57 protein-coding genes (1 of these 57 running past the window's edge) are annotated in these 56,531 nt (G+C 72.8%); 23 read left to right on the forward strand and 34 right to left on the reverse strand.

All coding sequences use genetic code 11. The annotated features are described in order from the left end of the window. Positions 1–24: 24 nt before the first annotated feature. The 4 genes from purB to IRY44_RS09875 all read right to left on the reverse strand — a co-directional run bounded on the left by purB (position 25) and on the right by IRY44_RS09875 (position 4,186). Positions 25–1,449 carry an adenylosuccinate lyase gene (gene purB / locus IRY44_RS09860; RefSeq protein ID WP_194800149.1) on the reverse strand — a complete coding sequence of 475 codons (1,425 nt, stop codon included), beginning with the start codon at positions 1,447–1,449 and terminating at the stop codon, positions 25–27. Positions 1,450–1,537: 88 nt separating this feature from the next. Further along, positions 1,538–2,287, reverse strand: coding sequence for a hypothetical protein (locus IRY44_RS09865; protein WP_194800150.1), 750 nt, complete (start codon positions 2,285–2,287; stop codon positions 1,538–1,540). Continuing rightward, a complete protein-coding gene (locus IRY44_RS09870; protein ID WP_194800151.1) occupies positions 2,284–2,799 on the reverse strand; it encodes a SigE family RNA polymerase sigma factor in 516 nt (171 codons plus the stop codon). Before IRY44_RS09870 ends, IRY44_RS09865 begins: the two co-directional genes overlap by 4 nt. A 94-nt stretch (positions 2,800–2,893) precedes the next feature. After that, positions 2,894–4,186 carry an acetyl-CoA C-acetyltransferase gene (locus tag IRY44_RS09875; RefSeq protein WP_069088131.1) on the reverse strand — a complete coding sequence of 431 codons (1,293 nt, stop codon included), beginning with the start codon at positions 4,184–4,186 and terminating at the stop codon, positions 2,894–2,896. Positions 4,187–4,241: 55 nt separating this feature from the next. Here IRY44_RS09875 and IRY44_RS09880 point away from each other — a divergent pair, with 55 nt between their 5' ends. The 7 genes from IRY44_RS09880 to IRY44_RS09910 all read left to right on the forward strand — a co-directional run bounded on the left by IRY44_RS09880 (position 4,242) and on the right by IRY44_RS09910 (position 11,307). Next, positions 4,242–5,600, forward strand: coding sequence for a 3-oxoacyl-ACP reductase (locus tag IRY44_RS09880; RefSeq protein WP_194800152.1), 1,359 nt, complete (start codon positions 4,242–4,244; stop codon positions 5,598–5,600). Positions 5,601–5,740: 140 nt separating this feature from the next. Then, on the forward strand, positions 5,741–6,658 hold the full coding sequence (locus tag IRY44_RS09885; protein WP_194800420.1) for a MaoC/PaaZ C-terminal domain-containing protein: 918 nt from the start codon (positions 5,741–5,743) through the stop codon (positions 6,656–6,658). Positions 6,659–6,736: 78 nt separating this feature from the next. Next, positions 6,737–7,495 (forward strand): NUDIX domain-containing protein, encoded by a 759-nt coding sequence (locus IRY44_RS09890; protein ID WP_194800153.1) that lies wholly within the window; start codon positions 6,737–6,739, stop codon positions 7,493–7,495. Then, the gene (locus IRY44_RS09895; protein WP_194800154.1) at positions 7,492–8,433 is read left to right on the forward strand and encodes a serine/threonine protein kinase; all 942 of its coding nucleotides are present in this window, start codon (positions 7,492–7,494) and stop codon (positions 8,431–8,433) included. Before IRY44_RS09890 ends, IRY44_RS09895 begins: the two co-directional genes overlap by 4 nt. Positions 8,434–8,443: 10 nt before the next feature. Beyond that, positions 8,444–9,403, forward strand: a complete 960-nt coding sequence (locus IRY44_RS09900) for a hypothetical protein (RefSeq protein ID WP_194800155.1) — start codon at positions 8,444–8,446, stop codon at positions 9,401–9,403. Then, entirely contained in the window at positions 9,400–10,659 is a 1,260-nt protein-coding gene (locus IRY44_RS09905) for an adenylosuccinate synthetase (protein WP_194800156.1), read from the forward strand. The genes IRY44_RS09900 and IRY44_RS09905 overlap by 4 nt, the downstream gene beginning before the upstream one ends. A 24-nt stretch (positions 10,660–10,683) precedes the next feature. Further along, positions 10,684–11,307 (forward strand): DedA family protein, encoded by a 624-nt coding sequence (locus IRY44_RS09910; RefSeq protein WP_194800157.1) that lies wholly within the window; start codon positions 10,684–10,686, stop codon positions 11,305–11,307. 45 nt (positions 11,308–11,352) lie between these two features. On the opposite strand, the gene IRY44_RS09915 is transcribed toward IRY44_RS09910, so the two are convergent. Then, positions 11,353–11,991: a TetR/AcrR family transcriptional regulator gene (locus tag IRY44_RS09915; protein ID WP_194800158.1), complete on the reverse strand. Its 639-nt coding sequence runs from the start codon at positions 11,989–11,991 to the stop codon at positions 11,353–11,355. Positions 11,992–12,069: 78 nt separating this feature from the next. On the opposite strand from IRY44_RS09915, the gene IRY44_RS09920 reads away from it, so the two are divergent. The 4 genes from IRY44_RS09920 (at position 12,070) to IRY44_RS09935 (ending at position 17,046) form a co-directional block, all read left to right on the forward strand. Then, complete coding sequence (locus IRY44_RS09920; protein ID WP_194800159.1) at positions 12,070–12,522, forward strand: SCP2 sterol-binding domain-containing protein; 453 nt, start codon at positions 12,070–12,072, stop codon at positions 12,520–12,522. 1 nt (position 12,523) lies between these two features. Continuing rightward, positions 12,524–13,738, forward strand: a complete 1,215-nt coding sequence (locus IRY44_RS09925) for an acyl-CoA dehydrogenase family protein (RefSeq protein ID WP_194800160.1) — start codon at positions 12,524–12,526, stop codon at positions 13,736–13,738. Between the two features lie 166 nt (positions 13,739–13,904). After that, positions 13,905–15,470, forward strand: coding sequence for an AMP-binding protein (locus IRY44_RS09930; protein WP_194800161.1), 1,566 nt, complete (start codon positions 13,905–13,907; stop codon positions 15,468–15,470). Positions 15,471–15,546: 76 nt separating this feature from the next. Next, positions 15,547–17,046 (forward strand): N,N-dimethylformamidase beta subunit family domain-containing protein, encoded by a 1,500-nt coding sequence (locus IRY44_RS09935; RefSeq protein ID WP_194800162.1) that lies wholly within the window; start codon positions 15,547–15,549, stop codon positions 17,044–17,046. Here IRY44_RS09935 and purD read toward each other — a convergent pair. From purD to IRY44_RS09950, 3 genes are all read right to left on the reverse strand, one after another. Further along, positions 17,030–18,277, reverse strand: coding sequence for a phosphoribosylamine--glycine ligase (gene purD / locus IRY44_RS09940; protein WP_194800163.1), 1,248 nt, complete (start codon positions 18,275–18,277; stop codon positions 17,030–17,032). The genes IRY44_RS09935 and purD overlap by 17 nt on opposite strands. Positions 18,278–18,367: 90 nt before the next feature. Then, positions 18,368–19,297: a type IV toxin-antitoxin system AbiEi family antitoxin domain-containing protein gene (locus IRY44_RS09945; protein WP_194800164.1), complete on the reverse strand. Its 930-nt coding sequence runs from the start codon at positions 19,295–19,297 to the stop codon at positions 18,368–18,370. 222 nt (positions 19,298–19,519) lie between these two features. Then, a complete protein-coding gene (locus tag IRY44_RS09950) occupies positions 19,520–20,809 on the reverse strand; it encodes an adenylosuccinate synthase (protein ID WP_120572356.1) in 1,290 nt (429 codons plus the stop codon). A 121-nt stretch (positions 20,810–20,930) separates the two neighbouring features. On the opposite strand from IRY44_RS09950, the gene IRY44_RS09955 reads away from it, so the two are divergent. Both IRY44_RS09955 and IRY44_RS09960 read left to right on the forward strand, forming a co-directional pair. Continuing rightward, positions 20,931–21,929 (forward strand): diacylglycerol kinase family protein, encoded by a 999-nt coding sequence (locus tag IRY44_RS09955; RefSeq protein ID WP_194800165.1) that lies wholly within the window; start codon positions 20,931–20,933, stop codon positions 21,927–21,929. A 74-nt stretch (positions 21,930–22,003) separates the two neighbouring features. After that, positions 22,004–23,851, forward strand: coding sequence for a chromosome partitioning protein (locus IRY44_RS09960; protein ID WP_194800166.1), 1,848 nt, complete (start codon positions 22,004–22,006; stop codon positions 23,849–23,851). 48 nt (positions 23,852–23,899) lie between these two features. Here IRY44_RS09960 and IRY44_RS09965 read toward each other — a convergent pair whose 3' ends face one another. Continuing rightward, the gene (locus IRY44_RS09965) at positions 23,900–24,328 is read right to left on the reverse strand and encodes a DUF3151 domain-containing protein (RefSeq protein WP_194800167.1); all 429 of its coding nucleotides are present in this window, start codon (positions 24,326–24,328) and stop codon (positions 23,900–23,902) included. Positions 24,329–24,590: 262 nt separating this feature from the next. Here IRY44_RS09965 and IRY44_RS09970 point away from each other — a divergent pair, with 262 nt between their 5' ends. Further along, a complete protein-coding gene (locus tag IRY44_RS09970) occupies positions 24,591–25,805 on the forward strand; it encodes an LOG family protein (RefSeq protein ID WP_194800168.1) in 1,215 nt (404 codons plus the stop codon). A 55-nt stretch (positions 25,806–25,860) separates the two neighbouring features. Here IRY44_RS09970 and fbaA read toward each other — a convergent pair whose 3' ends face one another. Together fbaA and IRY44_RS09980 are read right to left on the reverse strand one after the other, a co-directional pair. Further along, positions 25,861–26,883, reverse strand: coding sequence for a class II fructose-bisphosphate aldolase (gene fbaA / locus IRY44_RS09975; RefSeq protein WP_194800169.1), 1,023 nt, complete (start codon positions 26,881–26,883; stop codon positions 25,861–25,863). A gap of 163 nt (positions 26,884–27,046) precedes the next feature. Further along, positions 27,047–27,430 carry a phage holin family protein gene (locus IRY44_RS09980; protein WP_135242722.1) on the reverse strand — a complete coding sequence of 128 codons (384 nt, stop codon included), beginning with the start codon at positions 27,428–27,430 and terminating at the stop codon, positions 27,047–27,049. A gap of 138 nt (positions 27,431–27,568) precedes the next feature. On the opposite strand from IRY44_RS09980, the gene IRY44_RS09985 reads away from it, so the two are divergent. Then, positions 27,569–27,778 carry a hypothetical protein gene (locus IRY44_RS09985; protein WP_120572362.1) on the forward strand — a complete coding sequence of 70 codons (210 nt, stop codon included), beginning with the start codon at positions 27,569–27,571 and terminating at the stop codon, positions 27,776–27,778. 12 nt (positions 27,779–27,790) lie between these two features. On the opposite strand, the gene IRY44_RS09990 is transcribed toward IRY44_RS09985, so the two are convergent. Together IRY44_RS09990 and IRY44_RS09995 are read right to left on the reverse strand one after the other, a co-directional pair. Continuing rightward, positions 27,791–28,843 carry an LCP family protein gene (locus tag IRY44_RS09990; RefSeq protein ID WP_194800170.1) on the reverse strand — a complete coding sequence of 351 codons (1,053 nt, stop codon included), beginning with the start codon at positions 28,841–28,843 and terminating at the stop codon, positions 27,791–27,793. After that, a complete protein-coding gene (locus tag IRY44_RS09995) occupies positions 28,843–29,325 on the reverse strand; it encodes a SigE family RNA polymerase sigma factor (RefSeq protein WP_194800171.1) in 483 nt (160 codons plus the stop codon). The genes IRY44_RS09990 and IRY44_RS09995 overlap by 1 nt, the downstream gene beginning before the upstream one ends. Positions 29,326–29,491: 166 nt before the next feature. Here IRY44_RS09995 and IRY44_RS10000 point away from each other — a divergent pair, with 166 nt between their 5' ends. From IRY44_RS10000 to IRY44_RS10015, 4 genes are all read left to right on the forward strand, one after another. Continuing rightward, positions 29,492–31,057 carry an LPXTG cell wall anchor domain-containing protein gene (locus IRY44_RS10000; protein ID WP_194800172.1) on the forward strand — a complete coding sequence of 522 codons (1,566 nt, stop codon included), beginning with the start codon at positions 29,492–29,494 and terminating at the stop codon, positions 31,055–31,057. Positions 31,058–31,270: 213 nt separating this feature from the next. After that, entirely contained in the window at positions 31,271–32,800 is a 1,530-nt protein-coding gene (locus IRY44_RS10005) for a 3' terminal RNA ribose 2'-O-methyltransferase Hen1 (RefSeq protein WP_194800173.1), read from the forward strand. After that, positions 32,797–35,313 (forward strand): polynucleotide kinase-phosphatase, encoded by a 2,517-nt coding sequence (locus tag IRY44_RS10010; protein WP_194800174.1) that lies wholly within the window; start codon positions 32,797–32,799, stop codon positions 35,311–35,313. The genes IRY44_RS10005 and IRY44_RS10010 overlap by 4 nt, the downstream gene beginning before the upstream one ends. Before the next feature lie 23 nt (positions 35,314–35,336). Then, on the forward strand, positions 35,337–36,182 hold the full coding sequence (locus IRY44_RS10015) for a DedA family protein (RefSeq protein WP_194800175.1): 846 nt from the start codon (positions 35,337–35,339) through the stop codon (positions 36,180–36,182). 172 nt (positions 36,183–36,354) lie between these two features. On the opposite strand, the gene IRY44_RS10020 is transcribed toward IRY44_RS10015, so the two are convergent. From IRY44_RS10020 to IRY44_RS10100, 17 genes are all read right to left on the reverse strand, one after another. Continuing rightward, positions 36,355–36,732 (reverse strand): helix-turn-helix transcriptional regulator, encoded by a 378-nt coding sequence (locus tag IRY44_RS10020; protein WP_007454255.1) that lies wholly within the window; start codon positions 36,730–36,732, stop codon positions 36,355–36,357. A gap of 57 nt (positions 36,733–36,789) precedes the next feature. Next, positions 36,790–37,329 (reverse strand): orotate phosphoribosyltransferase, encoded by a 540-nt coding sequence (pyrE, locus tag IRY44_RS10025; protein ID WP_091413808.1) that lies wholly within the window; start codon positions 37,327–37,329, stop codon positions 36,790–36,792. A gap of 153 nt (positions 37,330–37,482) precedes the next feature. After that, positions 37,483–38,292, reverse strand: a complete 810-nt coding sequence (locus IRY44_RS10030) for an SDR family oxidoreductase (protein ID WP_194800176.1) — start codon at positions 38,290–38,292, stop codon at positions 37,483–37,485. Next, positions 38,289–39,071, reverse strand: a complete 783-nt coding sequence (locus IRY44_RS10035; protein WP_194800177.1) for a hypothetical protein — start codon at positions 39,069–39,071, stop codon at positions 38,289–38,291. The genes IRY44_RS10030 and IRY44_RS10035 overlap by 4 nt, the downstream gene beginning before the upstream one ends. 72 nt (positions 39,072–39,143) lie before the next feature. Further along, complete coding sequence (locus IRY44_RS10040) at positions 39,144–39,920, reverse strand: hypothetical protein (protein ID WP_194800178.1); 777 nt, start codon at positions 39,918–39,920, stop codon at positions 39,144–39,146. A gap of 67 nt (positions 39,921–39,987) precedes the next feature. Continuing rightward, entirely contained in the window at positions 39,988–40,986 is a 999-nt protein-coding gene (locus IRY44_RS10045; protein WP_194800421.1) for a hypothetical protein, read from the reverse strand. A gap of 67 nt (positions 40,987–41,053) precedes the next feature. Next, positions 41,054–42,622, reverse strand: coding sequence for a polyamine aminopropyltransferase (locus IRY44_RS10050; RefSeq protein ID WP_194800179.1), 1,569 nt, complete (start codon positions 42,620–42,622; stop codon positions 41,054–41,056). After that, on the reverse strand, positions 42,619–43,392 hold the full coding sequence (locus IRY44_RS10055; RefSeq protein WP_194800180.1) for a hypothetical protein: 774 nt from the start codon (positions 43,390–43,392) through the stop codon (positions 42,619–42,621). Before IRY44_RS10055 ends, IRY44_RS10050 begins: the two co-directional genes overlap by 4 nt. Next, positions 43,392–43,814 carry a DUF350 domain-containing protein gene (locus IRY44_RS10060; protein WP_030269725.1) on the reverse strand — a complete coding sequence of 141 codons (423 nt, stop codon included), beginning with the start codon at positions 43,812–43,814 and terminating at the stop codon, positions 43,392–43,394. The genes IRY44_RS10055 and IRY44_RS10060 overlap by 1 nt, the downstream gene beginning before the upstream one ends. A 31-nt stretch (positions 43,815–43,845) precedes the next feature. Further along, the gene (locus tag IRY44_RS10065; RefSeq protein WP_194800181.1) at positions 43,846–44,271 is read right to left on the reverse strand and encodes a DUF4247 domain-containing protein; all 426 of its coding nucleotides are present in this window, start codon (positions 44,269–44,271) and stop codon (positions 43,846–43,848) included. Beyond that, complete coding sequence (locus IRY44_RS10070) at positions 44,268–44,762, reverse strand: DUF2617 family protein (protein WP_194800182.1); 495 nt, start codon at positions 44,760–44,762, stop codon at positions 44,268–44,270. Before IRY44_RS10070 ends, IRY44_RS10065 begins: the two co-directional genes overlap by 4 nt. A gap of 1 nt (position 44,763) precedes the next feature. Further along, entirely contained in the window at positions 44,764–45,402 is a 639-nt protein-coding gene (locus IRY44_RS10075; RefSeq protein ID WP_194800183.1) for a DUF4178 domain-containing protein, read from the reverse strand. 81 nt (positions 45,403–45,483) lie between these two features. Beyond that, positions 45,484–45,861: a hypothetical protein gene (locus IRY44_RS10080; protein WP_194800184.1), complete on the reverse strand. Its 378-nt coding sequence runs from the start codon at positions 45,859–45,861 to the stop codon at positions 45,484–45,486. Positions 45,862–45,959: 98 nt separating this feature from the next. After that, entirely contained in the window at positions 45,960–47,171 is a 1,212-nt protein-coding gene (locus IRY44_RS10085) for an MFS transporter (protein ID WP_194800185.1), read from the reverse strand. Positions 47,172–47,440: 269 nt separating this feature from the next. After that, positions 47,441–50,032, reverse strand: a complete 2,592-nt coding sequence (gene clpB, locus IRY44_RS10090) for an ATP-dependent chaperone ClpB (protein WP_194800186.1) — start codon at positions 50,030–50,032, stop codon at positions 47,441–47,443. A 159-nt stretch (positions 50,033–50,191) separates the two neighbouring features. Next, positions 50,192–50,446 carry a hypothetical protein gene (locus tag IRY44_RS10095; protein ID WP_120572377.1) on the reverse strand — a complete coding sequence of 85 codons (255 nt, stop codon included), beginning with the start codon at positions 50,444–50,446 and terminating at the stop codon, positions 50,192–50,194. Then, on the reverse strand, positions 50,443–50,760 hold the full coding sequence (locus IRY44_RS10100) for a DivIVA domain-containing protein (protein WP_194800187.1): 318 nt from the start codon (positions 50,758–50,760) through the stop codon (positions 50,443–50,445). The genes IRY44_RS10095 and IRY44_RS10100 overlap by 4 nt, the downstream gene beginning before the upstream one ends. A gap of 253 nt (positions 50,761–51,013) precedes the next feature. Between IRY44_RS10100 and IRY44_RS10105 the strand changes: the two genes are divergently transcribed. The 4 genes from IRY44_RS10105 (at position 51,014) to IRY44_RS10120 (ending at position 53,628) form a co-directional block, all read left to right on the forward strand. Next, positions 51,014–51,244, forward strand: coding sequence for a winged helix-turn-helix domain-containing protein (locus tag IRY44_RS10105; RefSeq protein WP_120572379.1), 231 nt, complete (start codon positions 51,014–51,016; stop codon positions 51,242–51,244). Positions 51,245–51,312: 68 nt separating this feature from the next. Beyond that, a complete protein-coding gene (locus IRY44_RS10110) occupies positions 51,313–51,813 on the forward strand; it encodes a cation:proton antiporter regulatory subunit (protein WP_047892103.1) in 501 nt (166 codons plus the stop codon). 5 nt (positions 51,814–51,818) lie between these two features. Next, positions 51,819–53,036 carry a cation:proton antiporter gene (locus IRY44_RS10115; protein ID WP_194800188.1) on the forward strand — a complete coding sequence of 406 codons (1,218 nt, stop codon included), beginning with the start codon at positions 51,819–51,821 and terminating at the stop codon, positions 53,034–53,036. Positions 53,037–53,199: 163 nt separating this feature from the next. Beyond that, positions 53,200–53,628 carry a hypothetical protein gene (locus IRY44_RS10120; protein ID WP_135242700.1) on the forward strand — a complete coding sequence of 143 codons (429 nt, stop codon included), beginning with the start codon at positions 53,200–53,202 and terminating at the stop codon, positions 53,626–53,628. A gap of 173 nt (positions 53,629–53,801) precedes the next feature. On the opposite strand, the gene IRY44_RS10125 is transcribed toward IRY44_RS10120, so the two are convergent. From IRY44_RS10125 to grpE, 4 genes are all read right to left on the reverse strand, one after another. Continuing rightward, positions 53,802–54,008 carry a hypothetical protein gene (locus IRY44_RS10125; protein ID WP_013283368.1) on the reverse strand — a complete coding sequence of 69 codons (207 nt, stop codon included), beginning with the start codon at positions 54,006–54,008 and terminating at the stop codon, positions 53,802–53,804. Positions 54,009–54,184: 176 nt separating this feature from the next. Then, positions 54,185–54,625 carry a heat shock protein transcriptional repressor HspR gene (locus IRY44_RS10130; RefSeq protein ID WP_120572381.1) on the reverse strand — a complete coding sequence of 147 codons (441 nt, stop codon included), beginning with the start codon at positions 54,623–54,625 and terminating at the stop codon, positions 54,185–54,187. A gap of 24 nt (positions 54,626–54,649) precedes the next feature. Next, the gene (gene dnaJ, locus IRY44_RS10135; protein ID WP_194800189.1) at positions 54,650–55,825 is read right to left on the reverse strand and encodes a molecular chaperone DnaJ; all 1,176 of its coding nucleotides are present in this window, start codon (positions 55,823–55,825) and stop codon (positions 54,650–54,652) included. Positions 55,826–55,904: 79 nt separating this feature from the next. Then, positions 55,905–56,531, reverse strand: partial view of a nucleotide exchange factor GrpE gene (gene grpE / locus IRY44_RS10140; RefSeq protein ID WP_194800190.1) — the 3' portion only. The gene runs 111 nt beyond the window's last position; 627 of the gene's 738 nt are visible here — the last part of the coding sequence; its start codon lies off the right edge, out of view — the gene reads right to left on this strand; its stop codon occupies positions 55,905–55,907.

Consider the following 56,531-nt stretch of genomic DNA (forward strand, 5'->3'; position numbering starts at 1 on the left):
GACCGGAAGAACCGGAAGAAGAGGTCAGAGGATGGGGGGCGGGGAGTAGGTGGCGGCCTCGGGGTGGGATTCGACGATCTTGGTGATTCTTGCGGTCACCCGAGTGACCTGGTCGGTGGCGGCGCCTACGAAGGCGTTGCGGTCGGCCACCAGGGTGTCGATCTCGGCCCGGGTGAGGCCCAGCCGGCCGTCTGCGGCGAGGCGGTCGAACAGGTCGTTCTCGGCCGCGCCCTTCTCCCGCATCGCCAGCGCCACGGCGACCGCGTGCTCCTTGATCACCTCGTGCGCGACCTCCCGGCCGACACCCCGGCGTACGGCGGCCACGAGGATCTTCGTGGTGGCGAGGAACGGCAGGAAACGCTCCAGCTCCCGGTTGATCACCGCCGGGTACGGGCCGAACTCGTCCAGCACGGTGAGGAACGTCTGGAACAGCCCGTCGGCGGCGAAGAAGGCGTCGGGCAGCGCGACCCGGCGCACCACCGAGCAGGAGACGTCACCCTCGTTCCACTGGTCGCCGGCCAGCTCACCGACCATCGACAGGTAACCCCGGATGATCACCGCGAAGCCGTTCACCCGCTCCGACGAGCGCGTGTTCATCTTGTGCGGCATCGCGCTGGAGCCGACCTGGCCCGGCTTGAAGCCCTCGGTGACCAGCTCCTGGCCCACCATGAGCCGGATCGTGGTCGCCAGCGACGACGGCGCGGCGGCCACCTGGGCCAGCGCGGAGAGCACGTCGAAGTCCAGCGAGCGCGGGTAGACCTGGCCGACGCTGTCCAGCACCCGGCGGAAGCCCAGGTGCCCGGCCACCCGCTGCTCCAGCTCGGCCACCTTGCCGGCGTCGCCGTCGAACAGGTCGAGCTGGTCGGCGGCGGTGCCCACCGGTCCCTTGATCCCGCGCAGCGGGTAGCGGCCGATCAGGTCCTCCAGCCGCTCGTACGCGATGAGCAGCTCCTCGGCCGCCGACGCGAAGCGCTTGCCGAGCGTGGTGGCCTGCGCGGCGACGTTGTGCGAACGGCCGGTCATCACCAGCGCGGAGTACTCGCCCGCGTGCCAGCCCAGCCGGGTCAGCGTGGCGACCACGCGGTCCCGGATCAGCTCCAGCGAGGCGCGGATCTGGAGCTGCTCGACGTTCTCGGTGAGGTCTCGGGAGGTCATCCCCTTGTGCACGTGCTCGTGCCCAGCGAGCGCGCTGAACTCCTCGATCCGGGCCTTCACGTCGTGCCGGGTGACCCGCTCGCGCGCCGCGATCGAGGCCAGGTCGACCTGGTCGACCACCCGCTCGTACGCCTCGACGACCCCGTCCGGCACCGGCACGCCGAGGTCACGCTGGGCCTTGAGCACCGCCAGCCAGAGCCGGCGCTCCATCCGGACCTTCTCCTCCGGCGACCAGAGGGCGACCAGTTCGGGCGAGGCGTACCGGTTGGCGAGCACGTTCGGGATCGTCGTCACGTACCTCAGTCTTTCATGAGGCCCGGGCCGGTCCCGGCGACGCCGGTACCCGGTCCGGCCTGTGGGCGGGCCGGACCGGGACACGGCGTCAGCCCAGCCGGATCTCCGGGTCGAGCGCGACCGCAGCCATCTCCTCGACTGTCATCAGATGCCGGTCGGTGGACGAGACCGTCTGCACCGACACGTTGGTGCCGTCGGCCCGCTCGACGGTCACGCTACGCAGGACCGTGCGCTTGGTCACCGACCCGACCAGGCGCCTGCCCTCCGTGTCGTGCGCCACCACGAGCTCACCCGCGGGGCCGGTGAAGGACCGGCACGTGACCTGGCCGGGGGTGCAGTCGCCCGGGCTCGTGTGGCCGGGGCGCATCCTGCCCACGTTGATGGTCAGATACGACCGGACCTCGCCCCTAGCGGCGACACCCACCGCGAACCAGCCGGTCATGGACTCCCACTGGAACGGCTTCACCGTCCACGGCGGCGTGTCGGTGACCGGGCCGTCCCAGGTCTCGCGGTCGGCGGTCGACCCGCCCTGCACCCACCGCAGGTCCGGCGCCTCCCGGTGGAACGCGGTAAGGATCGCCGCTTGCAGGCGCTCCGGCTCGGACCGGGCGGAGGCGGAGGCCGACGCGACCGGGAGGGTGGGCGCCGGGCCGCCTGACGCTCCCGGCTGCACGACCACGCCGACGCCGAACGCCAGCGCCAGCACCGCTGTCGCCGAGGCGTACGCGCCCACCCGACGCCGGCGACGCCGGCCCTCCCGCGCCACCAGGGCGTCCACGTCGACCGTCGTCGGCGGCGCGTCGCCGATCGCCGCGTCGAAGATCTGCCGGTACGTCATCGCCGCCTCCCGCTCTCCACTGTCGAATGGTGCGAGGCGAGCAGCCGCAGCGTCTCCAGCGCGCGGGCGGACTGGCTCTTCACGGTGCCGGTGGTGACGCCCAGGATCTGCGCGGTCTCCTCGACGGACAGGTCGCAGTAGAACCGGAGCACCACCACCGCCCGACGCCGCGGCGCGAGCCCGCCCAGCAGGTCCAGCAGCATCTCCCGCTCACCGACCGACGGCTCCCCGGCTGCCAGGTCCGCCCGGTCCGGCACCTCGTCGGTGCTGTGCTCCCGCCGCCACGGGCGGCGCCGTTCGTCCAGCCACGCGTTGGTGAGCATCCCCCGGACGTACGCGTCGATGTTGTTCGCGCCGAGCGCCCGTCGCCAGTTGCGGTAGAGCTTGCCCAGCGTGATCGACACCAGGTCGTCCGCCGTGTGCCAGTCCCGGCAGAGCAGGTACGCCGTGCGGCGCAGCGGCTCCAGCCGGGCGGTCACGTAGTCGCGGAACTCCTCGTCACGCCCGGTCACGGGGCGCCGCTCCTCGTTCGCCTCATGCCCAGGGGACGGAACGGGCCGGCAGGCGGGTTGCCCGCCCGGTGGAGAACCGGGCGGGACGCCGTCGTCAGCGCTCCAGGATCGCTGTCACGCCCTGCCCGCCGGCCGCACAGATGGAGATCAGGCCGCGCCCGCTGCCCTTCTGGTCCAGCAGCTTGGCCAGCGTGGCGACGATCCGGCCGCCGGTGGCGGCGAACGGGTGCCCGGCCGCCAGCGACGAGCCGTTGACGTTGAGCTTCTCCCGGTCGATGGAACCGAGCGGCGCGTCCAGGCCGAGGCGCTCCTTGCAGAACTCCGGCGACTCCCAGGCCGCCAGCGTCGCCAGCACCTGGGAGGCGAACGCCTCGTGGATCTCGTAGAAGTCGAAGTCCTGGAGGCTCAGCCCGGCGCGGGCCAGCATCCGCGGCACCGCGTACGTGGGGGCCATCAACAGGCCCTCGTCGCCGTGCACGAAGTCGACGGCGGCGGTCTCGGACCAGGAGAACCAGGCCAGCACCGGCAGGTTGTGCGCCTTGGCCCACTCCTCGGACGCGAGCAGCACCGTCGATGCGCCGTCGGTGAGCGGCGAGGAGTTGCCGGCGGTCATGGTGGCCCGCTCGGCGTCCGCACCGGAGGCGCCGAAGACCGGCTTGAGCGAGCCGAGCTTCTCCAGGCTGGTGTCCGGGCGCAGGTTCTGGTCGCGGGTCAGCCCCAGGTAGGGGGTCATCAGGTCGTCGAAGAACCCCTTGTCGTACGCGGCGGCGAGCCGCTGGTGCGAGCGCAGCGCGAGTTCGTCCTGCGCGGTCCGGTCGACGTTCCAGCGCAGCGCCGTGCGGGCCGCGTGCTCACCCATGGACAGCCCGGTACGGGGTTCGGCGTTGCGCGGGATCTCCGGCTTGAACGGCTGGTGCGGGCGCAGCTTCGCCGCGATCTTGAGTCGTTCGCCGAGCGTACGGGCGGAGTTGAGCTGGAGCAGCGTGCGCCGCATGTCCTCGTTGACGGCGAGCGGCGCGTCCGAGGTGGTGTCGACGCCACCGGCGATGCCGACCTCGATCTGCCCGAGGGCGATCTTGTTGGCGACCAGGATGGCCGCTTCCAGCCCGGTGCCGCAGGCCTGCTGGATGTCGTACGCGGGGGTGTGCGGGTCGAGCCGGGAGCCGAGCACCACCTCACGGGTGAGGTTGAAGTCGCGGGAGTGCTTGAGCACCGCGCCGGCCACCACCTCGCCGACCCGCTCGCCGGCCAGCCCGAACCGGGCGACCAGCCCGTCGAGCGCCGCACCGAGCATGTCCGCGTTCGACGCGTGCGCGTAGCGCGAGTTGGACCGGGCGAAGGGGATGCGGTTGCCCCCGATGACCGCGACCCGCCGGACACTCTGCACGATCGGCCTCCCTCGAAACTGTTGCCCGAACCCTACTCGCCAGTAGGCTACGCCTATGACCGACAGGTACGCGAGCTTCGTCCAGACGGGGGCCGGTCGCGCGCTGGTCAAGCGCCTCGGGCTGCCCGACCCGCCCCGACTGCGCCGACACACGCCGGGTGACCCGCTCGTTCCCGGGCCGGTCCTGCTCGGCTCCTCGGCCGGCGGCCGGATCGCCGAGCCGGCCGGGAAGATCCTGACCGCCGCCGGGGTCGAGCTGGCCGACCCGGTCGCCGCCCACGACGCCGACCGCCGCTTCGCGGCCCTGATGTACGACGCCAGCGGCATCACCGACTCCGCCGGGCTGCGCCAGCTCTACGACTTCTTCCACCCGCAGGCCCGCTCGCTGGTGCCCAGCGGCCGGGTGATCGTGCTGGGCACGCCGCCGGCCGAGTGCGGCTCCCCCCGGGAGGCTACCGCCCAGCGCGCGCTGGAGGGCCTGACCCGCAGCATCGGCAAGGAGTTCGGCCGGGGCGTGACGGCCCAGCTGGTCTACGTCACGCGCGAGGGTGACGCCGGCACCCCGGTGAGCCTGGAGTCCACGCTCCGGTTCCTGCTCTCCGGCCGGTCCGCGTACGTCTCGGGCCAGGTGATCCGGGTCGGCACCGGCACCGCCGTCGCCCCGGCCGACTGGGACCGGCCACTCGACGGGCAGGTGGTGCTGGTGACCGGCGCGGCCCGGGGCATCGGCGCGGCGCTGGCGAAGGTGCTGGCCCGCGACGGCGCGCAGGTGGTGGCGCTGGACATCCCGGCGGCCGGGGACGAGCTGGCCGCCGTCGCCAACGACATCGGCGGCAGCGCGGTGCAGCTCGACCTGACCGCGCCGGATGCGCCGACCCGGCTGGCGGAGCACCTGGCGTCCCGGCACGGGCGGGTCGACGTGGTGGTGCACAACGCGGGCATCACCCGGGACAAGACGCTGGGCCGGATGGACGCCGACCGGTGGGACTCGGTGATCGACGTGAACCTGTCCAGCCAGGAGCGCATCAACGACGTGCTGCTGGAACGCGACCTGATTCCGGCCGGCGGCCGGATCGTCTCGGTCTCGTCGATCGCCGGGATCGCCGGCAACCGGGGGCAGACCAACTACGCGACGAGCAAGGCCGGCGTGATCGGCCTTGTCGACTCGCTCTCCCCGGTGCTGCGCGAGCGCGGGATCAGCCTGAACGCCGTGGCGCCGGGCTTCATCGAGACCCGGCTGACCGCGCGTATCCCGCTGACCATCCGCGAGGCGGGACGGCGGATGAACAGCATGGCCCAGGGCGGCCTGCCGGTGGACGTGGCCGAGACGATCGGGTGGCTCTCCTGGCCGGCGACCGGCGCGGTCAGCGGCAACGTGGTCCGGGTCTGCGGCCAGAGCCTCCTGGGGGCGTGATGCCGAAGGACCACGAGGACGACGACCTGACCCTGCACGACCTGATCGAGGGCCCCACCCGCGACCTCACGGCGGCCCGAGCCGCCGCCCTGGCTCGCACGCAGGCCCGCCCCTCCTCCGACGATCATGAAGTTGACGGCATTTCTGGAGATCCACAAGGCAGCCAACTTCATGATCAACGGGGTGAAGGAGCGGCGGGGCGGCGGCGGGTGGAGTTGGACGGGCTGCCGGCCAGTTCGGCGCTTTATCGGCGGGCGCTACTCGGGGTGGTGCCTGGGGTCGGGGGGCGGCGCGGTGGGGACGTGCCGGGGCTGGAACTTGCCGTTGGCGGGGTCGCTGTGGATCAGCGGCACCTGGCGGACTACGACCGGGTGTGCGGGTTCCGGCTGACCGACCGGCTGCCGGCGACGTACCTGCACGTGCTCGGGTTCCCGCTGTCGCTGCGGCTGATGACGGGTCCGGGCTTTCCCATCCCGCTCACCGGCGTGGTGCACGTGGCCAACCGGATCACCGTGCACCGCCCGGTCGAGGTCGGCGAGAACGTCGACTTCCACACGTACGCGGAGAACCTGCGCCCGCACGAGCGGGGCCGCCAGCTCGACGTGGTGCTGGTCGGGTCGATCGGCGGCGAGGAGGTGTGGCGCGGCGTGTCCACGTACCTCGGGAAGGAGCGCGCGTCCGGCGGCGGCCCGCGGCGCGACAGGGGCGACCGCCCGGCGCCGCCGGCCGCCTCGGCCCGGTGGCGGGTGACACCCCGCGTGGGTACGGACTACGCCCGGGTCTCCGGCGACCACAATCCGATCCACACGTCGAAGCTGGGCGCGCGGCTGTTCGGCTTCCCGCGCCCGATCGCGCACGGCATGTGGAGCAAGGCCCGCTGCCTGGCCGCGCTGGAACCCCGGCTGCCCGAGGCGTACACGGTGGACGTGTCGTTCAAGCTGCCGGTGCCGCTGCCGTCGACAGTCGCGTTCAGCGCCTCGACGACCGGCGCGGGCTGGGACTTCGCGCTGCACAGCGCCCGGGACGGAAGGCCGCATCTGGTCGGTTCGGTGCGCTGAGCGAAAGAGGGGACTTGCCGTCCCCTCTTTTCGGCGCTAAGTTGTTCTCAGATTGAGTTGTTCTCAACCTGAGAGTGAGTGACCGTGAACGAGCAGGACTTCCTCGCCGGGTACGACCCCCGGGACTACCCGGCGGTCGCGGTCACCGTCGACGTGGTCGCCCTGACCATCCGCGAGGGCGCGCTGCACCTGCTGCTGATCCGCCGGGGTGCGCCGCCCTACGCGGGGCACTGGGCGCTGCCCGGCGGCTTCGTCCACCCGGACGAGGACCTGACCGCGGGCGCCCGGCGCGAGCTGGCCGAAGAGACCGGCCTCGGCGGCGAGCGGCTGCGCCGGGTGCACCTGGAACAGCTCGGCAGCTACGGCGCCCCCGACCGCGACCCGCGCATGCGGGTGGTCTCGGTCGCGCACCTGGCATTCGCCCCCGACCTGCCCGACCCGGTCGCCGACACCGACGCCGACGAGGCGATCTGGCTGCCGGTCACCGCGCTCACCAGCCGGCAGCTCGCCTTCGACCACGGCCGGATCATCGACGACGGCTTGGAGCGCGCCCGCTCCAAGCTGGAGTACACGCCGCTGGCCACCCGGTTCCTCGCCCCCGAGTTCACAGTCACCGAGCTGCGGGAGGTCTACGAGACGGTCTGGGGCCACCCGCTGCACGCCGGCAACTTCCACCGCAAGGTGCTCTCGGTGCCCGGCTTCGTGGAGAGCACCGGCGCCAGCACCGAACGCGGCGGCGCGCGCGGCGGCCCCCGGGCCAAGCTCTACCGCGCCGGAGACGCCCGGCTGCTGCACCCGGCGCTCCTGCGCCCCGCCCGGGAGGAGACGGTGCGGTGAGGACCGAGGAGGCGATCCGGCTGGTCACCGCTGCGCGTACCGACGCCGACCTGTTCGGCACGCAGGAGCCGGCCCGCCGCTACCGCGAGCTGGTCGGCGCGCTGCACCCCGACCGGCTGGGCGCGGCCGAGCCCGGGGTACGCGCCGCCGCCGCCGAAGCGCTGGTCACCGTCACCACCCGGTGGCGCACCCCCGCCCCGACGTACGCCGGCGACGTCGCCGACCTGCACGACCACGGGGACGGGCGGCTGCTCAAGGTGGCCCGGCACCCCGGCGACAACGACCTGATGGCCCGCGAGGCGCGCGCGTTGCGCCGGATCGCCGAGCGCGGCGACGCCAAGCACCTCGCATACGTGCCCCGGCTCGTCGACTCCTACCCGGCGCGTGACCCGTCCACGGGCGTGCAACGGCAGGTCAACGAGCTGGTGACCGTACCCGGGCTGCGCAGCCTGGACGACGTACGCCGCGCGTACCCGGACGGGCTGGACCCGCGCGACGCGGCCTGGATGTGGCGGCGGCTGCTCGTGGCGCTCGGCCTGGCCCACCGGGCCGGCGTGGTGCACGGCGCGGTGCTGCCCCGGCACGTCCTGATCGAGCCGGACGCGCACGGCGTGGTGCTCGTCGACTGGTGCTTCTCGGCCGAGCCCGGTGGGCTCGTGCCGGCGCTGGTGCCCGGCCACGAGGCCTGGTATCCGCCGGAGGTCGCCGCGAAGCGGCAGTGCGGCCCGGGCACCGACATCGCGATGGCCGCCCGCTGCATGACCTGGCTGATGGGCGACCGCGCGCCGCGCGAGCTGCGCGCCTTCGCCGACGGCTGCCAGGGCGCCGCGCTCGCCAGCCGGCCGGACGACGCCTGGCGGCTGCTGCGCGAACTGGACGAGGTGCTGCACCGGCTGTACGGGCCGCGCACCTTCCGACCCTTCACCCTCAACCCGTAGGGAGGCTGCCGTGGGCAGTGGAATCTGGTCCACCGACGTGTACGACGCCGCCGACCGTTACCGGCGCCGCACCGGAAAGAGCGCGTTCTCGTACAGCGACAGCGGCGCCCGCAAGGTGCACCCGGCGCTCGACCCGCGCGACGCGCTGCGGGAGAGCCGCGACTCCGCCGAGCACCCGCAGTCGACGCCGATCGCCGTGCTGTTCGACGTCACCGGCTCGATGGGACACGTACCCCGGGTGCTGCAGAGCAAGCTGCCGCAGCTGCTCGGCCTGCTGCTGCGGCAGGGGTACGCGAAGGACCCGCAGGTCATGTTCGGCGCGATCGGCGACGCCACCTGCGACCGGGTGCCGTTGCAGGTCGGGCAGTTCGAGTCCGACAACCGGATGGACGACGACCTCGGCCGGATCGTGCTGGAGGGCGGCGGTGGCGGCCAGATGATGGAGTCGTACGAGCTGGCGCTCTATTTCATGGCCCGGCACACGGCCACCGACAGCTGGGACAAGCGCGGCCGGCGCGGCTACCTGTTCATCATCGGCGACGAACTGGCGTACCCGGCGGTGAAGGCCGCTGAGGTGACCCGGCTGATCGGCGACGGCCTGGGCGAGGACATGCCGGTCCGGCAGATGGTGGACGAGGTGACCGCGCGCTGGGACACCTACTACCTGCTGCCCGCCGGCAGCCACTACGCGGGCAACCGCAAGGTGCTGGACTTCTGGCGCGGCCTGCTCGGGCAGAACGCTGTCGAGCTGGACGACCTGGACGCGGTCTGCGAGACGATCGCGCTCACCGTCGGCCTCGGCGAGCAGGCCATCGACCTGGACGCCGGGCTGCGCGACCTGGACCGGGCCGGCTCCACCGCCACCCGGACCGTCTCGAAGGCGCTCGCCCGGCTCGGCTCCGGCCGGTGTGCGGTGGCGACGCTGCCGTTCAGCCCGGCCGACGGCGGAAGCGGGGTCACCCGGCTGTGAACCACGTGACGGTGGTCGACCTCGGCTACGGCGACGCCGGCAAGGGCACAGTGGTGGACCTGCTCTGCGCCACCCGGCAGGTGCACACGGTGGTCCGGTTCAACGGGGGCGCGCAGGCGGCGCACAACGTCGTCCTGCGCGACGGGAGGCACCACACGTTCGCGCAGTTCGGCGCCGGGACGTTCCGTCCGGGCGTACGGACACACCTGGCGCGGCACGTGGTGGTGGACCCGCTGGCGCTGGCCGCCGAGGCCGATCACCTCGCGTCGGTCGGCGTGCCGGACGCGCTCGACCGTCTGACAGTGGACGGGGAGGCGCTGCTCGCCACCCCGTACCACCGGGCCGCGAACCGCGCCCGGGAGATCGCCCGGGGAGCCGACCGGCACGGCTCCTGCGGGCTCGGGGTGGGCGAGGCGGTCGCGTACGGCCTCGCCCACCCCGACGAGGCACCCCGGGTGGCGGACTGCCGCCGCCCGGCGGTGCTGCGCCGGCGGCTGACCGCGCTACGGGACCGGCTCACCGCCGAACTGGGCCCGCTCGACGCGCCGCCGGTGGAGGACTGCCTGCCCGCGTACGCGGCCTTCGCGCGCCGGGTCGCGATCGTCGACCGGACCTGGCTGGCATCCGCGCTGCGCGAGGGCCCCTGCGTGTTCGAGGGCGCCCAGGGGGTGCTGCTGGACGAGTGGCACGGCTTCCACCCGTACACGACGTGGAGCACCACGACGTTCGCCAACGCCGAGACGCTGCTCGCCGAGGCGGGCATGGCCGGTACCGCGCAGCGGCTCGGCGTGCTGCGAACCACCACCACCCGGCACGGTCCCGGGCCGCTGGTCACCGAGGACGCGGCGCTGCCGTTCACCGACCGCCACAACGGGACGAACCCCTGGCAAGGCCGCTTCCGGTTCGGGCACTTCGACGCGGTCGCCCACCGGTACGCGCTGGAGGTGGCCGGTGGGGTGGACGGGCTGGCGCTGACCCACCTCGACCTGGCCGGCCCGGAGCTGCGGATCTGCCGCCGGTACGACGGTCTGGACCGGCTCGTCCCCGGCCCGGCCGGTGACCTGGACCGGCAGGCGGCGCTCACCGAGCGGCTGATGCGGGCCCGGCCGGTGCTGGACGAGTCGCCCGCCGACTGGCCGGCTGCGGTCTCGGAGGCGCTGGGGGCGCCGGTGGTGCTCACGTCGCGCGGGCCCACGGCCGAGGAGAAGGAAGGGCCCCTTGTTGACGCCTTTTGCACGGGAAGGGCCCGGGCTTAACACCGCACCCCCGAGCATGGGTGCATGGGGGACGTGCTCGACCTGCTGCACCACACGGTGACGTCACCGTGGGTATACCTGGTGATCATCGCGGTCACCGCGGTCGACGCGTTCTTCCCGGCCGTACCGGGCGAAACTGTGGTGATCACCGCGGGGGTCTTCGCGGCCGGCGGCGAGCCGAACCTGGCGCTGGTGATCGTGACCGCCGCGCTCGGCGCGCTCGTGGGCGACCACATCTCGTACGCGATCGGGCGCGGTGGCGGCGCGCACCGGCTGGCCCGCTTCCCGGCGGACAGCAGGCGGCGGGCCAGTTCGGAGTGGGCCCGCCGGGCGGTCGACAGGCGCGGCGGGATGATCCTGACCACCGCCCGGTACGTCCCCGGCGGCCGGACCGCGGTCACGCTGACCATGGGCGCGGTCCGCTACCCGGCGCGCACGTTCCTGCTGTACGACGGCCTGGCGTGCACCACCTGGGGGGTCTACTGCGGGCTGCTGGGCTACTTCGGTGGGCTGGCGTTCGAGCACAACCCGCTGTCCGGGCTGCTCGCCGGCGTCGCCATCTCGCTGGCGGTCACCGGTCTGTTCGAGGCCGTTCGCTGGGGCCGGCGGCGGGCGCACCGGCGGGCCGCCGCGCGGCGCGACTGTTAAAAGGGGGCCCTTTTACTACCGGAGGCGTTAAGAAGGGGCCCTTCCTTACACCGCCGGCGGATGCCAGGTGACGCCGCGCAGAAGCTGGTCGGCGCCGAGCCAGGCCACGTTCATCATCCGCGTCGCCGTCTTCCCCGCGTCCGCCTCCGGGTGGTCGGCCAGCCAGTCGGCGAGGGACTCGCTGGCGCCGACCAGCCCGTACGCGACCACCTCCAGGTCGGTGGCGCCGACCTCGCGGCCGGAGGCGCGCAGCGCGTGGTCGAGCATCCCGGCGACCACCTCGACCAGCCGGCCCCGCATGGTGGCGAGTTCGGCGGCGAACGGCTGGGAGCCGCGGGCCTGCCGGTAGAGCACCGCCCAGCCGTCGCGGTGTGCGCCGACGAAGCCGAAGAACGCGCGCAGCCCGCGCCAGAGCCGCTCGTCGGCGGGCAGGTCGGGGGCGGCGGCGCCGGCGATCGCCTCCATCATCCGGGTGCTCTCCCGGTGCAGGCAGGCGATGAAGAGTTCCTCCTTGGTGCCGAGGTAGGCGTACACCATCGGCTTGGAGATGCCGGCGTCGTCGGCGATCTCGTCCATGCTGGCGGCGTGGAAGCCGCGGCGGGAGAACACCTTCACCGCCGCGTCGAGCATCTGCTGCTCGCGTACGGCGCGGGGGAGGCGCTTGAAGGTCGGCGTGCTGGACACCCTTGCGAGCATACCTACCCGTGCGTAAGGTTACGCCAGAGTAACCAAAGTGGCCCCGCCCGAGAGGTGCAATCCCCCATGACTGACTTCGACCCGGCCAACTTCGCGAACGTCGGCCCGAAGGAATTCGCGCAGCTGGTCAAGTCCACGCCGGACGCCAAGATCGCCGAGATCATGTCCGGTGACGCGCGCGGCAAGATCCTCAGCGAGGTCTTCAACCGGATGCCCACGCTGTTCCGCGCCGACCGCGCCGGTGCCACGAACGCGGTCATCCACTGGAACATCACCGGCCGTCCGGACGGTGGCACCGACACCTACGAGATCGTCATCGAGAACGGCACCTGCACCGTCTCGGAGACCGCGACCCGCGACCCGAAGCTGAGCCTCACCATGGGCCCGGTCGAGTTCCTGAAGATCGTCTCCGGTGGCGCCAACCCGGTGATGATGTTCATGACCGGCAAGCTGAAGGCCAAGGGCGACCTGGGCCTGGCCGCCAACATCGCCAACCTGTTCGACATCCCCAAGGCCTGACATGGCCGAGTTCTCGCTCGACCTGAACGAGGAACAGCGGGACCTTCGCGACTGGGTGCACGGCTTCGCCGCCGAGGTCGTGCGCCCGGCCGCGGCCGAGTGGGACGCCCGGGAGGAGACCCCCTGGCCGATCATCCAGGAGGCCGCGAAGGTCGGCCTGTACGGGTTCGAGTTCCTCGCCACCTGCTGGGCCGACCCCACCGGCCTCTCCCTGCCGATCGCCAGCGAGGAACTCTTCTGGGGTGACGCCGGCATCGGCCTGAGCATCTTCGGCACCTCCCTCGCGGTCGCCGCGATCTACGGCGCCGGCACCCCCGACCAGCTCGTCGAGTGGGTGCCGCAGTGCTTCGGCGACGTCGACTCCCCGGCCGTCGCCGCGTTCTGCACGAGCGAGCCGGAGGCCGGGTCCGACGTCGGCTCGATGCGTACCCGCGCCGTCTACGACGAGGCCACCGACGAGTGGGTGCTCAACGGACAGAAGGCGTACGCCACGAACGGCGGCATCGCCGGGGTGCACGTGGTGACCGCCTCGATCGAGCCGGAGCTGGGCTCGCGCGGCCAGGCCGCGTTCGTCGTACCCCCAGGCACTCCCGGTCTCGCCGCCACCCGCAAGCTGCGCAAGCTGGGGCTGCGCGCCTCGCACACCGCGGACGTCTTCCTCGACGACGTCCGGGTGCCCGGCCGCTGCCTGCTCGGCGGCAAGGACGCGCTCGACGAGCGTCTGGCCCGCGCCCGGTCCGGGCAGCGCGCCTCCGGTCAGGCAGCGATGCGGACGTTCGAGCTGTCCCGCCCGACGGTCGGCGCGCAGGCGCTCGGCGTGGCGCGCGCCGCCTACGAGTACGCCCTGGACTACGCCAAGGAGCGGGTCCAGTTCGGACGGCCGATCATCGAAAACCAGGCGGTCGCGTTCGCGCTCGCCGACATGAAGATGGAGATCGACGCGGCCCGGCTGCTGGTCTGGCGCGCCTCCTGGATGGGCCGCAACAACCGGCCGTTCACCGCCGGCGAGGGCTCGATGTCCAAGCTCAAGGCCGGCGAGGTGGCCGTCTCGGTGACCGACAAGGCGGTCCAGCTCCTCGGCGGCGCCGGCTTCCTGCGCGACCACCCGGTCGAGCGGTGGTACCGCGACGCCAAGATCTACACCATCTTCGAGGGCACCTCCGAGATCCAGCGGCTGGTCATCTCCCGCGCCATCTCCGGGATGCAGATCCGCTGACCACCGGCGGGCCGCGGCCCGACCCGTGACGGCACGAGAGTCGTCGCGGGCCGGGCCGCCGCTCCCGGGCCGACCCGAACCGCGATCGGGCACAAGATCACGCCGAACCGGACGGCCGACCGTCCGGAGCCTGGTCGACGAACCACGAACGCGAAGGAGTTGCGCCGTGGACCTGCCGTTCATCGCCGCCACGCTGACCCGACGTGGACTGCTCGCCCCGGGTGGACCGATCCGCGTGGTCTCCCAGCTCAACGCGCTGCGCCGGTGGGGCTGGAGCCTCGCCGGGGAGCTGCGCCAGGCCGCCGCCCGCGACCCCGGCCGCGTCGCCGTGGTCGACGAGCAGGGCGCCACCATGACGTACCAGGAACTGCTCGACCGTTCCGAGCGGCTGGCCCGGTCGTTGCGCTCCCACCTCGGCGTGCAGACCGGCGACCGGGTGGGGGTGCTCTGCCGCAACCACCACGGCCTGATCGAGGCGATAGTCGCAGCGATGCTGCTCGGCGCGGACGCCGTCCTGGTCAACACCGGCCTGTCCGCCGCGCAACTGGTGACCGTGGCCGAGGAACAGGGCCTGCGCGTCCTGGTGCACGACGGCGAGTTCACCGAACGCGTCCTCGGCCTCCCGGCCGAGCTGCACCGGGTCGACGAGCGGGGGCAGGAGGAGCTGATCGCCGCCGCCGTGCCCGGGGAGAAGCTCCAGCCGCCGGAGCGCGACGGCCGCACCATAGTGCTGACCTCCGGCACCACCGGCGCGCCCAAGGGCGCCCGCCGGCCCACCCCGCACGGCTTCGGCCCGCTGGTGTCCATCATCGACAGAATCCCGCTGCACGCGAAGAACACCGTGATGATCGCCGCGCCGATCTTCCACACCTGGGGGTACGCCGCACTTCAGGTCTCGTTCGCGCTGCGCGCCACTGTCGTGCTGCACCGGCGCTTCGATCCGGCCACCACGCTCGCCGCGCTCGTCGACCAGCGGTGCGACGCGATGTTCGCCGTACCGGTGATGCTGCAACGGCTGATGGAGGTCGCGCCGCCGCAGCCCCGGCCGCCGCTCAAGGTGGTGGCGGTCAGCGGATCCGCGCTGCCCGGCAACCTGGCCACCGCCTTCATGGACCGGTACGGCGACGTGCTCTACAACCTCTACGGCTCGACCGAGGTGTCCTGGGCCTCCATCGCCGGCCCGCCCGAACTGCGCGCCGCGCCCACCACCGCGGGCCGCCCGCCGCACGGCACCCGGCTGGCCATCCTGGACGAGGCCGGCCGGCCGGTCCGCGACGGCGAGGTCGGACGGATATTCGTGGGCAACGAGATGCTGTTCGAGGGCTACACCTCGGGCACCGGCCGGGAGAGCCGCGACGGTCTGCTCGACACCGGCGACCTGGGCCGGCTCAACGCCGACGGACTGCTCTTCGTGGACGGCCGCGCGGACGACATGATCGTCTCGGGTGGCGAGAACGTCTTCCCGTCCGAGGTGGAGGATCTGATCGCCCGGTTGCCGCAGGTCCGCGAGGTCGCCGTGATCGGCGTACCGGACCCCGACTACGGCCAGCGGCTGGCCGCGTTCCTCGCGCTGCGGACCGGCGAGACGCTCGACCCGGAGGCGGTCCGCGAGTACGTCCGGCGCTACCTGGCCCGCTTCTCCGTGCCCCGCGACGTGGTGTTCGTCAAGTACCTGCCGCGCAACGCCACCGGCAAGGTGCTCACCCGGGAGCTGCGCCGCTACTTCGATTGATCAACATCGGACAGACAGCCCTGGCCGCCCGGTGCTACCTTCTCTCCCGACCGGACGGGGAACGGGGAGCACCACAATGGACCGGTTTCGGCGGCGTACCGCGCTCGGCCTGCTCGTCGGCGGCGCGTCCGCCGCCGCGCTCGGCTCGTTCGACCCGGTCCACGGCCGGCCCGACGACCCACCCACCCGGTGGCCGGTTCCGCCCGTCGAGCGGGAGAACCGCGCCGCCGGTGAGCCGTGGTGGCCCGAGCGCGGCGGCCGGGCCGCCGACGACCGGCGGCGTCAGATCCAGGGGTACGCCTCGACGACGAGCGTCGCCCCCGGCGAGGTGATCGATTTCCACGTCGCCGTCAACCCGGGCGGCCGGTTCCGGATCAGCGTGCACCGCATCGGCTGGTACGACGGCGCGGGCGCCCGCACGCTGCTGACCAGCCCCGACCTGCGCGGCGTGCCGCAACCGGTGCCGGTCGCCGACCCGGACACCGGTGTGCTCGCCTGCCGGTGGCCGGTGTCGTGGCGCCTGCCCGTCCCGCACGGCTGGACCTCCGGCCTCTACCAGGCGGTCTTCACCTCGGCCGGCGGCTGGCGAGCGTGCACTCCGTTCGTGGTGCGCGACGACAGGCGCCCGGCCGCGCTCTGCGTGGTGCTACCGGTGACCACCTGGCAGGCGTACAACCAGTGGCCGCGCGACCGGCGGCTCGGCAAGAGCCTCTACAACGGCTACCGGCCCGACGGGCGGCGCGACCCGGCGCTGCGGGCACGTGCGGTCTCCTTCGACCGCCCGTACGCCGACGCGGGCCGGCCCACCCACTTCGACCGCGACGAGGCAGCGGTCCGGTGGCTGGAACGCAATCTCTACGACGTCAGCTACGCCACCAGCTTCGACCTGCACTCCGGGCGACTCGACCCGGCCCGGTACCGGGGCCTGGTGTTCTGCGGGCACGACGAGTACTGGTCGGCCGAGATGCGCCGCGCCACCGAGGTCGGCCTGGACGGGGGCACCAGCCTCGCGTTCCTCGGCGCGAACAGCGTCTACTGGCACGCCCGCGTACGCCCCGCCGCCAGCGGACGCCCCGAACGGATCGTGGAGTGCGCCAAGACGCTTCCCGACCCGGGCGCCGGCACCGGCGACCCGACTGTGACGTGGCGCGACCTCGACCGGCCGGAACAGGCGCTGCTCGGCGTGCAGTACAACGGCATCGTGCTGACCCCGCAGCCGCTGGTGGTGCGCGGTGCCGACAACTGGGTGTGGTCCGGCACCGGCGTCGCCGACGGCGACCGCATCCCGGGCGTGGTCGCGGGCGAGGCGGACGGGCTGCACGCGGCCCTCGCCCGGCCCGCCGGGACCACGCTCAGCTCGTCGCCGTACCCGGCGCAGCAGGGCGGCCGACGACTCCAGAGCAGCCACGTCTACGAGACGGCACGCGGCGCCGTGGTGTTCGCCAGCGGCACGCTCGGCTGGACGCTGGCCCTGGACCGGCAGGGGCACCGCGACCCGCGCATCGAGCGGGCCACGGCGAACGTGCTCAACCGGATGGCCGGCCGCCGACGCGGGACGGTCAGCCCGGGATCGTGATCCGGCCGTCCACCGCCGCCGCCGCGATGTCGGTGCGGTGGTGGGAACCGGCCAGCTCCACGTCGCGTACCAACTCGTAGGCGGCGTCGCGCGCGGCGGCCAGGTCCGGCCCGGTCGCCGTACCGCAGAGGACCCGGCCCCCGGCGGACCGCAACGTGCCGTCGGCGTCCCGGCGGGTGCCGGCGTGGATGACCCCGGCGCGGTCCGCGCCGGTGATCACGTCACCGGTACGCGGGCCCGCCGGATAGCCGTCGGCCGCCACCACGACCGTCACGGCCGCGCCGTCGCGCCACCGCAGCGGCGGGTGCGCGCCGAGCGTGCCGGTGGCGGCGGCGTGCAGCAGCCCGCCCAGCGGCGTCTCCAGCAGGGCGAGCACGACCTGCGTCTCCGGGTCGCCGAAGCGCGCGTTGAACTCGATGACACGCGGGCCGGACGGGGTGATCGCCAGGCCCACGTAGAGCAGGCCGGCGAACGGGGTGCCCCGGCGGCGCAGCTCCGCCAGCGTCGGGTGCACCACGTCGCGCATCACGTCGTCGACCAGGTTCGGCGGGGCCCACGGCAGCGGCGCGTACGCGCCCATGCCGCCCGTGTTCGGCCCGGTGTCACCGTCGCCGACCCGCTTGAAGTCCTGCGCCGGAAGCAGCGGCACCGCCGCCTCGCCGTCGGTCACCACGAACAGGGAGACCTCGGGACCGGACAGGTATTCCTCGATCACCACCCGGCCGCACTCCGCCGCGTGCCGCTCGGCGGCCGCCCGGTCGTCGGTGACCACCACACCCTTGCCGGCGGCGAGCCCGTCGTCCTTCACCACGTACGGCGCACCGAACTCGTCGAGCGCACGCGCCACCGCAGCCGCGTCCTCGCAGGTGTACGCGCGGGCGGTCGGCACCGCCGCGGCGGTCATCACGTCCTTGGCGAACGTCTTCGAGCCCTCCAGCCGGGCCGCCTCCGCGCTCGGGCCGAACACCGCGATGCCCTTGGCGCGTACCGCGTCGGCGACGCCCGCCACCAGCGGCGCCTCCGGACCGACGACCACCAGGTCGGCCGCGACCTCGACGGCGAGGGCCGCCACTGCCGCCGGGTCGGTGGGTGTCACCTCCCGCAACTGCGCCACCGCAGCGATCCCCGGATTCCCCGGCGCCGCAACGAGCGCCTCGACAGCCGGATCCCCGGCGAGTCCGAGCGCGAGAGCGTGCTCCCGCCCACCACCACCCACAAGAAGTACGCGCACGCCCGGCATCCTACTGACCACCCCACCCCACCCCGTCGATCATGAAGTTTGCGTCTCAGATTGAGGGGTGATCGCCCGCAAACTCCTTGATCACCGGCGCTTCGGGCTCTGGCGGAGGGCGTGCTTGACCGTCTGGGGGATGTAGTCGGGACGCAGGGTGTCGGACCAGGTGAAGCGGAGGATCCGCCAGCCGGCGTTGACCAGGCGGTTCTGCCGGAAGCGGTCAGCGTAGACGGCCTCGGGCGTCAGGTGCGGGGCTCGACCGTCCGCCTCCGCGATCAGACGCGCCCCGCGCCATGCCAGGTCCCCGACGCCGAGCAGGTAGCCGTCGTCGTCCCGTACCGGCAGTTGCAGGACCTCCGGCGGGACGCCACCGTCGACGCACCGGAGCCGGGCGCGGGTCTCCAGGGGCGACTGGGCCCGGCCGTCCGCCTCGGCCAGGAACTCCCGAGCGGCGACCGCCCCGCGGCGACCGGCGAGGTACGCGAGCACCAGGGACATGTCGTTCTCGGCCAGGATGCCCTGGTTGAGTGCGGAGTCGAGGACGCACACCGCCGGGTAGCGCCTCGCCCGCAGCAAGACGTCCGCAACGGTGCGCGCCGGAGTCGTGACCGGTACGCCGTCGGCCCGGCACACGTCCGCGTCACCGAGCGTCAACTGATGCACCGTCAGGCTGGGCTCCGCCCGGCGCTGCACGTGCGGACGATGCGGCGGCACCGAGACGTGGATCGCGGCCGTCGGTGGAAGGCCGGCGATGCCGTGCAGCTCGGCGGCGGTGCCCAGCACCGCGACCGCACCCGGCCCGATGCTCGCGATCGCGGCGCGGATCATGGCCCGCCGGAGTGCCACCGGCCCGGCCGGTGACGGCAGGTAGCAGCCACGCGAGATGCGCGTCCATCGCCCGGACCGGACGAGGTACCGGATCTGCTCCCGGCCGACGCCCAGGCGCAACGCCTGCCCGGCCGTCACGAACCCGCCCTGTGTTGCGGCCAGCCGCGTCAGTTCGCCGAATTCACCCACACGCGCAGGCTCCCCCGCGCCACCCCACAGCCGACACCCCTGTGGACAACCTTGTGGACAACCACAGCCACCCTCCCACTGCCTCCCCCGGCCGACCGCCCGCGACCACCCCCGGTGATCAAGGAGTTTGTGTCCGGATCCGACGCCGAACTGGACACAAACTCCTTGATCACCGGGGTGAGTGCCCCGGGGCGGAGGGGGAGGGGTGGGGACGGGGTGGGGTTAGGGGAGGAGGGGGTGGCGGAGGACGTTTTCCTCTCGGCCTGGGCCTACGCCCACCACGCTCACCCGGGTGCCGGTCAGCTCCTCGATCCGCGCGATGTAGCGTCTCGCGTTCTCCGGGAGCTCGTCCTCGGTCCGCGCCTTGGTGATGTCCTCCCACCAGCCGTCGAGCTCTTCGTAGATCGGCGTGGCGTGGTGGAAGTCGGTCTGCGTCATCGGCATGTCGTCGAAACGCTCGCCGTTGATCTCGTAACCGACGCAGATCGGCACCTTTGCCAGGCCGGTCAGCACGTCCAGCTTGGTGACCACCAGGTCGGTGACGCCGTTGAGGCGGCACGCGTACCGGGCCACCACGGCGTCGAACCAGCCGCAGCGGCGCTCCCGGCCGGTGGTGGTGCCGTACTCGTGGCCGACCTTGCGCAGGTGCTGCCCGTTGTCGTCGAACAGCTCGGTCGGGAACGGGCCGGAGCCCACCCGCGTCGTGTACGCCTTGCTCACCGCGATGACCTTGGTGATCGCGGTCGGCGGGATGCCCGCGCCCACGCACGCCCCGCCGGCCGTCGGATTCGACGAGGTGACGAACGGGTAGGTGCCGTGGTCCATGTCGAGCATGGTGGCCTGGGCGCCCTCCAGCAGCACGGTCTCGCCGCGGTCGAGCGCGTCCCAGAGCATCACCCGGGTCTCGGCGATGTACGGGCGCAGCCGCTCGGCGTATTGGAGGTACTCCTCGACGGTCTCCTCGACGTCGATCGCCTTGCGGTTGTAGATCTTGAACAGCAGCTGGTTCTTCTCGCGGAGCGCCAGCTCCAGCTTCTTGCGCAGGATGCCCGGATCGAGCAGGTCCTGGAGCCGGATGCCCATGCGGGCGACCTTGTCGCCGTACGCGGGACCGATGCCCCGGCCGGTGGTGCCGATGCGGGAGCTGCCGAGGTAGCGCTCGACCACCCGGTCCAGCGCCCGGTGGTGCGGCATGATCAGGTGCGCGTCACCGGAGATGCGCAGGCGGGACACGTCCACGCCGCGCTCGGCGAGTCCGTCGATCTCCTGCAGCAGCACCTTCGGGTCGACCACCACGCCGTTGCCGATCACGATCATCGCGCTCGGTGACAGCGCCCCGGACGGCATGAGGTGCAGCGCGTACTTCTGGCCGTCCGGCGTGATCACCGTGTGCCCTGCGTTGTTGCCGCCGGAGTAGCGCACGACGTAGTCGACCCGCTCACCCAGCAGGTCGGTAACCTTGCCCTTGCCCTCGTCGCCCCACTGGGCGCCGAGCAGCACGATCGCTGGCATCTTCTCGCCTCCAGAAGGCTCGGGTGCCAGGTGGCGACCGGTCAGCGAGCCCGGGGTGTCAGGCTAACAAGTAGTGACGGTGGGACCAGCAGGGGTTGGTCGAGAAGCAGGAGGCTCCTTCGTGTACGACGTGGTGCTGCTCACTCTCGGCTCGGAGCGGGACGCTCCCGGTGGTGGCTGCGGCAGCGACGGCGCCTGCTGCGGCGGCGCGGACGACACCGCCGCCGAGACCGGCGAGGAGCGCTGCGAGACGCCGCGCGTACCGGTGCTGGCCTGCGCCGACGAGCTGACCGCCCGGGGTGCCCGGGTGACCACCGTGACCGCGCGGTCCGACAAGGAGATCGACGAGGTGTTGGCCCGCCTCGACGGTCCGCCGCGCGCCGACGGACTCACCTGGCCCGATTCCGACGGCAAGACCCGGCTGATCGTCGCCACGGCGAGTGACGGTCAGTTGCGCGCCGTCCTGCGTCGGCTGGTGCGCCGGTACGCTCCGCCGCCGAGCCGCCGCCCCGCGGACCTCGCCGACGACCGTACGGTGCCCGACCTGCCCCCGGTCGGCGTACTCCCGCTCGATCCGGCCCGGTCCGGGACGGCGCGGGACCTGGCCGCGCAGCTCGGGCTGCCCCGGGATCCGGCGGGTGTGGCCGCCGCGGTGCTGGACGGCACCGCCCGGCGGCTCGACCTGCTGCGCAACGACGGCGGCTCGGTGACGCTGGACGGTGCGCTGCTCGGCGCCGCCGACGACGCCGGCCGCCCGCTGCACTGGCGGGCCCGGGTCGAGGTCGACGGCACGGTGCTCAGCGACGGTTCGGAGCCGATCACCGCGTGCGCGATCGGCAACGCGGGCGGGTACGCGCGCCTCGGTGAGGTGGACCTGCTGGGCGGCCCGGATCCGGCCGACGGGCGGGTGACGGTGGGCGTCGCCGTACCGGTGGTGACCCGGTCGGCGTTGGGCCGGAAGAAGGTCCGGCTGGAGGTACGCCGGGCGCGGGGACGCGCGGTGGCGGTGGTGCCCCGCGACGAGAAGGTGCCCTTCCTCGACGACGGCGTCGAGGGCGAACTGAGCCGTAAGCGCTCCTGGTGGACCGAGCCGGGCGCCTGGGCGGTCTGGACGGGCTGACCTCGGTCGATCCCCACCCGGCTCGCGGCGCTGGCCGGACCGCCTATCCTCGGCGGAAGGAATGGGGAGGAACCGTGGTGCACGAGAACGACGACCGGGCCCACGTACCGGGCCGACCGCAGGTGCCGCAGCGGGACGTCGAGCCGCTGTGGCCGCCGGAGGAGACCGACGCGGCGGCGGCCACGATCCCGCCGTGGGCGTCGGTGCCCTGGCCGCTCCCGTCGGCCGACGCTCCCACGCCGGTGGCGGCGGACGTCCCGGCGCCACCGGCACCGGCAGCGGCGGACGTCCCCGCGCCCCAGGCACCGGCAGCGGCTGATGTCCCGGCAACCACGCCCACCTCCGGCACTGCCGGAGCGGCTACCGCGGGCGACGGCGCCGGGAACGGACGGCCCGCCTCGCCGTGGGCGCAGCCGCCGCAGCGGGCCGGGTCGGACTCCGCCACCACGCCGGACCCGCTTCCCGTCGAGGCAGCAGCTCCGCCGGCCGAGGCGGCGGAGGCCGACGGCACCGCGTCCGGCCGCGCCACCGTGGCGCCGCCCCCGCCTCCTGACGCCCTCCCCGAGGACGGCACGGTGTCCGGCCGCGCCACTGTCACCCCGGCACCGTCCCCACCGTCCGACGCCCTCCCCGCCGACGGCGTCGCCGCGGGCCGGGCCACCGTCGCCGGGACGCAGCCGTCACCGGAATCCGGTACGGGACCGGCAGGGCCGGGCGCGTCCGAGCAGACGCCCCGCCTCGGGCCGTTCCCGCCGTCGCCGGGCGTGCCGGCGCAGCCGTCCCCGTACGGCAACGGCTACCCGCCGTCCGCGTACCAGCCGCAACCTGGTCAGCCCGGCTGGTACCCGCCGCCCGGCTGGACGCCCCAGGCCGGCGAGCCGCAGCCGGGCGGCCCGCTGCCGCCGCAGGCGCCGGTGTCGGGCCCGGTGGTGCCGCCACCGCCGCCTCAGCCCGGAGCGCCCCACCCGGAGCAGGGCTGGACACCGCAGCAGGCGGTACCCCCGACCGCCGAGGACTTCGCCCGCCGCCGCCAGGCCCGGCCGGTCGACCCGGTGGCCACGATGGGCGTACGCGCGGTGGTCAACAAGATCGGGCTGGTCCGGCTCCCGCCCGGGCGGCACGAGCAGGAGATGAAGCGCGACATCGAGATGGTCCGCCGCAACTTCGGCGGGCTGCGCCAGGTGACGGTGGTCAACCCGAAGGGCGGCGCCGGCAAGACGGTGGCGATCCTGCTGCTCGCCATGACGTTCGGGCAGAAGCGCGGCGGATACGTGCTGGCCTGGGACAACAACGAGACCCAGGGCACCCTGGGCATGCGGGCCCAGCAGGACTTCCACGCCCGTACGGTGCGGGACATGCTGCGGGACCTGGCCCAGTTCCAGGGGCCGCACGGCCGGGTGGGCGACCTGTCGCAGTACGTCCGCTCGCAGGGCGAGGGCATGTTCGACGTGCTCGCCTCGGACGAGTCGGCGACCGGCGGCGAGATGCTCACCGCCGCCGCGTTCGCGGAGATCCGCGAGGTGGTCAGCCGCTTCTACAAGCTGATCTTCGTGGACACCGGCAACAACGTCCGGGCGCAGAACTGGCAGGCCGCGATGGACGCCACCGACCAGCTCGTGGTGACCATGTCGGCCCGTAACGACTCGGCCGAGACCGCCGCCCGGATGCTCGACCACCTGGAGCAGAGCGGCCGGCAGCGGCTGGTACGCCAGGCGGTCACAGTGGTCTCGATGCCGCCGTCCCGCAAGGAGATCGACCTGCCCGCGATCCAGGCCCACTTCGCGGCGCGGACCCGGGCGGTGCTGCTGGCACCGTACGAGCGGCTCATCGACACCGGCGAGCCGCTGCGGTACGGGCAGCTCTCCTCCGCCACCCGGGACGCCTGGCTGAAGATCGCCGCGTCGGTGGCGGAAGGGCTGTAGGACGGGCGCGACGGCCGACCACGAGAGGGCCGGCCGTCGCGGCAGTGGTCAGTCGCCGGAGAGCGCGTCTCCGGCGGCCGGGTCGCAGTCGCGGAGGAACTGGGCGCACCGGGCCGCCTCGTCCGCCTCGCCGATCTCCCCCGCGGCGCGGGACAGCACGTAGAGGCAGCGGAGGAAGCCCCGGTTGGGCTTGTGTGACCAGGGCACCGGGCCGTGGCCCTTCCAGCCGCTGCGGCGCAGCTGGTCGAGGCCCCGGTGATAGCCGGTGCGGGCGTACGCGTACGCCGTCACGACCTGACCCGCGGCGAGCGAGCGGCCGGCCAGCGCGGCCCAGGCCGCACTGTAGGTCGGGAAACGGGCCGCGACCTCGGCGTACGCCTCGTCGGTGCCCTGCTCGGCCGCCGCCGCCAGCGCGGCGTCGGCCTCCTCGTGGGTCGGGAGCAGGGTGGCCGGTGGCTCAGGCAACAGGTTCTGCATCGCCCCATTCAACCCGCTTCGCCCACGGGTACGCGAGGGGCCCCGCCCGGACGGTTGGCTGAACGGCTGAGGGTTTCGTCACGCCTGCGGCGGGAGCACACGTACCCGCGGCCCATGCCGCCGCCGTGGTTCTTGCACTACAAATACAGATCCGGAGCCTCCCCAGGACCCGGTTACGCAGGAGCCCGGCGGCGTGCCCGCCGGGCTCCTGTCGTTCCCCGCCCCGGTTTCGGCACTTGCCGTGCGGGGGCAGGATGACCTGGTGCCGACCCCACCACCCGCGGACGTCATCGAGCCGCACGCGCCCCACGTCAACGAGATCGAGACCCGCACCGCGTTCGAGCAGCGGCTGGCCGGGGGCACCCTGGCCGGCCTGACCGTGCAGGGCCTGCGCCTCGACCTCGACCCGGTACCCGACCTGCGCGACGTCGACGTCACCGGCACGCTCTTCGTGGGCTGCCGCTTCGCCGGCCGGGAGGTGGGCGCGGACCTGGTCCGCCGGGGCGCCAACGTGGTCCCGCCGTTCTCCGGGCTGCCGTATCCGACCCAGCCGTCGCACCTCTACACCGCCGACGAGCTGGCCGCCGGGTTCGCCGAGGGCGGGTTCGCCGAGATGTACGACACCCGGGTGTACGCGCACTTCCGGGCGCACGGCGGCGCGCTGCCGGACGTACGCGAGGCGCTCGGGCAGCGACTGCACGACCACGGTGTGGACAACGCGCTCGCCGACGCCACCCGGTCGTGGCTGGCCGCGCACGGGCCGCAGTCGGTGGTGGGGGTGATGGGCGGGCACGCGGTGCCGCGCGGCAGCGTCGCGTACCGGATGGCCGCGGTGCTGGGCTGGGAGCTGGCGCGGGCCGACCGCCTGGTGGTCACCGGCGGCGGTCCGGGCGTGATGGAGGCGGCGAACCTCGGCGCGTTCCTCGCGGCCTGGCCGGCCGAGGAGCTGTCCGCCGCGATCGACGTGCTCGCCGTCGCGCCGGACTTCACCGACCACGACCGGTACACGGCGGCGGCGCTGGCGGTGCGCAAGCGGTACGCGGACGGCACGTCGCTGCCCTCGCCCCGCCCGTCGGCGCCGGGCACCGAGTGGGCCCGTTCCGGCGGGCTGGCCATCCCCACCTGGCTGTACGGCCACGAGCCGGCGAACCTGTTCGCGGGCCGGATCGCGAAGTACTTCTCCAACGCCATCCGGGAGGACACCATCCTGCGGCTGGCCCGGGGCGGGATCGTGTTCGCGCCCGGCAAGGCCGGCACCGTGCAGGAGGTGTTCCAGGCGGCCACCAAGACGTTCTACGGCACCGACGGGGCGAGCGGGGCGTACGTCTTCCTGGACCGCACGTACTGGACCACCGAGCTGCCGGTGGAGTCGCTGCTGCGGCCGCTGTTCGCCGCGTCCCCGTTCGGCGACCTGTCGCACACGATCCACCTGACCGACGACGTCCGCGAGGCCGTCCGGGTGCTGACCGGCGGGTGAGACACGGAAGGCCGGCACCCGTCCGGGTGCCGGCCTTCCGTTCACGCGCGGGGCGTCACTTCATGGTGGTACCGGTGGAGCGCAGGTGCTCGCAGGCCTCGACCACGCGGGCGGCCATGCCGGCCTCGGCGGCCTTGCCCCAGACGCGCGGGTCGTACATCTTCTTGTTGCCGACCTCGCCGTCGACCTTCAGCACGCCGTCGTAGTTGCGGAACATGTGGTCCGCGACCGGGCGGGTGAAGGTGTACTGGGTGTCGGTGTCGATGTTCATCTTCACCACGCCGTAGTCCAGCGCCTCCCGGATCTCCGACAGCAGCGAGCCGGAGCCGCCGTGGAAGACCAGGCTGAGCGGCTTGTCCTTGCCGTACTTGGCGCCCACCGCCACCTGGATGTCGTGCAGCACCGAGGGGCGCAGCTTGACGTTGCCCGGCTTGTAGACGCCGTGCACGTTGCCGAAGGTCAGCGCCGCCATGTAGCGGCCCTTCTCGCCCAGGCCGAGCGCGTCGACCATCGCCAGGCCGTCCTCGACGGTGGTGTAGAGCTTGTCGTTGATGGCGTTCTCGACGCCGTCCTCCTCGCCGCCGACGACGCCGACCTCGATCTCGAGGACGATCTTGCCCTTGGCGGCCTCGGCGAGGAGCTGCTCGGCGATCTCCAGGTTCTCCGCCACCGGCACGGCCGAGCCGTCCCACATGTGCGACTGGAACAGCGGCTCCTGGCCGTTCTTGACGCGCTCCTGCGAGATGGCCATCAGCGGCCGGACGAACTTGTCCAGCTTGTCCTTCGGGCAGTGGTCGGTGTGCAGCGCGATGTTCACCGGGTACTTCTTGGCGACCTCGTGCGCGTACGCGGCGAACGCCGTCGCGCCGGTCACCATGTCCTTCACGGACGGGCCGGACAGGTACTCCGCACCACCGGTGGAGACCTGGATGATGCCGTCGCTCTCCGCGTCGGCGAAGCCCTTGAGCGCCGCGTTCAGCGTCTGCGAGGAGGTCACGTTGATCGCGGGGTACGCGTACCGGCCGGCCTTGGCCCGGTCCAGCATCTCCGCGTAAGCCTCGGGGGAAGCGATGGGCATGTCGAACGCTCCTTACTTACCGCTCTCGGCCGTGCAGGCCGCTGTCTTCCATGGGCGCGACCCGTTCCGGTCGCTCACGTCCACGGTTGCGCCGGACCGCGCTGTCCACCGCGGGCAGTATCCCGCAGGAGCGTGAGCGGGGCACAACCGGCCCGGACGCCGCTCACCGGTTCTCCAGCCGGTCCGGTACGACGACGCTGATCAGCCAGCTCACCACCGCGACCACGATGGCGCCCCAGAAGGCGGCCCAGAAGCCGTCCACGTGGAACGGGAGCTTCAGCACCCCGGCGATCCAGTCGGTCAGCAGGAACAGCAGCGCGTTCACCACGAGCGCGAACAGGCCGAGCGTGAGCAGGTAGAACACGCAGCCGAACACCTTGATGAGCGGCTTGAGCACCGCGTTCACGACACCGAAGACCAGTGCCACCACGATCAGGGTGAGCACGTTGCTGCCGGTGTTGCGGCCGCTCACCTCCACTCCGGGCACGATCAGGGTCGCGATCCACAACGCGACCGCGGTGATCGCCAGTCGGATCAGGAAGCCCATGCCTCCCATCCTGGCACCGGCCGTGCGCCGGGAGCGGGACAATCGCCGACTCCGCCGTTCCGCCCGCCACCCAGCGAGGGCCCGGAGCAGCCCGTACGGTGGTGGGGACGATGCCCGCACGGAGAACAGGGAGGGACGATGGGTCAGCCCGACGAGGACTTCGCCCCCAGTGACCACCTCGCCCCGGAGGAGCGGGATCTGGAGGCCGAACCGGCCGACGCGGTCGAGCAGGCCACCACGGTGACCGACGAGACGGACGGTGAGCCGCACCGGGGCATGGAGGTCGACGACTGGGACGCCATGGAGCAGGCCCGCGTCGTCACCGCCGACGAGGACGACTACCGCTGATCCGGGGCCCGCTCACCGCAGGGCGGTGACCTGTCCCGGGTGGGCGGCGGCCCACTGCGCCAGCCGGTCCGCCCGTAGCGCGTCCAGGAATCCGGGGGCGAGTTCCGGGTCCGGCTCGTACCCGCGGCCGTTCCACTCGTCGCGTACCGGGAAGGCGAGCGCGACCGGCTCCGCGGCGGCGGTTCGGCCGCTCGCGGCGGTCAGCACCGGCAGCGACAGATCACCGGTGTCGATCGTGACGGCCGATCCGATCCGTAGGAGCAGCCGGCCGAGCTGCGCCGGATCGGTCGCCGTGCCCTGCTCCCGCAGTTGGCGGAGCAGGCCGGCGGCGTAGCGGGCCGCGTTGCGGTCCCGGTCCAGCCCACCGTCGCGCAGCCCGTACCGCTGCCGCAGCAGGTCCACCGCCGCCGCGCCGTCGAGCCGCTGACATCCGGCCGGGAACCGCCGCTCGGTGTGCACCGAACGCACCGGCGCCGGCAGGCAGACCGGCACGCCGCCGACCGCGTCGGTCAGCTCGCGCGCCCCCGGGTACGTGAGCACCGCGCCGGCGTCGACGCGTACCCCGGTCAGCCGGGCGACCGCCTCGCGGGTCGCCCGGTAGCCGGCGGCCAGGTCGGTGCCCGACCCGGCGGCGCGGGAGAACGTCGCGTTGAGCTTCTCCGTCCCGCCCTGCGGCGGCACCGGCACCAGCAGGTCACGCGGGAACGACACGAGATAGAGCCGGCTCCGGTCGGCCGGCAGGTGCACCAGCAGCACCGAGTCGGCGCGCCGGCTGCCGACCGGCTGGTCGACGCCGAGCAGCAGCAGGTTCAGTGCGCCGCCGGGCTCGGGCACCGGCGTGGCGAGCGGGGGCGCCGCCGTGGGCGCCGGCGGCCGGGGCGCCATCGCGGTGAAACCGACGAGCGCGACGGCGGCGACCGCCAGCGCCGTGCCGGCCAGGCGTACGCGCCGGCGGCGCCGACGGCGGATGATCACCGCCCGGTCGACGGCGGCCCGGACCGGGCCGACGGGCGGGGTCGACTCCTCGAGGCGGGCGAACGCGGCCCGCAGCTCGTCCTCGATCATCAGGAGACCTCCACGAGTTCGGCTCGGAGGGTGGCCAGCGCACGCGAGATGCTGGACCGGACGGTGCCGACGGCGCAGCCGAGCACCTCGGCGATCTCCCCGTCCGGCAGGTCCTCGTAGTAGCGCAGCACCAGCGCGGCGCGCTGACGCCGGGGCAACCGGGACAGCCAGGACCGGATCTGGTCCCGGTCCGCCGCGGACTGGGCGTGGTCGGCCGGCGCGGGCACCGATTCGTCCGCCGCGCCGCGCAGCAGCACCCGCCGCGCCCACGATCCGCGCCGCCAGTCGATGAACTGGTTGGTGAGCATCCGGCGCACGTACCGCTCCGGGGCGTCGGTGCGGGCCACCCGCCGCCAGTTGAGCTGGACCCGGACCAGGGTGTCCTGCACCAGATCCTGCGCCTGGTTCGGGTCCCCGGTCAGCATGACCGCGTACCGCAGCAGGGCGCCCAACCGCGCGTCGGCGAACTCCTCGTACGTCACTGCACCTCCCGGTGTCCGATTGATGGACGGTTCCGGGCAGGTGGAACGTTGCGGTGGCGCCGATCATCCGTTCGGTCAATATTCATGATGTGGGACAACGCGATCCTTTAAGGAATCCTTAAGCTCCGGGGGCTCCACCTGATCACCCCACGGGAGGACCCCCCACATGCTCAGCAACTCCACCCGGCGCTGGTTCGCCGGGTTGGGCGTCGCAGGCGCGTTCGTCGCCGCCTCCGCCACCCCCGCCCTCGCGGCGGACGCGCCGTTCGAGGTCGTCACGCACGACCTGCTCGTCGCCCCGGGCCACCTGGGTTACGGCTCGCTCTTCGCGCACGTGTCCGACGGCGAGTCGGAGCCCAAGTTCGGCCGGACCACGATCGACATCGACTTCTCCGCGGTCTCGGGCTTCGCCACCGTCGAGCCGGCGTGGGACTGGACCTGCGACGTCTCCTCCACCAAGATGCACTGCGAGGCGGACCTCGCCGACGGCGACGAGCCCTGGTTCGACTACCTGGTCAACGGCAAGGACACCGCCGAGCCGGGCCAGAAGGGCGCACTGAAGATCAGCGTCACGTCGGGCGGCAAGACCGCCACCGGTACGGCCGGCGTCACCATCGCCGAGGGCGTCGACCTGGTGAGCGACCCGACCGTCGAGGCGAGCGGCGCCCCCGGTGGCCGCGCCGCCGTGCCGGGTGTCGTCCGCAACGGCGGCGACACCACAGTCGACGGGACGGTGCTCGTCGTGCAGGCCGACTGGCTCGCGTCGTACGGCGGGAACTTCTCCAACTGCCGGGCTCAGGAAGACGGGTTCTACGCCTTCTGCGCCTTCGACACGAAGATCGAGCCGGGCCGGTCGTACAAGCTCTCCGAGGACCTTCCGATCAAGCTGCGGCCGGAGACGCGTACCGGCGCCCGGTTCCCGGTCTACCTCGACTGGTGGACCACCGACGACTTCGACCAGGCGTTCGAGGACTGGCTCGACGAGGTCAAGCCCGGCACGGGCCCCGAGCTGCGTCTGGTCGAGAAGTCGGTGCAGGCCGCGCGGGTGCCGCAGACCGACCTGGACCAGATGAACAACTTCACTGTCGCAACAGTGAAGGTCACCGGTGACAACCCGGCCGACCTCGCCGCCGAGGGCGCCACCGCCACCGGGAAGAAGGGCGACGTCGTCACTGTCGCGCCGAGCTTCACCAACCTGGGTCCGGCCACGCTGGAGTACCTGGGCCAGGGCACCCCGGGCATCCGCCTGGAGGACCTGCCGGTCCGGGTCACCGTCCCGGCCGGCACGACCGCCGTCGAGGCGCCGTACGACTGCGTGCCGTTCCTGCCCACGAAGGAGTGGGACCCGTGGACCGCGAACTGGGGTGAGCCGGGCGCCAAGGAGTACGCCTGCCAGGTCACCGAGAGCCCCAGGGGCATGAAGAACCCGTACGAGTTCCGCCTTCGCGTCGACACGGTGACCGCGAACGCGACCGGCAGCTTCACCACGAAGCTCGCCGGCGACCCGAACGGCAAGAACGACACCGCCGCGATCGTCATCAACCCGGCCGGCGGCACCCCCGGCACGCCCGGTGACCCGGGCGACGGTGGCCAGGGCGGCGGTGACGGCGGCACGCTGCCGATCACCGGTTCCGCCACCGGCCTGATCGCCGGCATCGGCGCGCTGCTGCTCGCCGCCGGTGTGGTCGGCTACGTGCTGACCCGCCGCCGCAAGACCCGCTTCGTCGCCTGACCCACGCGACACCAGGTGCCCCGCCGACCCAGAGGTCGGCGGGGCACCGCCATATAGAAGAAGGACATCCAGCAGCACGGCTCCGACAAGCCGGGCCACGTCAGGTTTCCGGGGAGCCCGGCCCGCGCAGGGATCAAGCCTGACCGCCCGGAGCGGGTCGGGCTCCCCGGAAACCCCACGACACGAGCCAACAAACCAAGAGATCATCGACAAGTGCTGCTGACCCTCACCACGACCCACCGTCCGGCGACCGACCTCGGCCACCTCCTGGTGAAGCATCCGGACCGCGTGCAGAGCTTCGACCTGCCCGCCGGGTCCGCGCATGTGTTCTACCCGGAGGCGGACGAGGCGCGCTGCACGGCGGCGCTGCTGGTCGAGGTCGATCCGCTGAAGCTGGGCGGCGGCCGGAAGAACCGCGCGCCGGAGGGCTTCGCGCTCGGACAGTACGTGAACGACCGCCCGTACGCGGCGTCGAGCCTGCTCTCGTCGGCGCTGGCGAAGGTGTTCCGCTCCGCCCTGCGCGGCGAGTCGCGCGACCGTCCCGAGCTGGCGGCGAGCGCGATCCCGCTGACCGTACGGGTGCCGGTGCTGCGCTGCCGGGGCGGCGCCGAGCTGGCGGTACGGATCTTCGCCCCGCTGGGCTGGACCGTGACTGCCACCCCGATCCCGCTCGACGAGGCGTACCCGGACTGGGGCGAGAGCCGCTACGTCGACCTGACGCTGACCGGCACGCTGCGGCTCGCGGACGCCCTCAACCACCTGTACGTGCTGCTGCCGGTGCTCGACGACGCGAAGCACTACTGGGTGGCGCCGGACGAGGTGGACAAGCTGCTGCGCGCCGGCGCCGGCTGGCTGGCGGGTCATCCGGAGCGGGGCCTGATCACGCGCCGCTACCTGGCGCACCGCCGGGCGCTCGCGGGCGAGGCGATGGCCCGGCTCACCGAGCTGCGGCTGGCCGACGAGCCGCCCGCCGACGACAGCATCGAGCCGTCGACCGGAGAGCCGGCCGAGTCGTCGGGCGGCGGGGCCGGGACGGCGGAGGACGTCCGCCGGGCCTCGCTGGCGGTACGGCGTCGGGAGGCGGTGCTGGCCGCGCTGCGGGACAGCGGCGCGAGCCGGGTGCTGGACCTGGGCTGCGGTGGCGGCGCGCTGCTCACCGCGCTGGTCGCCGACCGGCGGTTCACCGAGGTGGTGGGCGTCGACGTGTCGGACCGGTCGCTCGGTCTGGCCGCCCGGCGGCTGCGCCTGGACCGTCTTCCGGAGCGGCAGCGGGACCGGATCCGGCTGTGGCAGTCCGCGCTGACCTACCGGGACGATCGGCTCCGGGGGTACGACGCGGCGGTGCTGATGGAGGTCGTCGAGCACCTCGACCCGCCGCGCCTGCCGGCGCTGGAGGACGCGGTGTTCGGCCACGCCCGGCCGGGCACGGTGGTGGTGACCACCCCGAACGTGGAGTACAACGTGCGCTACGAGGGGCTCGAGCCGGGCCGGTTCCGGCACGCGGACCACCGGTTCGAGTGGACCCGGGCCGAGTTCGCCGCCTGGGTGGACCGGGTGGCGGCGGCGCACGGCTACACGGCGGTGCTCAGCGGCGTCGGCGACGACGACCCGGAGGTCGGCACGCCGACCCAGATGGCGGTGCTCACCCGCGCCGACCGCGACGAAAGCACCGGCCGGCGCGACCGGGCCGACCGGAACAACCGGAACGACAGCAACGACCGGAAGGAGGCGACGAACCGATGACCGTCCTGGACATCCCCGAGCTGGCACTGGTGGCGCTCGTCGGCGTCTCCGGCTCCGGCAAGTCCACGTTCGCCCGGCGGCACTTCGCGCCCAGCCAGGTGCTCTCCTCGGACACGTTCCGCGGCCTGGTGGCCGACGACGAGAACGACCAGTCCGCGTCCGCCGACGCGTTCGACGCGCTGCACCACGTCGCCGCCATCCGGCTGCGGCGCGGCCTGCTCACCGTGGTCGACGCGACGAACCTCCAGCCGCACGCCCGCGCCGGGCTGATCCGGGTGGCCCGGGAGCACGACGTGCTGCCGGTGGCGATCGTGCTGGACGTGCCGGAGGCGGTGGCCTGGGAGCGTACCGAGGCGCGCGCCGACCGCACGCACGGCCGGCAGGTGCTCAACCGGATGCGCCGCGACCTGCGGCAGTCGTACGGGCGGCTGGCCCGCGAGGGCTTCCGCAAGGTGCACGTGCTGCGCGGGGTGGACGAGATCGACGCCGCGGAGATCCGCTACGAGAAGCTGTTCAACGACCGGCGCGAGCTGACCGGTCCGTTCGACGTGGTCGGGGACGTGCACGGGTGCCGTACCGAGCTGGAGGCGCTGCTGTCCCGGCTCGGCTACGTGCTGCGGCACGACGACGCGGGCCGCCCGGTGGACGCGGCACACCCGTCGGGGCGTACCGCGGTGTTCGTCGGAGACCTGGTGGACCGCGGCCCGGACTCGCCCGGCGTGCTCCGCCTGGTGATGGGCATGGTGGCGGCCGGCCACGCGATCTGCGTGCCGGGCAACCACGAGCAGAAGCTGCTGCGCAAGCTGCGCGGCCGGGACGTCAAGCTGACCCACGGCCTGGCCGAGACGATGGAGCAGCTCGCCGCCGAGCCGCCGGAGTTCGTCACCGGGGTGGAGACGTTCATCGACGGGCTGGTCAGCCACTACGTGCTCGACGGCGGCCGGCTCGTGGTGGCGCACGCCGGGCTGAAGGAGGCATACCACGGACGGGCGTCCGGCCGGGTGCGGTCGTTCGCGCTCTACGGCGAGACCACCGGCGAGACCGACGAGTACGGCCTGCCGGTGCGCTACCCGTGGGCGCGGGACTACCGGGGTTCGGCGATGGTCGTGTACGGGCACACGCCGACGCCCGAGCCGGAGTGGGTGAACAACACCATCTGCCTGGACACCGGTTGCGTGTTCGGCGGGCAGCTCACCGCGCTGCGCTACCCGGAGAAGGAGCTGGTGGCCGTCCCGGCGGTCAAGGAGTGGTACGCCCCGGCCCGCCCGCTGGTCCCGGTCGCACCGTCACGGCCGGACACCGTGCTGGACCTGGCCGACGTCACCGGGCGACGGCATCTCACCCACGCGTACGGGTCGCTCACAGTGCCGGCCGAGAACGCCGCCGCCGCGCTGGAGGTGATGAGCCGGTTCGCGGTCGACCCGGGCCGGCTGGTGTGGCTGCCGCCGACAATGGCGCCCTGCTCCACGTCGACAGTGGACGGGTTCCTGGAACACCCGGCCGAGGCGTTCGCCGACTACCGCGCGGCGGGCGTCGACCGGGTGGTCTGCGAGGAGAAGCACATGGGCTCGCGGGCGGTGCTGCTCGTGGAGCGCAAGCCGGGCCGCTTCGGCGGCGGGGTGGTGCACACCCGTACCGGCAGGCCGTTCTTCGGCCCGCCGCTCGACGACGAGTTGCTGGCCCGGGTGCGCGCCGCGGTCACCACCGCCGGCCTCTGGGCCGAGCTGGGCACCGACTGGCTGCTGCTCGACGCCGAGCTGCTGCCCTGGTCGGCGAAGGCGGGCGGGCTGATCCGCGAGCAGTACGCCGGGGTCGGCGCGGCCGGGCGGGCCGCGCTGCCCGCGGTGCTCGCCGCGCTGGACACCGCCGCCGGGCGCGGGATGCCGGTGGACACGCTGCGCAACCGGATGGCCGGGCGGGCCGCCGAGGTCACCGCCTACTCGGCTGCCTACCGGGCGTACGTCCGGCCGACCGACGGGCTGCGCGGGGTGACGCTGGCGCCGTTCGCGGTGCTGGCCGGGGCCGGGGTGAGCTACGCCGACCGCGACCACGGCTGGCACCTGGCGCTGGCCGACCGGCTCTGCGCCGCCGACCCGGAGTTCTTCACCCCGACCCGACGCCGGGTGGTGGACCTGGCCGACGAGTCGGCGGTGGCCGACGCCACCGAGTGGTGGCTGACGCTCACCGCGGCCGGCGGCGAGGGCATGGTGGTCAAGCCGTACGCGGGCCTGGCCGCCCGTTCGCCGAAGGGCTCGCTGCTCCAGCCGGGGATCAAGTGCCGAGGGCGGGAGTACCTGCGGATCATCTACGGTCCCGGGTACACCGGGGCGGCGCAGCTCGCCGCGTTGCGCCGCCGGTCGCTGGGGCGCAAGCGCGGGCTCGCCCTGCGGGAGCACGGCCTCGGCTTGGCCGCCCTGGACGCGCTGGCCGAGGACGCTCCGCTCTGGCGCCGCCACGAGCTGGTGTTCGCGATCCTCGCCTGCGAGTCCGAGCCGGTGGACCCCCGCCTCTGACGACGACGCCCGGTCCGGCCGATATGCCGGACCGGGCCGGGGTACCCTGTGTGGCCGTGGACACAGCAGAGAAGACCCGGATGTTCTCCGAGAGCGTGGCATTGAACCCGCTCGACCCGAAGGACCTCATCCACACCTTCGGCATGATCGGCGTCTGGGTGATCCTCTTCGCCGAGACGGGGCTGCTGGTCGGCTTCTTCTTCCCGGGTGACTCGCTGCTGTTCCTGGCCGGGGTGGCCGCCTCACCGGTGGCCGACGCCATCTTCGGCGACGGCACCCGCCTGTCCCTGGCCGGTCTGCTGATCGGCGGTCCGATCTGCGCCATCGTCGGCGCCCAGCTAGGGCACTGGCTCGGCGCCCGGTACGGCCGCCGCATGTTCGAGAAGCCCAACTCCCGGCTGTTCAAGCGGGAGTACGTGGAGAAGGCGGAGTACTACTTCCAGAAGTTCGGCCCGGCGAAGGCCGTGGTGCTGGCCCGGTTCATCCCGATCGTGCGGACGTTCCTCAACCCGGTGGCCGGGGTGCTCGGCATGCCGGCCCGCCAGTTCTTCGTGTGGAACGTGGTGGGCGCGGTCCTCTGGGTGGACGGCATCCTGCTGGTCGGCTACCTGCTGGCCCGGCAGATCTACGACGCCATCGGCGACAAGATCGACAGGTACATCCTGCCGGTGGTCGCACTGATCATCGTGATCTCGGTGCTGCCGATCTTCTTCGAGTTCCTCCGCGACCGGCGGGCGCGCAAGCGCGGCGAGGCGGTCGCCGTCATCACCGCGGCGACGATGGCCGGCACTGTGGAGGCGGCCCGGGAGAGCATCGAGGAGCACCGCCCCGGTCACGGTGACGGGCACGGCGGTCAGCACCGCCACTGAGCACGTACGGACGCCGAAGGCCGGCCCTCGGACGAGGACCGGCCTTCGACATCACTGCTCCAGCCGGGTCACACGGACGACGACAGCCGTCACCGTGCGCTGATGGCGCCACCCCTCGCACGCCACCGGTCACCCGGTCGGGACGACCCTCGTTCGGGCCGGCCCGGAGGTTTCAGCGAGCCTTCTTCGTGGCCCGCTTCCGCGGCGGGGTGAGCAGATCCGCGATCGTGGCGATCGCGGACGGCACCAGCCGGTAGTACGCCCAGACCCCGCGCTTCTCCCGCTCCAGCAAGCCGGCCTCGGTGAGGATTCGCAGGTGGTGGCTGACCGTCGGCTGCGAGAGGCCGAGCGGCGCGGTGAGGTCACACACGCACGCCTCCCCCTCGGGAGCCGACTGGATCAGGCTGAGCAGCCGCAGCCGAGCGGGGTCCGCAAGGGCCTTGAGGACCCCCGCAAGCCGCTCGGCGTCGGCGCGTTCGATCGGCTCGCCGGCAAGCGGCGAGATCTGAGGCATGGTCATTTCAGCCAACGCAGTTCCCACGTATTCCATCCTTCCACCAGCAGCATCGATCCGCCTGCATATCAGCAGATCCGAATCGGCAAACTTTTACGCCACAAGGCCGAGGTCAGCCAACGTATAGGCCGCCCGATAGGGCAATCCGGCGGCTCGCACCGTGTCGCCGGCACCTCGATCAACAATAACCGCCACACCCACCACCTCGGCCCCTGCCTCACGCAATGCCTCGACGGCCGTCAACACACTTCCACCGGTGGTGGAGGTGTCCTCGACCGCGAGCACCCGTCGCCCGGAGACGTCCGGCCCCTCGATCCGGCGCTGGAGACCGTGGGCCTTGCCCTCCTTGCGGACGACGAAGGCGTCGACCGCGCGGCCGGTGCCCGCCGAGGCGTGCAGCATGGCGGCGGCCACCGGATCGGCGCCCAGGGTCAGGCCGCCGACCGCGTCGTACGCCCAGTCGGCGGTGAGGTCACGCATGACCCGACCGATCAACGGAGCCGCCTCGTGATGGAGCGTGACGCGGCGCAGGTCCACGTACCAGTCCGCCTCGCGGCCCGACGAGAGCACCACCCGGCCGTGCACCACAGCAAGGTCAGTGATGAATTTGCGCAGGTCGTCGTGGTCGCCCATGGCCCCAGAGCGTACTTCGCAAGTCTGAGCGCCGTGTTTCGGGTCCGCCCTGGTCAACCCTGCGGGCGACCGACGGGTGGCGATGAGCGGCTACGCTGTGCGACCGTCCATCCCGGCCGGCCACCGAACCGGCTCGGGTGCGTACCTCGCCGGTCAGCCGCGCTGCCGGCCGACCGCGCCCCGGGTGTCCCGCCGGAAGCCGCGCAGCAGCCGCTTGGGCGCGTGCCGCAGCCCGGCCACCGCCACCTTGTACTTCCAGTCCGGGACACTGACGGACTTACCTTTATGCAGGTCACGGAGCCCTTCGGCGACCACATCGTCGGCTCGCAGCCAGGCCCAGGCGGGCAGGCGCGACATGTCGATGCCCGCGCGTTCGTGATTTCCGGTTCGCGTGTAGCCGGGACAGAGCGCCATCACACGCACACCCAGCGGCGCGACGGACTGGCCGATCGATTCACTGAAATTCGTCACCCACGCCTTGCTGGCCGAGTACGTGGATCCCGGCATGGGGACACCGAAGCCCGCGACGGAAGAGACATTAATCACTGCGCCGTGGCCTCGTTCGGTCATCGGGCCCAGGGCGGCGTGGGTCAGACGCAGCACCGCGAGCACGTTGAGCCGCACCAGCCGCGCCTCGTCCGCCACCGACGACCGGACGAACGACGTGTTCAGACTGATGCCGGCGTTGTTGACGAGCAGCTCGATCGGCGTACCGGCGGTCAGCCGCTGTTCGACCGCCGCGCAGCCGTCCTCGGTGGACAGATCGGCGGCGATCGTCTCGGCGTCGCCGCCGTGCCGGCCGGTCAGCTCGGCCGCCAGCGCGTCGAGCCGGGCGGCGTCCCGGGCCACCAGGACGAGGTCCCAGCCGTCCGCGGCCAGCCGGCGGGCGAACGCCTCGCCGATGCCGAGGCTGGCGCCGGTGACCAGGGCACGGCGCCGGGAGGGGTCGGTGTCACCGGTCATCGGCGGTCCTCCGGAGGTGGCGGGAACCCACCCGGCGGGGGCGCGGGCGGTGCGGACGGGGGCGGTGCGGGCCGCTCGTACGGCGACGGGCCGGAGGCGGGCGGCGCGGAGGCGGGCGGGTTCAGGCCGGGTGGCGGTCCCCACGGCGTCGGCCCGGGGGCGGTCGCGCCGGACACGGTCGAGCCGTAGCCGGACAGCCGCAGCGGTGCGGTACGACGACGCAGGAACGCGCCGGACGGCGGCAGCGTGAGCAGCACGGCGACCACCAGGTAGCCGAGGATCTGCGCCGCCGACAGCGTCGCGTTCACCGGGATCCACCAGGACGGGTAGGCGTCGCCGACGAGGCCCAGCAGCTCTGCGGTGATCCGGTCGTCCGCGCCGAGCCGCAGCGGGGCGGCGCGCTGGCCGACCAGCACCGCCAGCCCGCAGCAACCGCAGAGCAGGCCGGTCCCGGCCACCACCCAGGTCGCCGTGCGGGCGCCGGACCGGCCGGCGAGCAGACCGAGCGCGAGCCCGGCGAGCAGCAGCCCGGCGAGCACGCCGAGCACGGCGGCCAGCACTGTGGAGCCGCGCAGCAGGCCGGCCACCTGGTCGATGTCGCCGCCGCTCGCGCCGGTCCGTTCCGCCGCCGCGTCCCGGAACCGGCCCACCGTGCCGCCGCCGACGGCCAGGTTGACCACCGCGTACGCCACGGCACCGACCGCCATCGCCAGCAGCAGCGCCGCCGCGGCGACGACCGTGCCCGGCCGGCGGGGTGCGGCCCGTTCGGGGTACGACACGACTGATCCCTCCGGTAGGCGTCGGCTTGCAACCTACTCGGAGGGATCGTCGGCGTCGCTGTAATCCGGACGTCAACTTCCGGATGGCGGCTCCGGATCGCGGCGCTCACCCGGCTGACCGCCCGGCGCGGACGGCGGCTGACCACCGGCGGACGGCGGCTGACCACCGGGCGCCGACGGCGGCGTGCCGGGAGCCGGCGGGTACGGCGGGTACGCCGGGTCGCCCGACTGGCCCGGGTGCGACGGGTACGCCGGGTAGGCGCCACCGGGCACCGGCGGCTCCCAGCCGGCCTTGGGCTTGCGGAAGAACTCGTTCGCCTGCGGCAGCGCCAGCAGGATCAGCGCGGCCAGCAGGGCGAGCAGCGCGACCAGGCCCAGCAGCAGGTTGACCGGGGTGTACCAGGACGGAAGCGCGTCCTCCAGCCGGCGCTGGATCTCCTCCGAGCTGGGCACGTCACCGGTGGTGTTGCCGCCGCCGGTCATGCCGCCGGTGAGACCGGTCAGCAGCCCGCCGCCGGTGCAGCAGAACAGGATGCCGCCCAGCACCCAGGTGGTGATCCGGGAGCCGTTCTTGCCCCGGTTGTTCAACAGCGCGAGGACGACGAGGCCGGCCGCGATCAGCAGCGACACGATGGCCGTGATGATGCTGAACGCGTACGCGATGTCGGCGGCCGACTCGGCCGAGGTGCCCGCGTAGGCGTCGGCGAGAACATCGCGGATCTTGCCGACGACTGCGAGTGCCACGATCAGGTTCAGCACCTGGATCGCGGCGACGAGGATGAGCAGCCAACTGGAGAGCGTCACCACGCCGGGACGCGTGCGGGGCGGGGTGCCCGGAGCATCGACCATGATTCTCCCTTCCTGGATCAGATGCCCACCGTAGCGATCTTCCACCAGGTCAGCACGCCGGAATGGCTCACCTCTCGGCGGCGCGCCGCAACCGGCGGTGCTCGGCGGTGACCACGCCGAGCAGGGCGAGATCGAGCGCGACGGCGGAGACCGCGCCGAACTGGTTCACCGTGAAGTTGAAGACCTGGCCGAACAGCAGGTCGACGAGGAGCGCCAGCTTGAACAGGCGGAACGCCTCGGCCCGGTTGCGCCGCAGCAGCCAGGCGGCCCGCAGACCGAGCACCGCGGTGACGAGCGCGGTGGCGCTGACGCCGAGCACCGCGCCCCACTCCCGTTCCTGGTCCAGGTGCCCGGTCACGCCGTCGAGGAACACCGCCACCACTGTCAGCACCGGCTCGACGACCAGGTAGACCACCACCGGCCAGACCAGCCAGCGGCGTCCGGCCGCCCAGACGGCGAGACGCCGGGCCCGGTCCGCCGCCCGCTGCCAGAGCGGCACCGGCGGCGGTTCCCGATGGGGTACGGCGTCCAGCAGGTGCGCCACCGCCGTCTCGGTGGCCGGTCCGGTGCCCTGCACGAGCCGCAGCACGGCGATCCGGCGGCGATCCGTCAGTCCGCCCGGCAGGCCGCTGAGCACCATGTCCAGCGCGTTCGCGGTGCGTTCGGCGGGGGTCAGCCGGGACCGGCCGGTGCGTCCGCGTACCGCCTGGGTGAGCAGGACCAGCAGAGCGAACGCGACGTAGATGATGGCGGCGGCGGGAGCGTAGAAGTAGTCGGTGCCGGTGGTGACGAACTTGCCCACCTCGTCGATGAAGAGTCCGAAGCCGATGCCGCCGATCACCGCCCCGCCGCTGCGGGCGCCGCCGCCGAGGAAGACGAGCGGGATGCCCAGGCCGACGGCGAGCAGCAGGCCGCCCCAGAGGACGTGCGCGATGTGCAGCCCGCCGCCGCCGAGCTGTGGATAGTCGGTGGCCTTCAGGTACGCCCGCACGGCCAGCACGGTGACCACGCCGGAGAGCACGAACGCCTGGAGGTAGGAGGCCGCCTCGACCGCCCGGGTCGGCAGCCGGCGGACCAGCCAGCCGATCCCCGGTCGGTGGCGCGACGACGATTCGGGTGGCATGTCCCGAAACCTAGTAGCCGCGCCACTCCTCGCGGGCGTAGTCCAGCACCCTCGGCCGCAACAGCGTGGAGGCCGGTACGTCGATCCGGGCCCGGTCGGCGGGGAACGTGCCGGCGGCGGCCAGCACCGCCGGGGTGAGGAACCGCAGCGGCGGCGGATCGTCCGGCAGCGCCAGCTCGGGCGCGACGTCACCCGGCGCGGCGAGCACGAACCCCCAGTCGCCGAAGCTCGGCACGTCGACGTGGTAGGGCACGGTGGCGAAGCCCGCCTCGCGGATCGACCGCTCGATCGACCAGAACGACCGGGGCGCGAAGTAGGGCGACCCGGACTGCACGACGAGCCGCCCGCCGGGGGCCAGCACAGGCCGGATCAGCGTGTAGAACTCGATCGTGTAGAGCTTCGCGGTGGCCGTCTCGTCCGGGTCGGGCAGGTCGGCGATCACCACGTCGAAGCGGTCCGTGGCGGTACGCAGCCACGCGAACGCGTCCAGGTTGAGCACCCGCACCCGGGGGTCGGTGAGCGACTCCCGGTTCAGCTCACGCAGCTGCGGCTCGCGGCGGGCCAGCTCGACCACCGCCGGGTCGAGGTCGACGAGCGTCACCGAGCGCACGTCCGGGTACTTGAGGAGCTCCCGCGCGGCCAGCCCGTCCCCGGCGCCGAGCACCAGCACGTCGCCGTGCGCCCCGCGCATCGCCGGGTGCACGAGCGCCTCGTGGTAGCGGTACTCGTCGATCGAGCTGAACTGGAGGTCGCCGTTGAGGAACAGCCGCAGGTCGGTGTCGGAGTGGCCGGGCTCGCGCACCGAGCGGGTCAGCACGATCTCCTGGTAGCGGCTGCGCTCGGCGTGCACCACCGGGTCGCGGTAGAGCTGCTGGCGGGTCGTCACCTCGAAGTCGTGCGCGGTCACCCACGCGTACCCGAGGAGCAGACCGACCACGACGGTGGCGGCGCCGAGCGCGGCCCGCGCCCGACGGCTGAGGTCGGACCGGAACACGGTGAAGACGAGCACCACGCCGGCGACCGCGTTCACCGCGCCCACCACGAGCGCGCCCTTGAGCTGGCCGAAGACCGGGATCAGCAGGAACGGGAACGCCAGCCCGCCGAGCAGCGCGCCCACGTAGTCGGCGGCGAACAGGTCGGCCACCGCGCTGCCCGCGGACTGCTCCCGGATGCGTTGCAGCATCACCATCAGCAGCGGGATCTCCGCGCCGATCAGCAGGCCGAGCACGAACGCGGTGCCGACGAGCGCCGGGCCGTACAGGTCGAGCCAGGCGAACGCGGCGTAGAGGCCGAGCACCGACAGGCCGCCGAGCAGCGCCAGCGTCAGCTCGATCACCGCGAACGAGACCACCGCCCGGGACTGCAACGGCTTCGCCACCAGCGCGCCGACGCCCATCGCGAAGACCATCACGCCGAGCACGATCGACGCCTGGCCGACCGTGTCGCCGATCAGGTAGCTGCCGAGCGCGACCAGCGCCAGCTCGTACACCAGGCCGCAGGCCGCGCACACGAAGACCGCGAGCAGGACCGCCGAGCGGGCCAGGCGCCACCGCGGCCGTGCGGCCACGTCGGCGGTCACCGTCTGCTCCGGGTACGTCCGGCGGCTCCCGCCCCGGCGCGCTGCGCGGGCACCCGTACCCGGTGGTTGCGGCGCTGTCGCACGCCCACGGCGAGGAACAGCGCGGCGAGCAGGAACAGGCCGACCGAGCTGAGGACGTAGATCCAGCGGTCCCGCCAGAAGTCGTTTCCGGCGTCCGGCAGCGGGGCGGCGGCCGTCGACGGCGCGGCGGTGGGCGTCGCGGCCGGCTCGGCGAGCCCGCGCTCGGCGGCGAGCAGCGGCAGGATCGTGGCGGCCCGGGTGACGGCCCAGCCCGGGTCGTCGACGAACGCGTCCTCGTCCAGCCCGAAGCGGCCCAGCCGGGTCTCGATCGCGGCGAGGTCGGCGAACTCGATGTCGTCCGACCCCTTGATCCGGATCGTGGCGGAGTCCTCCGACTCGCTGCTCGACGAGGTGTACCTGACGTTCGCGGAGACCGCGATCCAGCGCGCGCAGCCGGGCGCCTCGACGACTGTGGTGCCGTCGCCGAGGTTGGAGCCGACGCTCACCTCGTCGTACACGTCGAGCAGTTCCCAGCCGTAGCAGATGCCCTGGCTGCCGGCGGCGGCCCGGAGGATCGGCACGGTGCCGGAGCGCTCGTCGGCGGCCGGCGCGGGGACCGAGGTGTCCGAGTCGCCGCCGAACGCGCCGATGGCGCAGACGACCACCACGACCCCGACGACCACGGACCAGATCACCGTCTGGGTGCGCTTGTCCTTCCCCGCCGAATGCTGTGCGGGCTTGCCGCTCATCAGATGATCGCGGCCGCGATGATCGCACCGGTGGCGAGGTGCACGGTGGCGGAGACCCACACCGCCGGGTGCGGCTCCGGGTCCACGAGCAGCTCACCGAGCTTGCCCGGGGTGGCCACGTCGAGCAGCACGAACGCCGCCGCCATGATCACCAGACCGAGGATGCCGTACGCGGCGGCACCGACCAGCCCCAGCGTGAAGTCGTCGTCGCTGGCGACGATCGCGGCGACCACGATCGTGCCCACCCCGAGCAGGTTGGACGAGAGCAGCAGCGCCGCGTTGCGGTTGCGCTCGGTCCAGATCAGCTCGTGGAGCTTGCCGGGGGTGGCCAGGTCGACCAGGACGTAGCCGATCGCCATCAGGACGACGCCGACCGCGCCGTAGGCGAGGGTGACCAGCAGGTCGGTGACGAGATGCTGCACGGGAGACTCCAGGGTGAGGGGGTCGGAGGGGCTACTTGCCGGAACCGGGGCCGCCGCCCCGGACCGTGCTGCCTCGGCCCCAGCCCCAGCTGTTGCCGACGACGTTGTGGTACCGGGGGTAGGCGGTGGTCATCTTCTCCAGCAGGATCACCGAGCCGACGGCGAGCGGGAGGATCACCACCGAGTCGTCGTCGTAGCGCAGGTAGACGCCGCTGCCGTCGACGTACTGGTCGGCCGGCTTCCAGGCGTCGGTGATCTGCTTGGACACGTCGCTCGGCGCCTTGTTCGAGGTGTACGCGATCGCGTTCGAGCCGATGTCCCGCCCGGTGGCGCGGGAGAAGTTGTCCTCCACGTAGCCGCGGGGCGAGAAGTTGCCGTAGAAGATCGTGAAGGCGGCGATGAGCGCGCCGATGACGGCGACCGCCACGCCCACCACGAACCACCGTCGGTACGTCACAGCTCCTCCACCACCGTCTCGGTCAGGACCAGCTCGTTGGTCTGCGGGTAGGCGTGCCAGGTGCGCCAGGCGAGCGCGCCGTCCGGCGGGCCGGGCCGCACGGAGAGCGCGGTGACCGCGTCCTCGTCACCGGGGAAGACGCCGATCAGCGCATACGGGTCGTCTGCGAGCTCGGCGCGCAGCGCCGCGACCCGGGTACGCAGGCCGTCGCCCTCCGGCCGGAGCACAGTGGCGAGGAACCGGTAGCCGGCCGTCTCGTCGTGCAGCGTGCCCGGCAGGTGCGGCGGGCGGCCGGGCAGGCAGGCGACCGTCTCGGTGAGCGTGCCGAGCACCACCTGGTGGGAGGCGCCGAGCAGGCGCAGCCGCAGCCGGGGCAGGCCGGGCAGGTCGATGTCGCGTACGGCCAGCGCCGGCAGCTCCGGGCCGCCCAGGGCCAGGCTCAGATCGGCGGCGCTGGTGTCGACGTACGGCGCGTCCAGACAGACGAGCACGTCAGCGCACCGTCTCCGGGCCGCCCTGCGGGTAGATCATCACCTCGGCGCGGCGCAGCTCCTCGCCGAGGTTGACCTCCCAGCCGGCCTCCCCGTACGCCTCGAACGACAGCCGTGCGCCGCCGGGCGCCTGGTAGTCGTAGTAGCGCATGGTGCCGTGCGGGTCGAGGCCGGTGCCCTCGGTCGCGGTGTACCGGGCCTGACCCGACTCGTCCCAGTTGTAGCGGCGGCCGGCGATCTCCAGCGTCGGGGCGCCAGGCGAGACGGTGGCCCCCGGCTCGCTGGTCCAGAGCACCATCTCCAGGTCCGGGTCGGACTCGACGGAGAGCCAGCGCTTCACGCCGCCCGCGTCGTCGAGCAGGTGCTCCGCCCAGCTCCAGCCGCCCTCGACCAGGTGCACCGAGCCGCGCACGGTGTACGGCACCGTGCGGATCTCGACGATGTCGCCGGGCTTGAGGGCACGCGGGTCACCCCGCAGCGCGTCGGCGTCCCGGTCCCGGAACGGGTCACCCGGAGCCGCCTTCGTCTTCGGGCGGGACGCCGACCGGGACTTCCGTACCGCGATCACGGCGATCACCACACCGGCCACCCCGACGAGGCACCCCAGCGTGGTCACCACGTACGCCAACGAACCGTTCACTGCCGCCTCCCCCAACGCGCTCGGCGGGAACGGTAACAACCGCACGCACGCCTTCTGAAGTCCCGTTCGCTGAGTGTGCGCTCAGCTACCTTCGGCACCGGCGAGCCGGTCGGTGGCATATTCGCCCAGCGTGGCGCGGCCCATGAGGCAGCCGGAGAACGTGGTGAACTCGCCGCCGTCGCCGCGCAGCCGCGCCCAGGCGTCCCGCCCGGCGGCCGGGTCGACAGCCTCCAGCAGCGTGGCCGCGTACGCCCGCCCGGCCGGTGAACCCTTGCGGAGCAGCTTGTCGACCCGCTTGCGGGCCGCCTCCGGGTGCTCCCGCAGCCCCTGCTCCAGCCGCCGGTACGCCTCGGTCGCGGGCAGCACCTGACCCGCCAGCCCCACCCCGCCGAAGGCGAGGGTGTCCGCGCCGTCGAGTTCGCGCGCCGCCTCGTCCAGTTCCCGCTCCCACGCACTCATGCCCCACTATGTGCCCACCCCACCACCCCCTCCAACCACAAGGAAGGGCCCCCTGTTAACGCCTCCGGTAGAGGAAGGGCCCCTTGTTAACCACAGGGTCAGGTCAGCCGGGTCGCGTCGCGCAACGGACGCCAGGCGAACACGGCGATCGCCGCCATAGCCCCCGCCGCGGCCCAGAACGGTGTGGTGATCCGCCAGGTCCCGGCCAGCAGACCGCCGAGGAGCGCACCGAGCGCGGCTCCGCCGAGATCGAGCAGCGCATACACGCTGCCAACCCGCCCGCGCAGGTGGGACGGCACGATTCGCTGCCGGACCGACGCGGCGGTGATGCCCCAGACCATGGCGTGGACGCTGAAGACGATCAGGACAGCGGCGGCGATCCAGGGCGCCGTCGTGACGGCCAGGGTCACGTGTGTGACGACCTCGACGACCAGGCCGCCACGCAGCACCGTACCGGCGCCGAGCGCCCGGGTGAGTGCGCCGGCAACCGTCGTGCCGAACAGGCCCCCGACAGCGAACGAGGTCAGCAGGAAGCCGTACCCGACGTCGGACAGGCCCAGTCGCTGCCGGCAGTAGAGCACGAACACCGCGAATGCGGCACCGAACGCTACGTTGCCCAGGCCCATGCTCACGGCGAGCGTCCGCAACAGGCGGTGCCGCCACAGCCAGCGCACACCCTGGCGTATCTCGCCGCGCAGCGAGCCGCGCGGACGGGCCTCGTCCGGCACGGGCGCCCGTCGGATGCCGGCGATCAGGGCCGCCGCAGCCGCGAAGGTCAGCGCGTCGAGCCCGAACGGCACAGCGGCGGAGACGACGAACAGCCACGCGCCCAGCGGCTTGGCGACGAACTGGTTGCCGATGGTGAACGTCGCGTACAGCCGGGCGTTGGCGGCGGGCAGCCTCTCGGATGCGACCACCGCCGGGAGCAGAGCGCCCATCGCGGTGTCCACGAGGGTTTCACCGACGCCGAGCAGGAACAGCACCACGTAGATGACCGCCACGGTGACCGTGCCGGTGGCGACGGTGAGCGTCAGCCCGGCCAGCGCCGCGGCGCGGAACAGATTGACGACGACGACCAGCAGACGTCTGTCGAGCCGGTCCACGTATGCGCCGCTGACCAGCGCGAACAGCAGCCAAGGCAGTTGTTGGGCGAAGACGGCGCCGGCGATCAGGGCCGGATCGTTGCTGACGGCGGCCACCAGCAGCGGGCCGGCGGCCATGGTGACACCGTCACCGATGTTGGAGACCGCCGAAGCGGTCCACAGTCTGGTGAAGTCCGCGCCGAGACGCGCGGGTGGAAGGGCACGCAAGAAGAGCTCCTCGAGCCAGGAGGGAAACGGTCATGAGGGACCGCTTCGCGGCGAGGAGCACCGCCGCCGGGATCCGGCGGCGAAGCGTCAGCGAGCGGTGTGCTCTCGCGGCGAAGCGGGGACCGCCGGCAGGCTGAGGCGCATCTGCGGCTCCTTAACTGTCGATTGACGTTCCGGGCAGGATATTCGGCTGTCGCCCGCTGCGCCGCCCGTCCCACCGGACGGCGAAGGCCCGGCCTGGGCGGCCGGGCCTTCGCGGGTGGGGCGGGTCAGGCGGCGGTGACCGCGAGGGACTCCTTGGTGTCGGACAGGTCGACGCGGACCGTGTCGCCGTCGCGGATCTCACCGGCCAGCAGCGCCTTGGCGAGCTGGTCGCCGATCGCCGACTGCACCAGCCGGCGCAGCGGGCGGGCGCCGTAGATCGGGTCGTACCCGTGCTCGGCCAGCCACGTCCGGGCCGCGTCGGTGATCTCCAGGCCCAGCCGGCGGTCCGCGAGACGGGTACGCATCCGGTCGAGCTGGATGTCCACGATCGACCGCAGGTCCTCGCCCTGGAGCGCGGCGAACACCACGATGTCGTCGAGCCGGTTGAGGAACTCCGGCTTGAAGTGCGACCGGACCACCGCGAGCACGCCCTCCCGGCGCTCGTTCTCGCTGAGCGTCAGGTCGCTGATCACCGACGAACCCAGGTTCGAGGTGAGGATCAGGATCGCGTTGCGGAAGTCCACGGTACGGCCCTGACCGTCGGTGAGCCGGCCGTCGTCGAGCACCTGGAGCAGCACGTCGAAGACGTCCGGGTGGGCCTTCTCCACCTCGTCCAGCAGGATCACCGAGTACGGCCGGCGGCGTACCGCCTCGGTGAGCTGGCCGCCCTCCTCGTAGCCGACGTATCCGGGCGGGGCACCGACCAGGCGGGCCACCGAGTGCTTCTCGCCGTACTCGCTCATGTCGATGCGGACCATGGCCCGCTCGTCGTCGAAGAGGAACTCGGCGAGCGCCTTGGCGAGCTCGGTCTTGCCGACGCCGGTCGGGCCGAGGAACAGGAAGCTGCCGGTCGGGCGGTCCGGGTCGGCGACGCCGGCCCGGGCGCGGCGCACCGCGTCGGAGACCGCGCCCACCGCCTCGGCCTGGCCGACGACGCGGGCCCGCAGCGACTCCTCCATCCGGAGCAGCTTGGCGGTCTCGCCTTCGAGCAGCCGGCCGGCGGGGATGCCGGTCCAGGAGGCGACCACGGCGGCGATGTCGTCCGCGCCGACCTCCTCCTTGAGCATCGCGCCGTCGGCCTGGAGCCGGGCCAGCTCCTCCTCGGCCTGCTTCAGCTCGGTCCGCAGCGCGGGGATCCGGCCGTACCGCAGCTCGGCGGCGCGTTCCAGCTCGCCGTCGCGCTCGGCCCGCTCGGCCTCGCCGCCGAGGCGCTCCAGCTCCTCCTTGGCGGTGGAGAGCTTGGTGATGTGGCTCTTCTCGGTCTGCCAGCGTTCGGAGAGCGCGGTGAGCTGCTCGCGCTTGTCGGCCAGCTCCTTGCGCAGCCGCTCCAGACGCTCGGCGGACGCGGCGTCCGGCTCCTTCGCCAGCGCCATCTCCTCGATCTCCAGGCGGCGTACCGCCCGCTCGATCTCGTCCACCTCGACCGGGCGCGAGTCGATCTCCATGCGCAGCCGGGACGCGGACTCGTCCACCAGGTCGATCGCCTTGTCCGGCAGGAAGCGGTCGGTGATGTACTGGTCGGAGAGCGCGGCGGCGGCGACCAGGGCGGCGTCGGTGATGCGTACGCCGTGGTGCACCTCGTAGCGCTCCTTGAGCCCGCGCAGGATGCCGATGGTGTCCTCGATGGTCGGCTCGCCGACCAGCACCGGCTGGAAGCGGCGCTCCAGCGCGGGGTCCTTCTCGATGTGCTCGCGGTACTCGTCGAGCGTCGTCGCGCCGACCATCCGCAGCTCACCGCGCGCCAGCATCGGCTTGAGCATGTTGCCGGCGTCCATCGAGCCCTCGCCCTTGCCCGCGCCGACCACCGTGTGCAGCTCGTCGAGGAACGTGATGACCTGGCCGTCGGAGTTCTTGATCTCCTCCAGCACGGACTTCAGCCGCTCCTCGAACTGACCGCGGTACGACGCGCCGGCGACCATCGCGCCGAGGTCGAGCGAGACCAGCTTCTTGTCCCGCAGCGACTCCGGCACGTCGCCGGCCACGATCCGCTGGGCCAGGCCCTCCACGATCGCGGTCTTGCCGACGCCCGGCTCGCCGATCAGCACCGGGTTGTTCTTCGTACGCCGGGACAGCACCTGGATCACCCGGCGGATCTCCGAGTCCCGGCCGATCACCGGGTCGATCTTGCCGTCGCGGGCGCTGGCGGTGAGGTCCACGCCGTACTTGGCGAGGGCCTGGTAGGTCTGCTCCGGGTCGGCGGTGGTGACCCGGCGGTCGCCGCCCCGGACGGTCGGGAACGCGGCGACCAGGTTCTCCTCGGTGGCGCCGGAGTTCTTCAGCGCGACCGAGACCGCGCCGCCGACCCGGGCCAGCCCGGCCAGCAGGTGCTCGGTGGAGGTGTACTCGTCGCCCAGCGGCCGCGCGATCTGCTCGGCGGCGCCGATGGCGTTGACGAACTCGCGGGCCAGGGTCGGCTCGGCGATGCTCGACCCGCGTGCGGCGGGCAGCGCGTCGACCGACCGCTGGGCGACGCGGCGCAGCTCGGCGGGGTCGGCCCCGACAGCGCGCAGCAGGCCCGCGGCGGTCGAGCCCTCGGTGTCCAGCAGTGACAGCAGCAGGTGCCAGGGCTCCACGGTGGCGTGACCGCGCTGGTTCGCCAGCGCGACGGCACCGGTGATGGCCTCGCGGCTCTTGGTGGTGAGACGTTCCGTGTTCATGGGCTCCCCCGGATCGGCGTGTCCACTGGACATGACACAACCAGAGTTGAGTCTATTCCGCTCAACTCCACCCCTGTGACCTGAGTCACCGTCCTCCGGTCCAGCCGGAGAGATCTTGGTACGAAAAGGCCCTTGGAGGGGCCGTTTCGTACCAAGATCTCAGCGACGCGGGAGACGCGCGAGGCAGGGGGTCTCGTGGTCGGCGCGCAGCACGCAACGCCGGCCGCCGTCCAGCTTGCGGTCGCAGAACACCCAGTGGCGTACGGCCTGGTCGTCCTCGGCCGAGACGGTGATCCCGCCCAGCTCCACCACCGCGAGGAAGGCCAACGACCGCCCGGCCGTGCGACCGAGCATCTTCGCCCGAGCCAGATCGGCCGCGCGCACCGGCAGATGGATCACGTACCGCCCGGTCACGGCCGCCCGGCCAGGTCACGCATCGACGGGGCCTGCCGGGACTGCCACTCGCGCAACGCACCCTTGATCCGGGCCGTCTCCTCACGACTCCGGGCGACTTCGGCGTACGCGGCGGCGAGATCCCCGGCGGCGCGATCCAGGAACGCCGCGACCTCGGCCGGGTCCAGCCCTCGACGGCACGTCGTGAAGCGGCGGCCCCGCACCTGCCAGGGCCGCAGCGGAAGGTACGACGCGGAGCGGTAGGCGCCGACCGGCGCGGAGTTGGGCGGGGTCAGGCTCCGCCGCTTCGGACGTATTCGCAGGAGATTGCGCACGACACTGTCCCTTCTTGGAGACCAAAGGAGACGGGTGAGGCGACACGACTGGCCGCGCACGACCAGTCGCGCCGACCACGGGTGCCAACCGGAGGGCCGGTTTGCCTACCAGGCGTTCCGCCGAAGGCATCCGCACGAGGAACACACAATGCAAAGCATTGCATGACAAGGAGTGAGCATGCTTAGCACGCGAAGTGTTGGCTGACCGGTCTGACTCGTGGGAAGATCTTGGGGCCTACCAGGAGTTGCCGCCATGCCCCGAGTTTCGGACCGTCAGAGAATCGCGCAGGACATCAGAGACAAGATCGCTTCGGGCGAGTACGGCCCCGGCGACAAACTCCCCTCCCTGCGTGAGCTGATCGCGCACTACCAGGTGTCTGCGGAGCCGGTCCGCTCGGCGCTGTTGATCCTTCAAGCCGAAGGTCTGGTCGAGGGGCATCAGGGCAAGGGCACCTATGTCACCGCTCGCGACGACGCCCCCTGATCCCGCACCACCGGGCACCCGATCCACCCCGGACGCGGCAGGTGCGTGCCCGGAGTAGCCTCACCGGCGTGCGAGTACGTGTCGAACAGACCGCCCTGCCCGGGATCGGCGTACGTCATGATCTGATGACGGAGTCCGGCCGCCGGCTCGGCGTGGTCTCCCACCGCAATGGCCGTCGCGACCTGGTCCTCTACGACCCGGACGATCCCGACTCCTGCCAACACGACATACCCCTGACCGACGACGAGGCGGAGGCGCTCGCCGACATCCTCGGCGCGTCGCTGATGCTGGGTCAGCTCTCCGGTCTGCGTGAGCAGGCCGCCGGGTTGCTGACCGAGCAGATCGCCATCCCGGCGGGGTCGAAGTACGTCGGCAGGCGGCTCGCGGACACCAAGGCACGCACCCGGACCAGCGCGTCGATCGTGGCCGTGCTGCGTCAGGGCGCCGTGAACGTCTCGCCCGATCCCACCTTCCGGTTCGAAGCCGGCGATGTGGTCGTCGTGGTCGGTACCCGTCAGGGGCTCGACGGCGTGACCGCGATCCTCGCCGAGACCGATCCGGACGGCTGACGCGTATGCACGAAACCACAATCCTGCTCATCGAGGTCGGTGCGCTGCTGCTCCTGCTCGGCCTGCTCGGCCGGCTGAGCCGTCGCTTCGGCGTGTCGCCCATCCCCCTGTACCTGCTCGCCGGCCTGGCGTTCGGGCACGGTGGGCTGCTGCCGCTCAACGCCAGCGAGGAGTTCTTCGCGGTCGGCGCCGAGATCGGCGTGATCCTGCTGCTGGTCATGCTCGGCCTGGAGTACAGCGCCAACGAACTGGTGGGCAACCTCCGGTCCGCCGCGCCGGCCGGCGTGATCGACGCGGTGTTCAACGCGCTGCCCGGGTTCGCCTTCGCGCTCCTGCTCGGCTGGGGCTGGGTGGCGGCGGTGGTGCTCGCGGGCGTCACGTGGGTGTCGTCGTCCGGCGTGATCGCCAAGGTGCTCGGTGACCTGGGCCGGGTCGGTAACCGGGAGACCCCGGTGATCCTGTCCGTCCTGGTGATCGAGGACCTGGCGATGGCCCTCTATCTGCCGCTGGTCACCGCGCTGCTCGCCGGGGTCGGCCTGATGAAGGGCGGCATCGCGCTCGCCATCGCGGTGTTCACCGTCGTCGTGGTGCTGGCCGTGGCGATCCGGTACGGCCACCTGATCTCCGCCGCGCTCTCCGCCAAGGATCCGGAGGCGCTGCTGCTCGGGGTGCTCGGCCTGACCCTGCTGGTGGCGGGCGTCGCGGCCAAGCTCCAGGTGTCGGCGGCGGTCGGCGCGTTCCTGGTGGGCATCGCGTTGTCCGGGCCGGTGGCGCACCACGCCACCGAGCTGCTCTCCCCGCTGCGTGACCTGTTCGCCGCGGTCTTCTTCGTCTTCTTCGGGCTGGTCACCAACCCGCTGGACATGCCGCCGGTGCTGCTGCCCGCGCTGCTGCTCGCAGTGGTGACCATGGCGACGAAGGTGGCGACCGGCTACCTGGCCGCCCGCCGGGCCGGGATCGCCGAGCCCGGACGCTGGCGGGCCGGCCTGGCGCTTACTCCACGCGGCGAGTTCTCCATCGTCATCGCCGGGCTGGCCGTCGCGGCCGTCTACCCGGTGGAGCCGAAGCTCGCCGCGCTCGCCACCGCGTACGTGTTGATCACGGTGGTGACCGGGCCGCTGCTCGCCCGCCTGCCGGACAGCCCGTGGTTCAAGCAGTGGCTGCGCACCCGCGCCGCCGCCGCTCGTCCGCCCGCGCCGCTGCCCCTGGGCTCCGGCGACTGACCGGGCCGGGCCGGATCAGCCGAGGGCAGATCCGGCCCGGCGTTGTCAAATTGATCCCGGGAAGGTCTACCCCTGCTCTGTCCAACCGCGTTAACGTTTCGGCCCAGCAGCCAGGGTCCGCGGGTGGCCTGCGCCCCCGCCAGCGCAAGCGGAAGGTCGGCCGGTGAGCGTGCAGGAAGAGACGTTCCGCGGCTTCGCCAACCCGGTCGATCCCTCGCCCGCCGAGCTTCGGTCGTGGGCGTATCAGCCGGATTCGGTGCCGCTGACCTCGATGCCGCCGGACTGGGATCTGCTGGTCGCCGGTGACCACCTGGTGCAGACGCTGTTCGATCTGGCGATGGACCAGGGCTGCCCGGCGCGGCGGTTCGCGCTGCACTGCCTCTACATCTACGCCGCCGACGGCATCCGGACGAACTTCCGCGCCCACCCCAAGCGCCGGTTCCGCAAGCTGGTCGAGCAGGCCGAGAAGTCCGGCGACGACCTGATGCGCAACTGGGCGCACAACAGCCGGGTGCTGCTCGCCCGGCCGGATCTCTTCGTCTACCGGGACTGGTGCGAGGGCGGCCTGGTCCGCGAGAACCGCCGCCTCTGACCCCCCGGATCAGCGTCGCCCAGCCACCTCGACCCGACCCGCCTGGTCGATCATGAACTTGGCGGTGTTTGGTGTCCGGTTTGTCTCCGCCAACTTCATGATCGACCGCGAGGGGCGGGACACGAACGGGCCGGGATCCCCCGTGGATCCCGGCCCGCACGTCGGCAGGCCGTCTAGGTCGACCCGCCCTGCTTCTTGCGCCGCTCGTCGTCCCGCGCCCGGTCCACGCCGTGGTCCGTCTGGTCGGCGAAGCGCCCTTCCTTGACCTTGTCGCTGAAGCGTCCCTCGGTGACCCTGTCGAACCGCTCGCGGACGTTCTCGGCCACTTTCTCCAGCCGTTCCTCCGCGCGCTCGGCCACCTTCTTCGCCGGTTCCGTCATGGCTCCCCCCGCCAGCCCGGAGTCCGATTTGAGGCTTTTTTGCCCTGCGGAAAGCCTAGTCGACCCTGCTCTGCCGTACCCCGGCTTTCCCCGAGCCGGGCGGCGGACCGCCCGGGGAACGACGAAGGCCGGCGCAGCCCCGGGGGAGCGGGGCGCACCGGCCTTCCGGTACGAGGTCAGCGGTCGGGAGCGCGGCGCGGACGCCAGACGACGAGCGCGGTGGACGTCCGGTTGGTGGGCACGAGGTCGCCGCGGGGGAAGCCGCCGAGTGACTCCAGCTCGGCGATCCGCCGGTACGCGGCGTCCAGTTCCGCCTCCAGCCGGGCCACCCGCTGCTGCGCCTCTTCGAGCAGCCGCTCCAACCCGATGATCCGCTTGACCCCGGCCAGGTTGATCCCGTCGTCCTGGCTGAGCCGCTGCACCTCGCGGAGCAGCACCACGTCCCGGACGCTGTACCGGCGACCGCCGCCGGACGCCCGGCCGGCCTGCACCAGGCCCAGCCGGTCGTACTGGCGCAGCGTCTGGGGGTGCATCCCCGCCATCCGCGCGGCCACCGAGATCATCAAGACCTTGGCCTCGTAGGCCGGGTCACCCGAGCCGACGTACTCCTCCGACATGCCCGCTCACCTCCGGTGCCGCCGTCAACTGAATCGACGTACCCGCGCGTCGAGATGTTCCCGCGCGGCGGGCGGAGTCTGCGCCGCGAAGGTCTCCAGCGCCGCCCGCGCCTCGTCCGAGACCTTCGCCGGGACCACCACGTCGAGCGTGACCAGCAGGTCACCGGCGCGGCCGTCCTTGCGTACGACGCCCTTGCCGCGGGCGCGCAGCACCCGCCCGCTGGGCGTACCCGGTGGCACCCGCAGGGTCACCGTCCCGTCCAGGGTCGGCACGCGCAGGTCCGTGCCGAGAACCGCCTCGGCGTACGTGATCGGGACGGTCAGGGTCAGGTCGTCCCCGGTGCGCCCGAACAGCTCGTCCGGGCGGACCTTCACCTGCACGAACAGGTCGCCTGCCGGACCGCCCCGCTCGCCGGGCTCGCCCCGGCCGGCCAGGCGGATCCGCTGCCCGTCGGCCACCCCGGCGGGGAAGCGCACGTTCAGCGTGCGGGTCTTGGTGACACCGCCGGTGCCGTGGCACTCCGGGCACTTCTCCTCGACGATCGTGCCGACGCCCTGGCAGTTGCGGCACGGCTCGGAGAAGCTGAACGACCCCTGGTTGCGGGTGGTCACCCCGGCGCCGTGGCAGACCGGGCAGGCCACCGGCTGGGTGCCGGGCTTCGCGCCGTTGCCGTGGCAGGTGTCGCAGACGCCGGGTGCGCGCAGCGTCAGCGGCAGCGTGACGCCGCGTACCGCGTCGTCGAAGTCGAGCGCCACCTCGGTCTCGACGTCCCGGCCGCGGGCCGGGCCGCGCGGACGCGCCGGGCCTCCGCCGCCCCCGCCACCGGAGAAGATCGAGCTGAACAGGTCGGTGAAGCCGCCGCCGCTGAACCGGTTGTCGCCACCGCCGAACAGGTCGGAGACGTCGAACGGCATGCCGCCCGGCTGGCCCGCGCCGCGGGCGCTGCGCCGGAAGGCGCCGGAGCCGAACAGCGAGCGCATCTCGTCGTACTCGCGGCGCTTCTTCTCGTCGCCGAGCACCGCGTACGCCTCGGAGACGGTCTTGAACCGCTCCTCGGCACCGGTGTCGCCGGGGTTGTGGTCCGGGTGCGACTCCCGGGCCAACTTGCGGTACGCCTTCTTGATCTCGTCCGAGGAGGCGGACTTGTCCACGCCCAACGCGGCGTAGTAGTCCTTCTCGATCCAGTCCTTGGAACTCACCGGTCCACCCCCTTCCACGGGTCGAACCCCGGTCGCCCCGCCCGCCCGGTGCGGGCGGGCGGGACGTCACGGGTCGGCACTACTCCGGGTCCGCGACCGCGACCATGGCGGGCCGCAGCAGCCGCTCGCCGAGCTGGTAACCACGGCGCATGACCTGTACGCAGGTCGGCTCCGTCACGTCGGCGGAGGTCTGGTGCGCCACCGCCTCGTGCCGGGTCGGGTCGAACGGGTCACCCTGCTCACCGAACGCGGTCAGGCCGAACTTCGCGAGCGCGCCGGTGAGCTGCTCGGCCACGCTGCCGAACGGGCCCACCAGGTCGCCGTGCTCGCGGGCCCGGTCCAGGTCGTCGAGGATCGGCAGCAGCGCGGTGAGCACCGCCCCGGTGGCCTGCTCCTGGACCAGGTTGCGGTCCCGGTCGACCCGCTTGCGGTAGTTGGCGTACTCCGCAGTCACCCGCTGGAGGTCCCGGGTGAGCTCCTCCAGGTCGGTGCGGAGCGACTCCAGCTCGGCGCCGAGCGGCGTGTCCGTGCCGGGCCCGCCGTTCGGCTCGGCGGGCGAGTCGACCACGGTCGGACCGCTGACCTCGGCCTCGCCGCCGATCTCGTCGACCACGACCTCGGCCTCCTCGACCAGCCCTTCGGCGGGCGCGTCGGCGGCCGCGTCGGCCGCCGAGGCGTCGTTCGCCGGCTGCTCGGTCACCTTGCC

The sequence above is a fragment of the Micromonospora sp. ANENR4 genome (genome assembly GCF_015354395.1).
In the GTDB taxonomy this organism is placed as follows: Bacteria; Actinomycetota; Actinomycetes; order Mycobacteriales; family Micromonosporaceae; genus Micromonospora; species Micromonospora aurantiaca.

Bases quoted from the DNA above. Each gene is read 5' to 3' on its own strand.
- clpB (WP_194800186.1), bottom strand. From the start codon at position 50,032: ATGAACACGGAACGTCTCACCACCAAGAGCCGCGAGGCCATCACCGGT.
- IRY44_RS10000 (WP_194800172.1), top strand. From the start codon at position 29,492: ATGCTCAGCAACTCCACCCGGCGCTGGTTCGCCGGGTTGGGCGTCGCA.
- IRY44_RS09990 (WP_194800170.1), bottom strand. From the start codon at position 28,843: ATGATCGAGGACGAGCTGCGGGCCGCGTTCGCCCGCCTCGAGGAGTCG.
- IRY44_RS10015 (WP_194800175.1), top strand. From the start codon at position 35,337: ATGCCGGACCGGGCCGGGGTACCCTGTGTGGCCGTGGACACAGCAGAG.
- IRY44_RS09920 (WP_194800159.1), top strand. From the start codon at position 12,070: ATGACTGACTTCGACCCGGCCAACTTCGCGAACGTCGGCCCGAAGGAA.
- IRY44_RS10055 (WP_194800180.1), bottom strand. From the start codon at position 43,392: ATGAGCGGCAAGCCCGCACAGCATTCGGCGGGGAAGGACAAGCGCACC.
- IRY44_RS09950 (WP_120572356.1), bottom strand. From the start codon at position 20,809: ATGCCAGCGATCGTGCTGCTCGGCGCCCAGTGGGGCGACGAGGGCAAG.
- IRY44_RS10115 (WP_194800188.1), top strand. From the start codon at position 51,819: ATGCACGAAACCACAATCCTGCTCATCGAGGTCGGTGCGCTGCTGCTC.
- fbaA (WP_194800169.1), bottom strand. From the start codon at position 26,883: ATGCCCATCGCTTCCCCCGAGGCTTACGCGGAGATGCTGGACCGGGCC.
- IRY44_RS10130 (WP_120572381.1), bottom strand. From the start codon at position 54,625: ATGTCGGAGGAGTACGTCGGCTCGGGTGACCCGGCCTACGAGGCCAAG.
- IRY44_RS09965 (WP_194800167.1), bottom strand. From the start codon at position 24,328: ATGCAGAACCTGTTGCCTGAGCCACCGGCCACCCTGCTCCCGACCCAC.
- IRY44_RS10105 (WP_120572379.1), top strand. From the start codon at position 51,014: ATGCCCCGAGTTTCGGACCGTCAGAGAATCGCGCAGGACATCAGAGAC.
- IRY44_RS09910 (WP_194800157.1), top strand. From the start codon at position 10,684: ATGGGGGACGTGCTCGACCTGCTGCACCACACGGTGACGTCACCGTGG.
- IRY44_RS09880 (WP_194800152.1), top strand. From the start codon at position 4,242: ATGACCGACAGGTACGCGAGCTTCGTCCAGACGGGGGCCGGTCGCGCG.
- IRY44_RS10020 (WP_007454255.1), bottom strand. From the start codon at position 36,732: ATGGAATACGTGGGAACTGCGTTGGCTGAAATGACCATGCCTCAGATC.
- IRY44_RS09925 (WP_194800160.1), top strand. From the start codon at position 12,524: ATGGCCGAGTTCTCGCTCGACCTGAACGAGGAACAGCGGGACCTTCGC.
- IRY44_RS09980 (WP_135242722.1), bottom strand. From the start codon at position 27,430: ATGGGCTTCCTGATCCGACTGGCGATCACCGCGGTCGCGTTGTGGATC.
- IRY44_RS10125 (WP_013283368.1), bottom strand. From the start codon at position 54,008: ATGACGGAACCGGCGAAGAAGGTGGCCGAGCGCGCGGAGGAACGGCTG.
- IRY44_RS10040 (WP_194800178.1), bottom strand. From the start codon at position 39,920: ATGGTCGATGCTCCGGGCACCCCGCCCCGCACGCGTCCCGGCGTGGTG.
- IRY44_RS09935 (WP_194800162.1), top strand. From the start codon at position 15,547: ATGGACCGGTTTCGGCGGCGTACCGCGCTCGGCCTGCTCGTCGGCGGC.
- pyrE (WP_091413808.1), bottom strand. From the start codon at position 37,329: ATGGGCGACCACGACGACCTGCGCAAATTCATCACTGACCTTGCTGTG.
- IRY44_RS10010 (WP_194800174.1), top strand. From the start codon at position 32,797: ATGACCGTCCTGGACATCCCCGAGCTGGCACTGGTGGCGCTCGTCGGC.
- IRY44_RS09865 (WP_194800150.1), bottom strand. From the start codon at position 2,287: ATGACGTACCGGCAGATCTTCGACGCGGCGATCGGCGACGCGCCGCCG.
- IRY44_RS10030 (WP_194800176.1), bottom strand. From the start codon at position 38,292: ATGACCGGTGACACCGACCCCTCCCGGCGCCGTGCCCTGGTCACCGGC.
- IRY44_RS09985 (WP_120572362.1), top strand. From the start codon at position 27,569: ATGGGTCAGCCCGACGAGGACTTCGCCCCCAGTGACCACCTCGCCCCG.
- IRY44_RS10080 (WP_194800184.1), bottom strand. From the start codon at position 45,861: ATGAGTGCGTGGGAGCGGGAACTGGACGAGGCGGCGCGCGAACTCGAC.